Source organism: Nonomuraea sp. NPDC050547 (assembly GCF_044457345.1).
Lineage (GTDB): Bacteria > Actinomycetota > Actinomycetes > Streptosporangiales > Streptosporangiaceae > Nonomuraea.
This window is the reverse complement of record NZ_JBITGW010000012.1, coordinates 1-54881: the sequence shown is the minus strand read 5'-3', so window position 1 is coordinate 54881 and position 54881 is coordinate 1. Positions and strand designations below refer to the sequence as shown.

The window sequence follows — 54881 nt, the reverse complement described above, 5'->3', positions numbered from 1 at the left end:
CCCTGTACGCCGACGGCGTGATCAACCAGACCGCGGGGTTCGACGACCAAGTGCTCCGGTTCCACGCTGTCTTTGAGGAGAAGTTCGAGGAGTTCGTCACCTGGTGCGCGGACACCTCCGACTGCGCGCTGCACGGCGAGGACGCCGAAGCGGTCTGGCGCGCGTTCGTCCGCAAGGCCGACCGCAAGCCGATCCCCGCCACCTCTCCCATGTTCGGCAAGGGCGAGATGACCGGATGGATGCTGCGGCAGTTCGCCTTCCCGGCCCTCCCGGGCGAGAACCACAAGAGCTGGCTGGTCTTCGCCCAGTCGCTCGACAAGGCGCGGCGTGGGGACGGGTCCGGCTTCGGCACCTGGGTCATCACCAACACCCGTCTCTGGTCCGCGCCCGGCCTCCTGGCGATGAGCTGCGGCGACGGTCGCGGGTTCACCGGCTATGACAACCTGCGGACCTACCGTCGCGCGGCGGAGAAGGCCATGCCGAATCTCGGGTCCACCCGGTTCGACGGCCTCGGGTGCGCGGGCTGGCCCCTGAAGGTCGTCAACCCGCCCCGCCCGCTCCCGGCGGATGCCCTCCCGCCGACCTTGGGTGTGGGAAGCGCGTACACCGACGTGGCGACGACCCGGACCCTCACCGATATGATCCCGGGTTCGGTGACCGTCACCTACGAGGGGCCAGGCCACGTTATGTGGGCGACGGGCCAGAAGTGCGTGATCAGACACATGACCGCGTACCTCACCGATCTGAAGCTCCCACCACCCGACACGACCTGCCCCGCCGAGTGACCTGCGGCGACGTCCGTACATCAAGGCCCGGCGCCCGGGGCGCCACACCAGGGGCAAGGTAGCTCTGCGTAATCGTGGTTCGCGTGGCTCACAGGATGGAAAGCCGACTTGAGACGGGGCAATGTACCTGATTGTTGTGTCTCGCCCCTGAGCAGTATCCAATCGGTCAGTGGCGGTAGTGAGCTGATGTCGACGGACCTTGCGCCTGCCGAAAACTACATTCGTGCAGTTCAAGCGACATGTGAGTACTCGTGAAGGATTCCGCCGGCCGGTCGCGTAGATGGCCTTCATTCCAGAGCGGACATCGGTCCAGAAGTTCGCGACGGCAGGTCTGCACCCACCGCTCCATGATGGAGTTCATCCGTGGCATCCGGATACCGGTGAGAATCTCCTCCACGAGAGTGGGAAACTTGCCGCCCCGGTCTCGGATCAGGAACCGTGCCCGGCAGCCCGCGTCCTCCAGATCCAGGACGAGGTTTTTACCGCCTGGGTGACCCATGCCGCGGTGGGGTGGGCGGTGGTGCCGAGCACACAGACGCGCCTGCTGGCGTGCTCGATGACGGCCAGAAGGTACGGGCGCTGCCCGCTCAGGGTGACGGTCTCCATGAAATCGCAAGCCAGAAGAGTGTCGGCTTGCGAGCGCAGGAAATCGGCCGCCCACTCAGGTGCCGGGTCGATGCCTTCCTGCTTGAGGATCTCCCAGGCCGTGGACGGCGCGACCTTAAGGCGAGCATGGTGAGTTCGCCGTGCACCCCCGGGTGGCCTCAGGACGGGTTCTCCCGGACCAGGCGCAGCACGAGCGCGGATAGAACGCACCGTGGGCGGGCGTCCAGGTCGCTTCGGCCGGCAGGTCCGGGCATGCGAGAAGATTCGCGCGAAGAGGTCCCAATCTCCTTCTCGACCAAGGAGGGCGACTGTCAATCTGATAGGGGCAGACGGGCGCGTCATTAATGCTTTGAGTAACGACCTTTTGAATGCATGGTCGTTGTCCGAAAAGAGCTCGAAATCGAGGGCTCCTCCTGTGCAACGGTGCGCGGAGAGATGTCTACCCCTCGCCTATACAACGCCAGATGGCGCGCGGGAGATATGCGTATGCCCCCATAAAGCCACGCACCTCCGACTCTCCTCCCCACGTTGATATCTTCGAGCCAGCCGATCTCGCTCATGTCGGAACCGTGGCTGAGCAGAAGGAGACGTTTCGGAGATGGTTGCAGAGCTGATCTTGGCTGTCGACAGATTCGTAACCAGGTACGTCTACAAAGACTGAAAGCCTGAAGTGGCACAGCGTGATCGCGTGCTCATCGGGTGGTTCGGAAGTATGCCCGGTGGGACGCGCTATCGGGATGGTCGAGCGTGGTCAGGCGAGGGAACCACGCTCGTGATCATCCAGCGGGTCCTGGCCACTCCCGCTGCTCCCAGCCATAATTGATCATGTGTGTTGCGGCGGGCGGGGATGGGAGAGGGACTTTTTGGTGATGTAGGTCGTCGGTAGGCCTATGCGACACCTACTCGGGGGTGATGGAACGTCTTTTGTCACACCTTTTCGTGGGTCCAGCCCGCTCGCCATGTCCCGTACGTAGTTTTGTGTGCTTTGCTGCATGTTCCAGCGCGGCTGCACATGTGGTAGCCGATCTTCAGTCGGCTTACCTTTCCGCTCGCGATGCCGTAGTAGTGCGAATGCCACTTCCAGACGCCGGGGCCCTGCCCTCTCACGCAGTACGGTTCGACGCGCGCGCGGTTGTAGGCCCGCTGGCGCGCGACGCTCTTTCCCTCGGGGTATCCCCAGTTCATGCGGATGTGCTGCTCGTCGTAGTGGTGGCGGGAGATGGAGGTCTCGTACGCTCTTTTCGTGTCACCCTTGTTGCAGTTCGCGCCCCACTTGGAATACAGGTAGCCCGGGGATGCCGAAGCCGCTTGCGGGACGATAACTGTGGTGCCTAAGGCGATGACGGACAGGGCCAGCCCTGTAGCGATTCTCTGCGCGGCTGACATGATTGGTGTTCTCATGAACCTGCCTTTCCGCTTCGTCGGCTATCTGGCGCGTTCCGTGGCAGTTCAGCAGAACGTGGTATGTCGGGGGTATGTCTGAACGCGCCCCGGGCGCGCGTCGGCGTCGGCAACGCTGTGGGTGCCGACAATTCGTCCACCTAACCTGACCTGGAGGTATTCAGGTGTCGATCACTCTCGTCTGAGCGAACGCTCAACCTGATTTGAGCGGGTCCTCAGCTTCTAACGACCGTGACCTTGCACCGAGGGGACGCAAAGATGTGCGAGCGTCAGCCGGACAGAACCGAACGTCAAGGACGCATGATCGCTCGGTGGTCTCTCGCGTGTACGCGACATAGGCCGGTACGCGCCGGCACCCCAACTGCGTCCCGGACGCCCAGCAACTACCTCTCGCCGCTAGCCAAGATCATGGCGCCCTCTCTTTGGCGCCGCCATCGCCGTTCAGGTCTCTGGCCTCAGCCGAATATCATCCGTAACCACCACGGTCGTTTTCACTTCCCGCAGTTCGTTGCGGTGCCCGTTTGCACGGTCCCCCGCAGGTGGCACTCGATCTTGAGTAGCGGTTCCGGTCGCTGACCAGGGCAACATCGCAGGTACGGGCGGGCCTCCAGCCTCACGGAGTCCCGCCCGTTCTCGTTGTAGCTCGCTGGGCGTGGGCCAGGATAGAGCTTCTGACCAAGCCTCGAACGGTGAGGCGGCGCCATGCCACCGGTGCTTTCCTCACACGCCGCACGACCTCGATGAAGGGTGGTGCCCAGGAACGCCACGAAGTCGGGGCGGTGGATCCAGACGGTGTCGACGTCCTCGCCTCGATGAAGGGCGGCACCTGAGAGAGCCGCGGTAGGCTCTCGAATCAAAGCCGGGCCTCCTGACCTCGGCCCCGACCACCCCAACACCACTCCCTCTAAGTCGCCGATTCGGCGCTGAGGACCCGGGCCACGGGCCGGCGGGCGGCCAGACGGGCGGGCAGCGCGGTGAGTGCCGCCGTCGCCAGGACGGTCGCGAGCGCGGCGCCGGTCAACCAGGAGGCGGGCGGCCCGGTCGAGTTCCCGGCGGCGAAGAGCGAGAGCAGGCCGATGCCCACCGGGACGCCGGCGACGGCGCCGGGCAGGCTGGGCAGGATCTGGGCGGTGGACAGTCCCGCCGCGATCTGGCCCGGGGTGGCGCCGAGCGTACGCGCGATGGCCATGTTCGCGCGGGCCTCCATGGCGGTGGTCCAGGTGAACGTGATGGTGTTCACGATGGCGAGCGTGATCAGCAGGACGGTGACGGCGAGCATCAGCCGCCGGTCGTGCACGCCCCGCAGGTTGGGCAGGGCGGAGGAGCCGTCGAGGCCGTAGCCACGGTCCGGCTGGGCGTGGAGGGTCACCAGGGCGACGATCATGACCACGGTCGTGGCGGTTGAGCACGCCTGCAGGACCGCGCGGCCCGGCCGGCGGGCGGTCAGCCGCAGCCCGAGCAGCAGCGACGTGGGCAGCCACGACGACAGCGCGGTGAGCCAGGGCCGGTGACGGGGCCGGTGCGCGGTGCCGGCCAGCGCCGTGACGGTCGCCGTGCGCAGGGCCCGCACCGTGGGACGCAGCGAGGACAGCACCGCCACCGCCACGGCCAGGACGGTCGCCGCCACCACGGTGCCCGCCTCCGGCCCGCCCGCGTCGCCGATCCGGCTGGCGGTGGGGCTCGCGATCACGGGCGCGGCGAGGCGGGCGATCACCAGCCCCAGCGCGTCGCCGGCCAGCGCCAGCGCCAGGTACTCGGTGAGCAGGACCGCGCCGATCAGCCCCGGTCCGGCGCCGACGGCCTTGAGCAGCCCGGCCCTGCGGGTCTGCTCGACGGCGCGTCCCGCGGCCAGCGCCGCCACCCCGGCGACGGCCAGGAAGCCGAGCAGCCAGCTGCCGGCCACCAAGATCGGCTGGCTGTTTCTGAGGATGACCGCGTCCTGGCGGGCCTTGAACTGCCAGGAGTGGAAGTTGATCCTGCCCGGGAGGCCGCGGTGCGCCTCGCGGAAGGATTCGGTGGCGGCGGGATCGCGCAGCTTGAGGTCCAGGGCCAGCGACACCGGCAGGTCCCGGGAGGCCGCCAGTGCCCGGGCGTCCGCCCGGGTCATCCAGGCCAGGCCGCTGTAGTCGCTCGCGCCGCCGTACGGGCCGATCTGCGCCGCCCACGGGTAGATCGAGGTGGCCGCGGTGACGGCGATCCCGACGACGGGGTACGCCCGGCCGGCGATGATCACGCGGTCCCCGACGCCGACGCCCAGGGCGGTGGCGAAGCCGCGTTCCAGGACCGTGCCTCCGGCGCGTACCCACGCACCCGAGGTCACCAGCGGCCGGTCGATCGCGCCGCGCTCGGCGGCGAAGCCGTGCACGACCACGGGGGAGGACAGCGAGCCGCGCGCGGTGAGATCGGCGTAGACGATGCGGTACGGGCCGTGGTGGGCGACCACCTCGGGAGACTCCGCCAGCGAGGCCAGCGCCTCGGTCGCTTCGGCGCCGGTGACGCCGGACAGCGCCACCACGTCCGGGCCGACGGTGGCCGCCCGGGTCTGCTCATACAGCGCGTCACTCACACCGCGCAGGGACAGGCCCAACGCCAGGGTGGCGGTGGCCACGGTGACCGCGAGCAGGAGCATCGCGGCCTGCGCCTTGTGCCGGCGCAGGTCGGCCAGCACGAGGCGGACCACGAGTGCGGCCGAGCCCACGGCGCTCAGCCCTCCAGCCCGATCAGCCCGCCGAGACCGCGCGAGGGAGCGCCGGTCAGCCGGGTGTCGTCGACGAACATCCCGTCGCGCATGGAGACGAGCCGGTCAGCGGTGGCGGCCACCCGTTCGTCGTGGGTGACGATCACGAGGGTCTGCCCGGAGGACCGCAACTCCTGGAAGATCCGGAGCATGTCGAGGGTGGCGGCGGTGTCGAGGTTGCCGGTCGGCTCGTCGGCCAGCACGACCAGCGGGTCGTTGGCCAGGGCACGGGCGACGGCGACCCGCTGGCGCTGGCCGCCGGACAGCTGCGAGGGCAGGTGCCGGGCGCGCCCGGCGAGGCCGACCTGGTCGAGCAGCAGGTTCGCGCGCCGCCTGGCCTGGCTGCGCGAGCGTCCGGCCAGCAGCGCGGGCAGTTCCACGTTCTCGGCCGCGGACAGCTCCTCCACCAGGTGAAAGGCCTGGAAGACGAAGCCCACCGCGCGGCGCCGCAGGCGTGCCAGGGCTCGTTCGCTCAGCGTGTCGACGCGTCGCCCGGCCAGCCACACCTCGCCGCCGGTGGGCCGCTCCAGCCCGCCCAGCAGGTGCAGCAGGGTGGACTTCCCGCAGCCGCTGGGCCCCATGACGGCCAGCGTCTGTCCCCGGGGCACCTCCAGGTCGACCTCGTCGACGGCGCGGACCCGGCTCTGACCGTGACCGTGCGTCTTCACCAGGCCGTGGGCCAGCAATGCGGCCTCCGACATGTTCATCCGCCCTCGACCTCGTCCTCTACTGTGGGATCTTCCGCGGAACCGGCCCCGGAACCGGCTTTGAGCCAGGCGCCCGACCAGGCGTGCTCGCAGGCGTCCAGCCAGCGCAGGTCCGCTCGCAGCCGCAGCACGACGCCTTCCAGGAGCAGGCCGGCGCCCGATCCCGCCGGTTCGGCCAGCGCCGCCTGCTGCACCTCGCGCAGACGGCGCAGCAGCTCGCGTCGCTGCGCCGCGACCAGCTCCACCGGGTCGGCCAGCCGGGCCGCCGCCGCGGCGGCGAGCTTGAGGTGGAACTCCGCCAGGTCCGGTTTCGGCCAGCCCACCTCGGCCAGCCAGGCGGCGACCCGCTGCTGCCCGTCCGGCGTCAGCGCGTACACCTTGCGCTCGGGCCGCTCGGGCAGGCCGTCCTCCCGCGCGGAGGCGACCAGGCCCGCCCGTTCCAGGCGGGTCAGCGTCACGTAGATCTGGCCACGGTTCATCGACTCGCCCAGTGGGCCGAGGCTGCGGCGTAGCCGGGCGTGCAGGTGGTAGCCGTGGGAGGGCTCCTTGGCGAGCATCGCCAGCACCGTGTCCTGCACACCAACCCCCTAACGGTTGGCTAATAGATAGCGGTTATCTATGAAAGGTGTCAAACCGCGACTCGTTGACTTAGAGGGCGTTTGATTTGAACCTTTTGCCCTAGTACGTCACAGATGGCAGCCTGGACCAGCCGATGCGTGCTCACCATCTCCTGCCCCGCCTCGCCGGGGCCGCCACCACGGGAGATCGGGTGGCCAGGGTGATGAGGCTGTAGGAGGCCAGCAGCACGAGCGCCTCGTCCACGGTCTGCTCATCGTCATCCGGACCGGCGAGCACAAAGCAGGGAAGGTGGTTGGGAGCGAGGCGAGCCAGCACGTTCAGCACCTGCGCGGCCAGCGGACTGAGCGCGGCGGCGTGCATGCGGGCGGTCGCCTGCCGCAGCGAATGCAGGTAGCTGGCCGGGGCGCAGCGTGGGGTGCGGGTGATGTAGACGTCGGCCTGGGTGAGCGAGCGGCAGGTCGCCGAGTTCGTGCGCGTCCAGCGCGCCGTGGTCGGTGGCGTGGGGTCGGGCCGATCAGGTCGCCCAGTAGCCGGATCGACGCCTGCCGGGTGAGGGTGTCCAGCCGCGGCGGGATGATGCCCCGGTGCCGCCAGCCGACATCGCGCCGGGTGGTGATCGGTACATGTCCGCGCCGCCGCCGAGGACGCGCTTGGTGCCGGGGCAAAGCAGTTGCGCGGCGCTGGAAGTTGGGGACGTTGACGTTGGGTAGCGTGACGATCTGGGTAGCCCGGCGGCAGTGCTGCCTGGCGGGCCGAGGCCGGCTTGGCCGCGGTGGCGGCCGCGCACCCGTACCCTGACGCCCGGCCTCATCCTGGTGGGGCGCAATTGACCCGTCAATCCTGCGGCCGCGTCGTCAGCTCCTCGAAAGCATCCACCGTGCGCTGGGCGAAGTCGCGCAGCGTCGCGAGCTGGTCGTCGTCGTAGTGTGCGAGCACCTGGCGCATGCTGGTGAAGAGCGGCGTGTACAGCTTGATGGCCTGTTGCGCACGATCCGGCACAGCGGTGACCAGATAGCGCCGCCGATCGGTCTGCGACGGTTCGCGTCGCGCGAACCCCGCCCCAACCATCCGGTCGATGACGGATGTGATCGCGCTGGGTGTCAGGTGCAGGGCGGCCGCCAGCTCGCGGGGCGTGTGCGGCCGTTGCAGCAGGAGGAACAGGCACTTCAGGTCGGTCGCGGTGATGCCGAGCCGGCGGGCGATCTGCTCGGCGTGGACGGTGCCAAGCGCCGCAGCCCGCTGCTGCAACCCCATCAGCGCCATCACGGGATCTGTTGCCTCTTCCATACGATGATCGTACTATCTGAAATCGAAATGTTCGACTATCGTACGGAGTATCGACATGAAAGACTTGGTGTTCGGCGGTGCGACCGGGAAAGGCCTGGCCCATCTACGGAACCTCGACACCGTGGCAGACCCGGGCGTCACCCGTCGTGACGGCCGCTGGTGGATGGTTCTCGGCGGCATGCAAGCGGAGGAAAGGGTCATTCACCTGTACGCCGCTCAATCGTCCAAGCTGGACGCGGGTTGGCAGATCATCACGAGCCCCGACGATCCACGCCAAGCGGCCAGGCTGGCCGAACCGCCGCCAAGCGGCGCGTGGGACGCCACCGGTTACCACTGCCCGTCCTACGCTCGAGGTCGCGACGCCGGCGGCGCGGTGATCGAGCGGATCTACTACGCCAGTTCCGCGGAGTGGGGGAGCCTGTACGGCCCGTACCAGATCGGCTTCCTGCAATGGGATGGCACTCGCTGGGTGCGTCATCCCGAGCCGGTCTTCACCGCGAGCCATCCATGGGAACGCGGCACCGTTCTCGAGCCGAACGTGCTCTATGACGAGGGAGCCTGGCTGCTGCGTTACACGGCCGGGCTCGCCGTCGACGGGCGCCCGTCGACGGGGTCGGCCGAGAGCGGCGACGGCATCAGCGGCTGGCGCAGGCGCGGGCAACCGGAGTCGAATCGCTTCGACGCGCTCGTCGCGCACGATGGCGACGGCTTCGCCCTGATCACCTCCCGGCATCCACTCGATTCCGTCTTCACCCCCGAGCACGGCCTGTGGAGAGCCCGGGGCGGCAGTCCCCACGGCCCGTGGAAGCCGGCGCGGCACATCGTCCGCACCATCGACGGGACGCCGTGGCACGACGCGGGAGTGTGGAAGCCGACAGCCGTCGCCGACGGCAGGCGGCGCGCCGTGTTCTTCACGGTCGCCCAGCGCTCGGACAACCCTTACGCCCCGGCCTTGGGCGTGGGCGGCATCATCCTCGGCGAAGCGCAGGCCTGAGGTCCCCGCGTCGCTGGGTGAGAGGAAGATGACCGACGCCGACGAGCGAGGACTCCCGCATCGATGGGGTTGCCGGGTGTCGATGTGCGTCGACATCTGGGGCAAGGCGGAAGTACCAGTCCTGGCTTATATAAGTCCAGCCTGGTATATTTCTGGTTCGTGCACGCGTTCGACATTCTCGGCGACCCGGTGCGCCGGCGCATTCTGGAGCTGCTCGCCGAGGGTGAGCAGACCTCCGGGGCGATCACGGACGTGATCCGGGCTGAGTTCGCGCTGTCCCAGCCGGCTGTTTCCCAGCATCTTCGCGTTCTGCGTGAGAACGGGTTCGCGTCGGTCAGGGCCGAGGGGGCTCGCCGGTTCTATGCCGTCGACCCGACGTCGCTGAGCGAGGTTGACGCGTGGCTGGACCGGTTTCGCGGGTTCTGGGATCAGCGACTCGATGCCCTGGGCACCGAGCTGGCCCGAGGCAGGCGTGCATCCCGGTCCCTGGCCGGTCGGCAGCCCGACACGGCACCGACGTCGGCAAGGCCGATCCGCCAGTGAAAGGAACATGACATGAAGGACGTACTGGACGAACTGGCCGCTGCGCGCCGGACGATGGGAACAGCGGCCCTGCCCGCCGGCGACGCGTACACGATGGAGTTGCGGCGTCGCTACGACGCGCCGGTCGACGACGTGTGGAACGCCATCACCGACCCTGAGCGGCTGGGCCGTTGGTTGAAGGCGGTCACCGGAGACCTGCGGCTCGGCGGGTCGTTCGCGTTGGACGGCGGTGAGCACGGGGAGATCCTCCGGTGCGAGCCGCCGCGTCTGCTGCGGGTGTCCTGGCTCTTCGGGCCGGACGCCGACGAGTGGCCGGGCACAAGCGAGGTCGAAGTGCGCCTGTCCCCGGGCCCTGCCGGGGACACCGAGCTTGAACTGGTCCACGCGGCGGCAGTCGGGGAGCCCATGTTCCCGACCTACGGCCCCGGTGCCGGCGGTGTGGGCTGGGACCTGCATCTCCTCACCCTGGCCCGGTTCCTGGCAGACGGCGAGACCCTCGATCACGAGGAGTTCCAGACCTCGCCCACAGGGCGCGAGTTCGTGCGGCGCAGCGCTGCGGCATGGGGCGAAGCTCACCTGGCCGCCGGTGGCGATCCGGATCACGTGGCGGCCGCCGTCAAGGCCACCACCACGTTCTACGCCCCGTAGGGAGCGCCTGATGAAGTACACCACCTCGATCGAGATCGCCCTGCCGCGGGAGAAGGTGCTCCAGATGCTCGCGGACCCGGCGCACCTGCCGAAGTGGCTGCGAGGCCTGGAACTGCACGAGCCGGTGGACGGAGCGCACGGCCAGGTCGGCACCACCTCGCGAGTCGTGTTTCACATGGGGAAGCAGAAGATGGAGGTCACCGAGACCATCACGCGCCTGGAACCTGAAGACCTGCACGCCATCCCCAGATCTGTCGTCGTGCACTACGACCGCGAGATCGTCGGCGAGGGCATGTGGCAGGCCCAGCGCGACCGGCTGATCGCAGCCGGTCCGGACACCACGCTGTGGGAGAGCGAGAGCGAATTCCGGTTCGACGGATTGCTGCTACGGCTGGTGGGGCTTGTGATGCCTGGCTCTTTCCGCAAGCAGTCGCAGCAGCACATGGAGGACTTCAAGGCGTTCGCCGAGCACGGGACGGACGTCCGCCAAGGGACGAACTGAGCTGGGTCTGAGCATCATGGCTCGCGCACCCGCCGCACGCCCGGCCCGCGATCGTGCTCTGGCGGTGCCGCGCGGCCCGCGTCTCCAGGCCGCGGGCGGACCGCGTGACCCGCTCACGCAGGGCCACTTGGGCAGGGGTGGGCTCGACGTTCATCGGGCGTTGTCCAGCAGCCTGGGCGGGGTCAGGTGCCGGGGTGCGGGGGTGCGCAGGAGGGATCATCGGGCTGGGAAGGGACATTGACGGCGTCCCATGCGGCTTGGACGGTGGCGCATTCGGGGCCGAGCGGGCCGTACAGCGCGATGGCCGCGGCGAGCGAGGCGGAGCGTGCGCTGGTGTAGCGCCAGGAGTGGGTCTTGTGGTTGAGCGCGCCCATGAAGATCTTGCCGGCCTTCTGGATGCCGATGCCGCTCACCGCGGCGGGGCCGCCGGCGCAGATCGGGCTGGCCGGGTTGCCCCCGCCGGGGTGACTGCCTTCGGCCAGGAGGTAGAACCAGTGGCGCAGAGGGCCGGAGGCGGCGGGGGCCTCGGCGTCGGGGATCTGGTCGCTGTAGCAGCCGGGATGGCCATCCAGGCTCGGATCGTAGGTGTGGCGCAGCGGCAGGCCGCTGGGCAGCTCGAGGCTTTCACCGATCACGTAGTCGGGCCGGTCCACCGTGTTGTTCGCGTACCACTCGGTGAGGGTGCCGAAGATGTCGGCGGCGCCCTCGTTGAGGCCGTGGCTCTCGTTGTCTTCGCCGGCGCCGCCCGGGGTGGTGCGGTAGACGACGTGGCCGTACTCGTGACCCACCAGATCCAGCGAGGTTGGGAAGTTGTCGGCGTCGCGGCGGAAGACGAAGTCGACGACGGGAGGAGGAACCGGGGCGGGCGGGTTCCACTCGACCCGGGCCGGGACGCCGCCGCCCACGCCGTCGATGCCGTCGCGGCCCAGCCAGTCGCGCAGCATGTCCCACATGCGCTGCACGCCGTACATGAGGTCGCCGCAGGCGGTGATGGAGTTGCGGCCCCAGGGTCTTCCGGAGCCGATCGGGACGTCGAACGGCATCTTGAGGGGAGTGGGGTAGTGGGTCGAGCACGAGATACCGGGGCGTAAGGGGTCGACCAGGCTGTGATAGGCGCGCTCCAAGGTGATGTCGATCAACACCGTGCCGTTGTGATAGCCGTAGGCGGGGACCCTGACATGCGTCGGGTTGAGGCTCAAGGCCATCATCACCGCTGTTGCCGCATAGACGGGAATGTTCACGATGCACCTTCCGGAGGGGACCGTGGCGTCTGGAGGTTAAGATCGGCCTGACCCGTCGTCAACCCGCCGGACATGTGTGGTGCCCGAAACCCGGTCATTGGACTGACCTGGGTCTTTCTGGTACGGCCGGCCGTATCGGAAAGCCTCACCCCAATACGTTCGGGGTGTTCCCAGCGCAGCGCCGCCCAGCCCGGAGCCTGAGGGTCGTGTCGCTTCAGGCGTCGCAGGGAGGTCGCCGATAGCGGTGACCTCGGCCGGGGAAGGACAACATCGGCGTCGTGGAGAACCGCAGGGACCGGCCAGGACCAGCGTCCTTCTGGCGGCCGTGGTCAGTGCCGCCGTCACCGCGCCGCCTTTGAGCGACTCGGGGGTGTCGGCAGGAGATCTCTGGACGACGCTCATGACGTTGAACCGGTGAGCGCGCGGTGAGGCCATGGTGAGCGGGCACCGCCAAGATCGGGACCATGAAACCACTGAAGAGCGCTCTCAAGCGATGGGGCACCCTCGGGGTCACCACCGCGTTCGCGGTCGGCGTCATGATCACTGGCGCCACGCCCCCGGCGCAGGCGAGCGAGCCGTGCACCTGGGGCTGGATCATCATCAACGCTGGGCCCGGCGCGGAACCCGCCTCGCAAGTCAGAGGCCACAGACACGCTACCGGGAACCACTACGTCGGGAGCTGGTACATCACGAACCAGGGTGATTACGTGTGGAGCTGGTGGGCCGACAACAACGGCGGGAAGGACGGCGACACCGAGGACACCTACCAGGGTTGGAGTGCATGCTCGTACAAGCCGTGACGTGCACGGTGCGACCTCTGGGGCGCTGATCGGGCGCCCGGCTCGCGTCGCCGCGATGGCGCCGATCCAGCCCGCTGCGGGGTCTCCTGCGGCGGGTGTCGGCGGCGGTGCGGCGATGGGTCGAGCAGGCAGGGAACTCGTCACGGCGATCGTCCTGCACTTCACCAAGGTCAGCTCGGGTCGAGAACGGCGACCCGGGGGCCCGCCGGGGCCAGAAAGGGGCGTTTGCCCACCGAGTCCAGGTATTCGCGGACCACGAGTTGGATCTTGGCGCGGCGTGCCTTGTGGCGTTCGACGTCGTCGGCGCTGGGCGAGGTCAGGCTGCCGGCGTGTCCAGCGTGACCGCGTCGGCCCTCAGGTGGCCGGTCTCGATTGCCGGCGCCCTGTACGGCGTTTCGGGGATGGTGCCGGCGATCACGGCGCCGCGCGTTCACGGAACCTGCGCGCTGTCGATGACCACTCCGATGGCCATCAGTGGGCCGTGTCGTCCTTCATGAACGCTGTTACTTGCCGGGAGGGCTCACCGCGTACTGGTCGATGTCCTTCATTGGGAAGACTGTCTTCGACCTCAATCAGTTGAGTTTGGGCGGGCTGCTCCAAGGGTTGGCGGTGAGCGCGTTTTCTGAGTAAATGGATCACTGGGCAAATCTGGGATCACCTAGCGCTGTCATCTCGGAGGGCGCGCTCGATGACGCAACCCCGACGTGTGCACCCTGTCGGCCACAAACCTCGTCCACGATGGAAGCGATACGTCGCGTGGGCGCTTGCGACGATCCTCGTTCCTGTGCTCGTCGGGGTGCTGATCAAAATTGCCGAAAAGCCTCTGGAAGGAGGGACGGGTACGGCGAGCCCACGCACTCCTGATGCTTCCACCAGTCCTTCCTCGGCCTCATTCACACCTTCCGCCGGGCCGCCGGTCTTGATAGACCTCGTTCGCCTTGAGCCGCCGGGCGCGGACGGGGATGGCTCGTGGGTGGCTTCTGATGCCATCCACTTCGGCGATTCCGAGCTGGCGGAACTGCACGCCCTTCCCGACCGGTCGCGGAAGCAAGCGGACTGGCTGCGCGCGCACGGCGCGGTCGACGCATGGGACGTCGTCATGAAGGTCGTCGTCCGAGGAAACAGCGACAGCAGCGTGGCCATCGTGGGGATGGAAGCAGAGAAGAGCTGCTCGGCGCCCCTCCGGGGAACTGCCTTTTACGATCCTTCGGCCGGCGCTCCGGAAGAGAATGTGTACATCGGGTTCAACCTCGACGACCCCTCTTCCCGTGCTCAGGAACAAGGGGAAGACGGTTATGAAGGTGACTATTTTTCGGGGAAAACAGTGAGGCTGGCGAAGGGTGAGAGTATCACTTTCCAGATCGAGGCCTTCACCTCGAAGAGTTACTGTGAGTTCTCGCTGTCCATGGAGACCGTGAGTGATGGGAAGCCGGCGACCCAAGTCATTGACAACCATGGATCGCCGTTTCGTGTCAGTACGATGAGCGGTGACGGAAACTTCTCGTCCTACCAGGCACTGTACCTTGGGGGTGTGGCCATCCCTGATGATGCCTGGCCCAAAGAATGGACAGAGGGAAATCCGAAGATCTACTGAAGGCTGTCAACGCCCTTCTTGCCTTCGCGAAAGCAGACGAAGCGAAAGCACGGATCAGACCTGCCACGACGCGCTTCACCACAGTCGTGCGCGGCTCCAGCGGACGGTGTCTTGCGGGGCCGATTCCTCAGAGTGCTGACAGGACTCGTTCCAGGCCCCAGCGGAACTGTTCGGTGGAGATGTAGGCGGCGATGGTGTCGGCCGCGGCGTGGGTGTGGGGGAAGGCGTCCGGGTCGACGGTGAAGGCGGCTCGGCGGGCGGCTATGCGTTCGGCCTCGGGTTCGGGGGTGGGTCCGGCTTCGGCTGCTTCCAGGGCGATGGCGCCCAGTACGTAGACCATGACGGTGTAGGCGGCGCGGGGGTCCGGCAGGGCTTCGTACAGGCTTTCGCCGACGCGCAGCGCCACCGGTCCGGTGAAGGCGGCGCCCAGGATCGCGGGCATCGCCGCGGGGTGGCGCATCAGGACGTCGCGCAGATTCAGGGAGAAGGCGGTGATGCGCTCGTTCGGGGTGCCTGGGCCGTTCTGTAGCAGGGTGAGGTCGGCCTGGCCCAGGAGCCGGTCGGCCAGGGCGCTCACGATCGCGGCGCGGTCGGGGAAGTAGGTGTACAGGGCTCCGGGGGTCAGGCCGAGCCGGGCGGCGAGGGCCCGCATGGTCAGGGCGCCCGTGTCGAGGAGGTCGAGGGCGGCATCGAGTACGGCCTCGGGGTTCACAGATCGTCGCGGTCCGGTCTTCACAAGACAACTCTAAACGGTGTTTAATGTTAAACATCGTTCAGAGTTAGGGGCTCTCATGAGATGGACCATGATCGTCAGCGTGCTCGCCGCCAACCTGGCGTTTGCCGGGCTCGCCATCACCTTCGACTACCCGGGCGTGCTCGACGAGCCGCCCGCCGCCATCCTCGCCACCTTCGCCGCCGGTCAGGTCGCGATCTCCGCCTGGTTCCTGGTGCTCGCCCTGGCGGCGGCGGCGCTCGTCCCGGCTGCCGTCCTGCTCGGCCGCCGTCTGCCGCCGGGTCCCGCCGCCACGCTGTCGGTTCACGTCGGGGTGCTGGCCGGGCTCGTCCAGATGCTGGGACTGCTGCGCTGGCCGTTCGCCGTGCCCGCGCTGGCGCACGCGCCCGATCCGCAGAGCGCCCAGACCGTCTTCGCCGCGCTGCACGGCTATCTGGGCACCGGCATCGGCGAAACCTTGGGCTATCTGTTCACCTCCGCCTGGACCTTGCTGGTTCTGGCCGCCCTGCCTCGAGTCCCGGGCTGGTTCGCCGTGCTGGGGGTCGTCTCTGCGGTGGCGATCGCGGCGGGGGTGCTGGTGCCCCTCGGTCTTGCCGGTGCCGATCTGGCCAACTTCGTCGGCTATCTCGCCTGGAGCCTGTGGGCGCTGTGCCTGGCCGTGCGATATGGGGGGAGGCTCCAGCCTTCGGACGAGCGTGCGATGGAGACCAGTGGGGTCGGCTGACCGAGGTTCGCTGCCTCAGCTTGATCAACAGCATGACAGGTGCGCGATTCCACCAGCGGGTCGCCCTACGCGGGTTCGAAAGAGCGCCGCTCGTCCAGGAGGGGCTCTAGATTGTCTCCTCGTGATGGTTCCGTACTTATCCTGGGTGGCTGCTGCGTCAGAAGCCGCGGAACGAGTCGTTGGACTTCTCCTTGTCCTCGGATGCTTGGTGGGTTTCTTCGCCCTCCTCGCATGGCTCGGCGTACGGGCTACTAAGCGGAGGCCGTCGGTCCACCAAAGACCTCCAGATTCCTCATGGAATTCCCGGCCGGCTCCCGGGCAGATCTGGTGGGCCGCGGTCCCTTTCGACGACGGCTCGGGCTCCAAGGTTCGCCCCTGCCTCGTGGTACGGAGTCACGGGAACGGAGCCGAAGTATTGAAGATCACCAGCCAGGACAAGTCTCACCGGCACGATTGTGTGCCCCTCCCCACCGCCCGCTGGGACAAGCGGGCCCGGAAGGACAGCTGGCTCGACCTGTCGAGGACCCATTTCCTCTATCACCAGGCCTTTCACCGCATCGCAGGCCCGTGCGACACGGCGAGTTGGCAGGGGGTGATGCGGCAACACCGAACCGGCTGGGTGTATCGCCCGAACTCATATTGATCGCGAGCTGCCGAGCGGTCGCCTCACATGTGCGCGTGACCTGGACCCTGAAACCTTAGAGGTGGCTCCGTTCACGGATGCGGGGTGGACTGTCCGGCATGAACCTGCACTGGAAGTCCATTCTCGGCGCCGCGGCCGTGGTCGCGGCCGCGGTGACCATTCCCGCGACCGGAGCCCAGGCCGCCGGCTGCGGTGTCAACGGCAACGGCGTGCTGTGGTGCGGCAACGAGGGCAACGCCCCGCTGTACGACAAGCCGTCCACCACCACCCCCGTCGGCTACCTCATCGACAACCTGTGGACCACGAACAGCTGGTTCACCTGCTGGTCGGAAGGCCAGTACCACAAGGGCGGCAACACCACCTGGTACAAGACCCAGGGCGACAGGAAGGGCAAGTGGGGCTGGGTGCCCGCCGGCTACGTGTTCACCTCCGACGGCTTCGACGCCAACCCCAGCAGGCACGGCCTGCCCAAGTGCCAATACGACTGGGACTAGGAGAGGTGGCCGGTACGCAAGCCGTTCACCTTTCAAGCCGGCGTGAAAGTTGTGGAGCCCTCCGGGTGACAGTTCCTAGCGTGGATTCGTCCAAGCCTTTCTACGGCAGGAGCAACCATGCGTTCAGTCAAACTCGTCGCGGGCGCCACGCTGGCAGTGACCGCGCTTCTGGGGCCGGTGACCACGCCGGCCCAGGCCGCCACGGCGGCAACCGGGTTCACCTACCACTCGTCGTGGTGGGACCAGGAGACCTGTGAGCGAGTGGGGCAGATCGGGGAGGACGCCGGTTCCTGGATGGACTACTTCTGTGTCGAGATTCCGCTCACAGAGTGGCAGCTGTGGGTGGGTCCCTGACCGTTCGGCTGTCTCGATCGATCACCGCACCTGAATATCCGCCCGATCGTGCACGGGTCTTATCCATTTCACGCACCTCTCCTCCCGCTATTCCGGCATGTCGATATCTATTTCAGTGAGAGCCGCATCCAAAGGTTGACACGGCCCCCACGAAATGAGATACGACATGACGTTCTACAACGAGCTCTTCATCGGCGGTCGCTGGACCGCGCCCACCGGTACGGAGATCATCGAGGTCCGCTCTCCTCACGACGGGTCGCTGGTGGGCCGGACCCCGCACGCCGGCACCGCGGACGTGGACGCCGCGGTGGCCGCGGCCCGGTACGCGTTCGACCATGGGCCCTGGCCGCGGACCGATCCCGGGGAACGCCAGAAGACGGTGGCGCGCTTCCAGGAGCTCTACGCGGCCCGCGCCGCCGAGATGGCCGCGCTGATCACCGCGGAGAACGGCACGCCGATCTCGATGACCACCGGCCTCAATGTCTACGGCCTGCCGGAGCAGACCGGCGCCTACCTGCGGGCGGCGGAGAACCTGCAGTGGGAGGAGAAGCTGCCCTCAGGCGCGTTGTTGCGCAGGGAGGCGGTGGGTGTCGTGGCCGCCGTCATCCCGTGGAACGCCCCGCACCAGGCGGCCCTGGTCAAGATGGTGCCCGCCCTGCTCGCCGGCTGCGCCGTCATCCTCAAGGCCGCCCCGGAGACCGCGATCGACGCCCTGGCCCTCGCGGAGATCTTCGCCCAGGCCGGGTTCCCCGACGGCGTGGTCTCGGTCCTGCCCGCCGGCCGCGAGACCAGTGAATACCTGGTCGCCCATCCCGGCGTCGACAAGATCGCCTTCACCGGATCGACCGCCGCCGGCCGGCGTATCGCGTCGATCGCGGGTGAGCGGTTGAAGCGGGTCAGCCTGGAGCTGGGGGGCAAGTCCGCCGTGGTCATCCTCGAGGACGCCGACCTCGACGCCGTCGTGGAGGGCCTGAAGTTCCACTCACTGAGCAACAACGCCGAGAACTGCCAGGCCCACACCCGCATCCTCGCCCCGAGGAGCCGGTACGACGAGGTCGTCGAGGCGATCAGGGCCATGATGGAGTCGCTGATCGTCGACGATCCGTCCGATCCGGCCACGTTCATCGGCCCCATGGTCCACGCTGACCAGCGGCAGCGGGTGATCTCCTACATCGAGATCGGCGTCGCCGAGGGCGCCCGCCTGGTCACCGGCGGCCCCGGGGTCCCCGAAGGGCTGGAGGGCGGCCACTACGTCAAGCCCACCCTGTTCGCGGACGTCGACAACTCCATGCGTGTCGCCCGCGAGGAGATCTTCGGTCCCGTCCTGGTCGTGATCCCCTTCGACGACGAGGAGGACGCCGTCCGCATCGCCAACGACTCCGAGTACGGTCTCGGCGGCGGCGTATGGGCCGCCGATCCCGGCCATGCCGTCGAGGTCGCCCGCCGCATCCGCACCGGCCTCGTGCTCGTCAACGGTGCCATGCCCGCCTGGGACGGATCATTCGGCGGTTTCAAGGCCAGTGGCATAGGCCGCGAGTTCGGGACCGCCGGCCTGAACCAGTACATCGAGTACAAGACCATCGGTCGCTGACTGACAAGTCGTGATATGTCCGGGCGGCGGAGACGTTAGGCTGCGGGCGGCAAGGGCGTAAGCGATCGAGAGGCGGGCGGTTGGCAGGGGAGGCCGCGGCGCTGCTGGTGCGTTTCGGCCGCAGGTACGCCGCCGCGGTGCGCCTGGCGACGCTGGTGCCGATCTGCGCCATCGCCCCGTTGCGAGCCCCGGCCGAGCAACTGGTGAGCACCTTGGTCGTGGTCGGCCTCGCGGCGCTCTGGACCTGCGCCTTCGCGTGGTGGCTGCGGGCGGGGCGGGGGAGCGCGCTGGTCGCCGTTGACGTGGCCCTCCTGCTCGGACTGTTCGGCAGCGTCTTCTGGACCGACGCCGTGGCGGACAAGAACACGGGGTGGTTACGCCTGCTGGTCACCTTCGCCTGCGCGACCTACCAGTGGCACACCTCGCCGGTGGCGGGCGGGGTGGCCGCGGTCGCCGCCGGCGGCGGGGCGGTGGGGCTGCTCGTGGCGGCGGGGGCGATGGAGGTGGACGCGAGCCTGGCCACGGGGACGTTGTGGGCGCTGTCGGCCGCCGTGCAGGCCAGGGCGGCCTGGATCCTCGTCAGCCGCGCGGCGAAACAGGCCGATCTGATGGCGGCCGAGGCCCTGCGGGCGCGCGGGGAGGCGCTGCTGGCCGCGGCCGTGCGCGCCGAGGAACGCGAGCAGGTCAACTCGCTGCACGACACGGCGGCGACGACCCTGCTGATGGTGGGCTCGGGTCAGGTGCGTTCGGACGCCGCCTGGCTGGGTCCGCAGGCGCGGCGGGACCTGGGCAGGCTGCGCTCGGTCGGCGGGCGGGCGCCTGAGGATGCCGACCTGGTCGAGCTGCTGCGTGCCGATCTCGCCGCCACACGGCTGACCGTGGACTTCGACGGCCCCGGGCGGCTGCGCCTGCCGTTCCATGTCGCCAGGGCGATCACCGACGCGGCGGGTGAGGCTTTCACCAACGTGCGCCGTCACTCCGGCACCACCCACGTGACCGTCCGGCTCAGCGGTGACGCGCGGGCAGTGCGCCTCGACGTCGCCGACCGGGGGAAGGGGTTCTCGGCGCATGACGTGCCCGGGACCCGGCGCGGCGTGCGCGAGTCCATCCGCGGCAGGATGGAGCGCGTCGGCGGCACGGCCACGATCACCTCCGCCGCGGGCGAGGGGACTCAGGTTCTGCTCGAATGGCGGGACGTGGGTGCGGCCCCCGTCGGTGACACCGTGGTGAAGGATGTCGTCGAGGAGTCGGCGCGGGCGAGGCTGGGGCGCGGTCTGCGGGTGGCGACGCTGGTCGTCGCCATGATCGGCGTCTTCGGGATCGCGCTCCCCACCCTCGTGAGCCACGTTCACACCTATGACATGCCGCTCGCGCAGTTCGGCGCCTTCGCGGTGCTCGGGGTCGTGCTGATCGCGGAGGCCGTGCTGGTCGTCCGCGGGCGGTCGTGGGACCGGTTGCGCGGCCCGGTCCTCGCGGCCGTGCTCGCCGCGTCCCTGCTGTCGTACGTGAGCCTGCCGGACGGCCGCACGTCGACCGGCGAGGACTGGATGTTCGCCGCGGCCACCTGGGCGGGCCTCGTCGTGGTGCTGGAGCGTCCCCTGCGCGCCGCGGCGCTGTTCCTGCTGGGCCACGAGCTCACCGCGCTGCTGCACCTGCTCCTGTTCGAGGGCGCCACGCCTGAGTCGCTGGCCCGGTTCGCGACCGGGTCCGTCACGGTGATCGGCTTCCCGCTGTGCGTGGCGGTGGTGGCGACCGTCCTGCGCAGCCTCGGCACGGCGGCGGTGGCCGCGCGCAGGGAGATCGAGCGGGTACGCGTCGCGGAAGCCGTCGCCGCCGAGACACACGACCGCAGGCAGGAGCGCTTCGCCGAACTGTCGGCCACCACGGTGCCGCTGCTGGAGGGGCTCGCAGACGGTTCACTCCGCCCCGAGAGCCCCACGGTCCAGCGAAGCTGCGCCATCGAGGCGGCCCGCATGCGCAGGCTGTTCGCCGAGTCCGACGACGCCGCCAACCCCCTGCTGCACGAGCTGCGTCACTGCATCGACGTGGCCGACCGCAAGGGCATCGTGGTGGAGCTGGACTCACGCGGCCAGTGGCCGACACCGCCCGTGGCGGTCAGGCGGGACCTCACCGAAGCGGTCCTCGTCGTCCTCGCCACCGCGGCCACCCGGGCCCGCGTCACGGTGGTGGGCAGCGCCGCGTTGGTGTCGGTCAGCGTGGTCGCCGACTGCGGCGAGATCGACGTGCCGGCACCGGCCACGCCGGGGGTACGCATCGAAGCGTTGACCAGCGGCGACACGCTCTGGATGGAGGCCAGGTGGCAGCCTGCCGATCAGGGCGCGGACCAGCTCACCTCGTTCTTCGCGTTCACGGTGACCAGCTGACCGGTCTCGGTGAACCTCGCCGCCGTGACGTCGTCTCGTCGCCCGCCGACCTTCCCGTTCCGGTCGACCCGTTCCAGACGGTCGTCGCTCACCACCGCGATCGCCGCGCCTCGCCTCGAAGGTCACGGGACCAGATCCGCCGCCCGAACGCGTCCACTCCCCGGACCGAGGTGTGCGGGTTCCCCCGGCCGTCCATCCAGCGGGAGATCAGCGCAACGCCGTCCTTCCCGGCCACACACTCACCCACCTGAGGAAGGTCGCTCCTTAAGGGGACCGGCCCATCGCGCTCAGCATGCCCCCCTTGGCCCCGGTCAGGAACGCGGGGCCGCCCCGTACTCCCGCGCACAACCGCCCCAGTAGCCGTTGGCGGGCCACCCGCCGCCCTCCAGCCGCCGGGGTCCCGGGTGAAGCGGAGCATGGTCGCGCCCGCCGGCTCGGGATCGGCGAACAGCAGCAACGCCACCGACCGGTCAGGGCTCTCCACTCAGACGGCGTCATCGGCACGGGCTGGGAGAAAGCGGCGGCCTCGGGGACTATCCACCGCGAGCCGGGAATTTTCCCCCGTCCTGACCTGGGAGTTCTTGGAGCGGCTGACGGCGGCGGCAAGAACAAGGCTGTTTCTGCCCGGATGTTCCCGGCAGGCTGGCCCGGCCGGATCGGACGACGGAAGGCCCAGCCGATGACCACGCCCCTGCACCTGTCGGGAAACAACGCGCCTGTCGTGGAGGAGGTGACCCTGGAGCCGGCCGAGGTGGCCGGTGCCGTTCCCGAGGAGCTGAACGGCGTGTACCTGCGCAACGGCCCGAACCCGCGGACGGGATGGTCGCCGCACTACTTCGCCGGTGACGGGATGGTTCACGCGGTGGCGCTGTCCGGCGGGCGGGCACGCTGGTATCGCAACCGGTACGTGCGGACACCGCTGTTCGAGCACCCGGGAGAGTCCCGGTTCGCCCTGGCCTTCGACCCTGAGAGCGGGCGGATCGACTATCGGGTCACCAGCGCCAACACCCACGTGGTCGGGTACGCGGGCCGCCTGCTCGCCCTGGAGGAGGGCGGCTTCCCCTACGAGCTCACGCCGGAGCTGGAGACGGCCGGGCCGTTCACCTTCGGCGGCGCGCTGAGCACGCCCATGACCGCCCATCCCAAGGTCTGCCCGGTGACCGGTGAGCTGGTGTTCTTCGGTTCCCGGCTGCGGCCGCCGTACCTCACCTACTATCGAGCGGCGCCGACCGGCGAGCTGCTTCAGTCGCAGGCGGTGGAGATCCCGCGGGCGAGCATGATGCACGACTTCGCGATCACCCGCGACCACGTGATCTTCATGGATCTGCCCGTCGTGTTCGATCCGGCGATGGCCGCCGGAGGGATGCCGTGGCGGTGGGACGACGGGCACGGTGCCCGGTTCGGGGTGATGCGCCGGGACGGCGGGCCGGTGCGCTGGTTCGAGGTCGAGCCCTGCTACGTGTGGCACACCATGAACGCCGCGGAGGCCGACGGCGTGATCACGGTCATCGGCTGCCGGGTGCCGACGCTGTGGCGCGACGGCCCCGAGGACGTCGGCGGTGGCGTGCCGGTCCTGTACCGCTGGCGGCTGGACCTGGCCTCGGGCAAGGTCACCGAGCAGCCTTTGGACGACGTGCCGATCGAGTACCCGCGGGTCGCCGACGCCGAGGTCGGGCAGAGCCACCGGTACGGGTACGTCACCAGCTTCTCGCTGGAGAGCGAGCCGGAGCGCTCGGAGATCTACCGGTACGATCTCGCCGCCGGCACGAGCCGCGAGGCCCACCGGCTGCCCCCGGGTCACACCTGCGGCGAGGCGGTCTTCGTCCCCCGGAGCGGGGCGGCGGGGGACGGCTACCTGATGACCTTCGTCCACGACCGCTCACGGGGAACCGGCTATCTGGCGATCCTGGACGCCGCCGATCTGGCGGCCGAGCCCGTGGCAAAGGTGTACCTGCCGGTCCGTGTTCCGTCGGGTTTTCACGGGACCTGGCTTCCCGGCCCCGTCTGACAGGATTCGGTACGGCAGGCAACGGCCCGAAGGAGCAACAACATGAACGCCTTGACGCTCGGTCCCACGGGACAGGAACGGGTCGTGCTCTTCGCCGCCGGAGCGGGCGGCGACCCCGAACGCCACCGCCCGCTGCTCGAACACCTGGCCGACCATGGCTGCCAGGTCATCGCCCCCCGCTTCGAACGCCTCAACGGCCGTGACGCGACCCCGGCGGAGCTGCTCGCCCGCCCGCGCGGCCTGAAGGACGCGCTCGACCGCTGGGCCTCTCCCGGAGCGGCGGTCGTGGCGGTGGGTCACTCGATCGGCGGATGGGCCGCCCTCTGCCTCGCCGGTGCGACGCCCTGGGGTGCGGACGGGCGGCCCCTGGAGGTTCCGCGCGAACCGCGCGTGGCGCGTCTGGCCCTGTACGCGCCCGCCGCCGGGTGGTTCGCCGCGCCGGGCGCCCTGGACGCGGTGACCGCGCCCATGCTGGTGTACGCGGGCGAGCGTGACACGGTCACGCCCGTCGAGCAGGCCCTCCTCCTGAAGGGCGCACCGGCCTCGGTCGACGTTCGCATCGTGCCCAAGGCGGGCCACTTCAGCTTCATGAACACGCCTCCGCCGGGGATGGCCGACGACGACGGCTTCGACCGTGACCTGTTCCTGGCCGGGCTCGCGCGAACCACCCTGGAGTTCGTCACGGAACTAGGACGGTGACGGCGCCCGTACGACCTTGGTGCCGGTCAGGTGGTCGAGCAACCGGCGCCGGTCCCCCCAGACGAAGGGCAGCCAGTCCAGCCAGGCGGCCGGTCCGAGGATCAGGCTGAGGCGTCGTGCGATGCTCCTGGCCGGGTGGACGCGTAGCCCGGTCTCGGTCACGACGCGCAGTTTCAGCAGGCGCTTGCCGGGGGTGGCGCCGGTCCAGGCCTCCACCAGGCCCAGGCCGGCGATCGACCAGAGCAGGGCGAGCGGGACGCCCAGGGTGTAGAGGAGCCCGGCGTAGCCGTAGGGGTCGGTGTCGCAGAGGACGGGGCCCACGGCCACGCATCCGTCACCGATCTTGAAGTACAGGAACGGCGGGAACGCCAGCGCGAAGCCGTTCCCCAGCTCGTTGATCCTGATGATCCCCTTCACCAGCAGCGCGAGCGTGACGCCGGCGAGCGGCAGGTTGTCGATCACGATCGCGGCCAGCCGCGCGTTCATGGGCGCTGGCGGCGCGGATCGTAAGTCGGCGAAGGTGGCCGCCGCCTCTCGCGGGGTGCCGAGCCGGCTCAGGGCTTGGTCCAGCTCTCCCGCCTCGGACGCGTCGGACAGGTGCGCGCCGAGCTCCGCCTTGGCCTTGTCCCGGGCCGATCCCGTCAGATGGCGGCCGACCCGTTGCGCGTAATCGTCGATGATCTCTTGCTCGTTGCTCATTCACGCACCTCACCAAGCGTGTCGAGGAGCTGTCGCATCCCGCCGACCAGGCCGCTCCACTCGGCGCGCAGCATGGCGAGGTACGTGCGACCCTCCGGAGTGATGACGTAGTACTTGCGCGGCCTGGCCCGCCCCTCGGCTTCCCAGGTCGCCAGAATGTGGCCGGAATCCTCCAGCCGGTGCAACAGCGGATAGAGCGTGCCCTCCTTGACCTCCAGGACCCCTTCGGCCGTTTCCCGCAGCACTTTCAGCAGCTCGTAGCCGTATCGGCGGCGAACGCCGAGGACGGACAGCACGGCCAGCTCGGTCGTGCCGCGGGCGAGCTCGCGACGCAGACGAGCGATGGCGGCCGATCCCGGCGGCGCCTCGGTGTCCTCAGCCATAAGAAGACGGTACGACCCGATACCTTATGTGGCAAGGTATCGGGTCGAACGGAGGCGGTCGTATCAGGGTGGCGGGGGCCGCGCTGCTGGCCGGAGTGGGTGGAAATCTGGAGCTGGTACGGCTGGCGCTGTCCAAGGAGCCGAGGTTCGCGCCGGGTGAGGACTGAGCTGCGGGTGACGTCGCTCAGGGGCGGTCGGCGTCCGCCTCGTCGAGGGCGTCGACGAAGCGGGTGAGCAGCCGGGCGAAGGTCCGCTGGTCCTCGGCCGGCCAGTCGTGCATGGCGCCGGCGAAGCGCGCCGCACGATGATCGCGTACGGCTCGCAGCGCGGTCAGCCCCTCCTCGGTGAGGACGAGCGGCGAGCGGCGGCCGTCCCGCTGGTCGGCGGAGCGCGTCAGCAGGTCCGCCGCGACAGCCTCGGCCACCAGTTTGCTGGCCCGCGGCTGGTCGACGCCGAGCCGGTGGGCGAGCGTGCCCACGGTCGTTCCGTGGGGATGGTCGGGTTCCACGGCGTCGAGGACCCCGGCGAGCCGGTCGGGAAGGCCGCCGGGGGAGAGCGCCCGCCGGGTCTGCCGGCGGCGGACCCTGACCATGGCTTGTTCCACCTGGCGCACCTCGTCGTTGACCGTCATGCGCCCATGGTACATGCTCATAGACATGAATATGTCAATGGACATGAATTCTTCGCGGCGGAGGCCCGTCGGGTACTGGGCCAAGCGGCTCGACGCGGCGATCGACGAGGCGGTCGACCGTGCTCTCGCCCGGCTGGATGCCGACCGCCGTCAGTGGCAGATCCTCACCAGCTTGCTCGACGGCCCCGCTGATCTACTTGGCGTCCTCTCTCCTTTCGGCGGGGTGCGCGACGCCCTCACGGTGCTGTCGGCCCGGGGGCTGGTGGCCGAGGCGGGGGAACGGGTCGTGCTCACGGCCGAAGGGAGGAGGGTCCAGGCGAGATGGGCAGAGGCGGTCGGGGAGGTGAGGGGCGTCGTCGGGCGCGGTGTCTCGGCGGAGGAGTACGCGGCGACGGTGGGTGTGCTGGCGCGGATGGTGCACAACCTCGACCTCCTGACGTGCGGTGACGTCGGCCCGAAGTCCGGATGAAGACGCCGCGCGGTTCGCTGGCGGCTCCAGCAACCGGCAGAAGGAGCCAGCATGCGAAGGCTGTTCAAGCTCGCGACCGTGGCCATCGGCGTCGGGGTACTCGCGCTCACCGGGACGTCGGCGGCCGCCGAGGTTCCGGCACGGGAGAAACTCGCCTGCGGGGGCAACGTGTTCCTCGACGGTATCCGGGCGCTCACGATCAGCGAGAACGGCCGTGACGAGGTGTACCTCACCAGCAACGGCGGGAAGATCTGGCCGGCCGGCCGCTACGTGTCGATGGCCGCGGGCCAGCGGGTCGAGGTCGACAAGTGCGTCCCCTTCAACGCGGTGATCCGCCTGATCGAGGTGGACGACCTCGATCCCAACGACCAGCTCGGCCAGGTGACCCTGCAGGGCGACGTGACCAAGGACTACAGGCTCTGCTGTGGTGGTGGCGCCGAGTACCGGCTGGGGGCGGTCAAGTAGTCCGCCTTTCCGGGCCCTCCTCCGGCTGGAGAGGGCCCGGAACGAGGCAGCCCCGCCGTCCTGGAAGGACGGCGGGGTGCCGCGCGTGACGGCATGTCCGCGGATCGGCGGCCTGGTCGCCGTCAGGCCGGAAGCCCCGCCAGGAACTACTTCCTGGAGCAGAGCGCGGTGTCGACCGCGGCTGGTCGTCAGTAGGTTTCGAACTCGACGTTCACCGACGACGCGCCCCGCAACGGCGCGACCTGCTCGGCCTCACCCTGGATCGCCTTCCTGTCCCGAGCCCGCAGCGAGCCGAACGTCCTGACGGTGACGGTCAGCTTCCGGCCGCTCTTGCGTGGCCGCCAGATGCCGGTGATCTCGCCGTCGGCGAGCACCGTGCCCGGTTCGCCGACTGTCTTCCACACCTCCCGGTGGTACTTCTGGTCGACGATCGTCTCGCGGTCACGCGCCTGGGTGTACGGGTCGCGCGGCGGGAGCAGGCGTACCCCCTGAGGCTTCGGCGCCGACCGCAGCGCGTCGAGGTCCTCGGCGAGGATCCAGGACCTGCCGTCGTACTCGACCGGGGTCAGCTCGTCCTCGACCAGGCTCCACCAGGGGCCGGTGTCACCGGTCTTGATCCCCACCCACGCGGCGAAGTCCGCGCGTGTCGACGGTCCGTGGCAGCGCAGGTAGCGGCGGAGCAGTTCGGCCCGCGCGACCTCGGGGTCGACGTCGGGGATCGTACGGCCGAGCCACTCCTCGACCAGGACGAACGGCGCCTTGTTCCCGGCGCGCGGCGCGAAGCAGACCACGCGCTGCAACGTGAGGATGCGGATGCAGAAATGCACGACGCCTTCACCGAGCGGCTGGCCCTGGGCGTAGGGGCCCTGCCCCTCCCAGATGCCGCGCTGCCTCTTCGGCAGGTGGGGGGCGATCCGGACGGCGAGTTCCGCGCCCAGCTCGTTGATGGCGAGCCGGCGCCCGGACAGCCCGGCGTCGATCTCGGCGCCGGTCAGCTCGACCGCCTCGGTCAGGCTCATGCCGAGTTCGCCGAGCGCCTGCTCCACGCCGAGAATGAGATGAAGCCGCCCCTCCTCGGACGGCGGCAGCACGCCGGTGGTGAACACCGGGGCGTCCGCGGTCGGGAAGGAGAACGGCGAGCCGCGCATGCACCAGCTCTGCAGCAGGCTCTTCTCCTCGGCGACCGCGTGCGTCACCTGCTCCGGCGAGAGGTTCTCCACCCTGGCGTGCAGGGCGAGCAGCGCCGATCCGGGCGGGCTGTTCTGGATTCCGCACCGGCCGGCCGCGTCGAGCAGCCCGTTCGCGCCCAACCGTGCGGTGAGGTGGTGGGCGTTGAGGCGAAACGCGATGACGTCGCCTTTCGAGACCTTGTCAGCCACTGCCGCACACTATCGCGGCGGCTGGGGGGTGCCGGTGGGGGTTGGGCCGCGATACTCAGTTGCCGCAGAGTGCGTTGTCGATCAGGCGGGCGGTGGCCTTGCCCTGCTCCGGTGTGCCCGGGTAGCTGGTCCGGGAGACGACCACGCTGGTGCGGCCGTCCTCGGTGACGGCGTTGTCGGTGATGAACCCGGGCGTGCCGCCGGGGTGCGACCAGGCCGTGATCCCGCAGCTGAGCTTCTGCTTGGCCATGCCCAGACCGAACTCCCTGCCGGGCGCGCCGACCGGGACCGTGGTGGTCATCTTCTTGAGCTGCTGCGGCCGCAGGAGCCGGCCGCCCATCAGCCCGCGCCAGAACCTGCTCAGGTCGCCGGTGGTGGTGACGGCCTCGCCCGCCGGGCCGGCCCAGCCGAGGCTGAGCCGGGTGGCGCGGAACGGGCGGGCGGTCTTGGCGTCGTCGGTGTAGCTCTCCGGGTGCGGCTTGGGCAGGCGAGGGGAGTCGCCGGGCAGGGTGGTGTTCCGCAGTCCCAGCGGGGTGATGATCCGGCGCGTCACCTCCTCGCGCCAGGAGTTCCCGGTGGCCCGCTCGATGATCATCCCGGCGAGGAGGTAGTTGATGTTGGAGTAGCTCCAGCGGGCGCCGGGGGCGAAGAGCGGGCGGTGGCCGACACTGAGCGCCACCAGCTTCCTCGGGCTCATGCGCAGGAACCGGTACTCGCGGTAACCCCGCTCGGTGCGCATCTTCATCTCGATGTCGCCCACGGAGTCGTGCAGGCCGCTGGTGTGCTGGAGCAGGTGCCTGACGGTGATCGCGCGCCCGTCGTTGCCGTTGCCGCGCACCAGCCCGGGAAGCCATCGCTCGACGTTGTCGCCGAGCGACAGGCGGCCCTCCGCCTCCAGTTGCAGGATCACGGTGGCGACGAAGGTCTTGGTGTTGCTGCCCATCCGGAAGTGCCCGTCGACGGGGACCGGCACCTTACGGCCGCGCACCGCCGTACCGCTGGCCGCGGCCAGGTCACCGCGGGGTGAGACCACCCGGGCCTGCACTCCCAGCGTGCCGGCGTCGCGGATCGTGTCCAGATCAGCCTGCAAGGCCGTCCGGCCGTATGCGGGGGCCGCGTCGGCCTGACCCGGCGCCGAAGCGACCAGGGCCGCCAACACCAGCATCGCGCTCTTCATCATCATCATCGGTTGCCTCCCGGCAGATGGTTGCGGGCTGACCGGTTGCCGGCCCGGGGTTCGGTGAGGAGCGGCCACCAGACCGCCCGGCCGAGGAGCGCGGCCAGGGCGGGGACCAGCACCAGGGACACGACGAGGGCGGAGAGCATGATGCCGAGCGTCATGGCGAACGCGATCTGCTCGTTGCCCGGTGACGTGACGAGACTGGCGAAGGAGGCGGCCAGGACCAGGCCGGCCGTCGCGATGGCCGGCGTGGTGTGCCGTACGGCGCGGGCCACGGCGGCGCGAGCCGTACCGGATCGCCGCATCTCCTCGCGGATCCGGTCGGCGATCAGGATGTTGTAGTCGGTCCCGAGGGCCACGACGAACAGGAACAGCACCAGCGGCAGCGTGAAGCCGACGCCCGGCTCGCCCAGGACGTGCTGGAACAGCAGGGCCGCGGCGCCGAGGGTGGCGGCGAAGCCGAGCCCGACGGAGAGCATCAGGATCAACGGCGCGAGCAGGCTGCGCAGGAGCAGCAGGAGGATCAGCGCGATCAGCGCCGCCGCGACCGGGAACACGATCGTGAGGTCGTGGTCGACGGCGGTCGAGATGTCGGCGACGACGGCCGGGGTGCCGCCCACGTGCGCCGTCGTCCCGGCGGGCGTGTGCCGGGCGACCGCGGCCCTGATCGGTCCCGAGGCCAGGTCGCGGGCCTGCCGGCTCTGCGGGTCGGCGGTCGGGTAGAGGTCGATCCTGGCGGCGCTGTGGTCCTGGTTCAGGACGGTCGGCGCGGTCTGGCCCACACCCCCGACCTCGGAGAGCGCGCGGGACAGGCCGTCGAGCCGATCGGTGGTGAGGGCGCGGCCGTCCTTGGCGGCGACGTAGACGCTCGTCGGGTCGGACACGCCGGCGGGCAGCGCACGGGAGATCTCGGCGGCGGTGGCCGCGGCGGGGGTCCGGGCGGCGGAACCGCCCTGGCCGTAGTCCATGTGGATGCCGATCAGCCCGGCGGCCAGCGCGGCGAGCAGGGCGACGGAGACGGTCAGCATCGTCAGCGGCCGTCGCGTGACGAGCGCGCCCAGGCGGGCGGCCCGGCCCACGCCCGGTTCGGGGCGCAGGGCCGTACGGGAGGGCCAGAACATCTTGCGCCCGGCGGCGGCGAGCAGGGCCGGAAGCAGGGTGAGGCTGCCGATCATCATCACCAGGACCGCGACGGCGATCGCGGGGCCCATCGAGCGGAACTGCCCGAAGGTCGCCAGGCCCAGCGTGGCGAACGCGGCCACGATGGTCAGCGCCGCCGAGGTGATCGCGGCGCCCACCCGGGCGGAGACCTGCGCGGCCACCTCGCGGGCGGACTGCTCCGGCCTTTCCCGCAGGTGCTCGCGGAAGCGGAACAACAGGAACAGCAGGTAGTCGATGCCGATGCCGAGCAGGACCACGTTGATCAGGCCCGGAGTGCTCGCGTCGAGCTTGAGCCCGGTGAGCATCGCGGCCCCCGCGACGGCCCCCGCCGCCACGAAGCCGATCAGGGCGACCGCGAGCGGCGGCAGCAGGGCCGCAAGCACGCTGCGGAACACCAGCACGTTGAGCAGGATGATCAGGCCCATGATGATGCCGCTGCCGACCGTGGTGACGATCTTGCGGGAGTCGATGGTGTCGACGGTGTCGGCGAGCGCCCCGGTGAACCCGGTGCGCATCCCCGCCTCGGCGAACCGCGTCCTGGCAGCGTCACGGAAGGTCCGGTAGACGCCCTGGACACCCTTGTCCGCGCGATTGCCGACCAGCTCGACGGAGAGCAGCTGGAAGCTCCCGCCGGGCGCCGTCATCGCGGGGGCGATCCGCGGGGTCTGGGAGCGGTCCGGGATCAGGAACTGCTGCGGGCCGTCGTCCTCCCTGGGCATGATCACCCGGCGCTTGGCCAGCTTCGCCGCCTCGGCCTCGATCCGGCGCCGGTCGGGAGCGGTGAGGGCCTCGCCGTCGGACCGGGCGACCAGCATCGTCACCGTGGTGGCGTCGGGGTTCACCCCGAACCGCTCCTTGGCGATGTGCAGCGCGGCGGCCGAGTCGTATCCGCGGGGCAGGAAGTCTCCGGCCTGGTTCTGCGTGACGCGGTCGAACAGCGTCGGAGTCAGGGCGCTCAGCGCGACACCCAGCACCGCCCAGAGGGCGATGACCTTCCATGGGTGTGTGGTGGAGTACCCGGTCAGGGCGCGGATCACGATGTCCTCCGGCGGACGGAATGCGGATGTCTGCCGGGGGCTCCCGGCCTGCTTCCAGACCATCAGCAGGACAGGCGCCGAACCTCGTGGCAGCGGATGATCCTGATCGGGGCCCTGGGTCCTTCCCTCCGCCGGTGACCAGGAGCGTGGTCCTGGTCACCGCCGCCGCTGTGTAACCCTGGTCCGGGGACGGGACACAGGGGGAACACATGCTCAGGACCCGGCAGGCGGACGACGCCGAGCCGCCGTGGACGCGTAATGACGCGCTCGTGGCCGGCGGCGCCTGCGTGATGAACCTGCTCAGCTACGCGTTCTTCAACGCCCCCGACGGCCGGCACGCCGTGAGCGTGGCCGGGTTCCTCTTCGTCGCCCTGGCCGCCCTGCCGCTGCTCGCCCGGCGCCGCCACCCGGTGGCGGCGCTCACCGCCATCCTGGTACTCGACTCGGCGGCCACCCTGATCGTGCCGCTGCCCAGGCACTTCGGCGCCGTCCTGGTGGTCGCCCTGTACGCGGTCGCCAGGGCTCGCCCCGGCCGGGTGACGGCGGTCGCGGCCGTCGCGACGGTGGCGCTGACGCTGGTGAGCCAGAGCATCGGCCGCTTTCCGTCCTGGCAGGACGCCGTCATCCCGCCGCTCACCACCTTGATCGTCGTCGGCACCGCCATGGCGGTCAACCGCTGGCAGGCGGAGGTGGCGGCCAACCGCAGGCTCCTCGCCGACCGCGCGGTGGCCGACGAACGCCGCCGCATCGCGCGAGAGCTGCACGACATCGTGGCCCACCACATCACCACGATGCAGCTCATGTCCGGCGGAGCCCGCGCCAACCTCGCCGAACCGGAGGTGGTCCGGGACGCGCTGGTCACCCTGGAGGCCTCCGGGCGGCTGGCGCTGCGCGAGATGCGCCAGCTCCTCGCCGTGCTGCGCGACGGTGACGAACCGGAGGCCACGCCGTCACAGCCCCAGCCGGGGGCCGGCGACCTCGGCCGCCTGGTGGAGGAGTCATGTCTGGCAGGCCTGCCGACCGAGTTCAGCGTCCACGGGCCGTCGCGGCCGTTGCCGCCGACCGTCGGCCTCACGGTGTTCAGGATCACCCAGGAGGCCCTCACCAACGCCCGCAAGCACGCGGGGCCCGCCCGCGCGTCCGTCGAGCTGACCTATGCCCAGGACCGGGTCACCGTCGAGGTGCGGGACGACGGCGGGGGAGCGCCACCCCAGGAGGGAGCACCGATCGGGGGATACGGCCTGATCGGCATGCGTGAGCGTGTCGCCCTGCACGGCGGCACCCTCAGCGCGGGCCCGCGGCCCGACGGCGGGTTCGCCGTGGTGGCCGGCCTGCCGCTGACCACGGACGAGTCCGACGAGGCGGCCGTCCAGCACGAGGGGGCACGCCGATGATCAGGGTCATGATCGTGGACGACCAGTTGCTGGTACGGCGCGGCCTGTCGCTGATCCTCTCCCCGGACCCGTCGTTCGACGTGGTGGGCGAGGCCGAGGACGGCGCGCAGGCCGTCACCCTCGCCCGGCGGCTGCGCCCCGACGTCGTGGTCATGGACATCCGGATGCCCGTCCTGGACGGAGTGGCCGCGACCAAGGAACTCGCCGCCACCGTGCCCGGCAGCCGGGTCCTGGCCCTCAGCACCTTCGACATGGACGAGTACCTGGTGGGCGCCCTGCGCGCCGGGGCCTACGGGTTCCTGCCCAAGGACAGTTCCCCGGAGGAGCTGAGCGCGGCGATCCGCACCGTCCACGCCGGCGAGGCCGCCGTCGCGCCCCGCCTGCTCACCCGGCTGATCGCCACCTACGTACGGGCCCCCCACGGTACGCGGCCGGCCACCAGGGGCCTGGGCGAACTCACGCCCCGCGAGGTCGAGGTGTGGCGCCTGATGGCCACCGGCCTCGACAACACCGAGATCTCCCAGGTCCTCGACATCAGCCTCTCGACCGTCAAGAACTACATCACCAGCATCTTCGACAAGCTCTCCGTCCGCGACCGCGCGCAGGCGGTCATCGTGGCCTATGAATCGGGCTTGGTGACCGCGGGTGAGGAACACAAGCCATAAAGTCTCTCGACCCTATTTATCAATAGAAGCGTCACTTGACCCTAAATTACCGGCTCCGCAGACTAGGGGCCGAACTGTCCATCTCACCGTGCGACAGAAAAGGTGTAAAGAATGGCGCAGCTGAGGACGAGGCCGATTCCAGCCGTCAACGACACGCGGCCGGACACCCTGCACGCGGCGATCAGAGCACGACAACCGATCAAGGTCAACGGTCTCATCGACGGCTGGAAGGCCGCCGGCTGGACGTTCGACAGCCTGCGGGCCCTCGGGGGTGACACCCCTGTCACCGTGCTGGACGAACTGCCCAAGTCAGGAGGTCTGCTCCCCGGCGGACAGGAGTCGTACGAGCGCGAGATGCCCTTCGACGACTTCCTCGACCACGCTGAGCGTCCCGACCTGAAGGCGGCCTGCTACCTGGGATACTGCCGCCCCGATCAGCTGATCCCCGGGTACGGCTCGGCCTTCGACTTCACCCCGCTCACCCCGCCGAGCACCCACGCCACCGACACGAGGCTGTGGGTCGGCTCGGGCGGCACCTGCTCAGGGCTGCACAGCGATGCCAACGACAACGTCTTCACCCAGATCCGCGGCTACAAGCGGGTCGTCCTCGTGTCGGTACGGCAGACGCACCTCGTCCACCCCTTCGTCGACAACATCGTCAACAGCCCGGTGGACCCCGAGCACTACGACGCGGAGCAGTATCCCCGCCTCGCCCGCGCCAGGGTCTACACCACCACGGTCGGCCCCGGCGACCTGCTCTACATCCCCCGGGGCTGGTGGCACTACCTGCGCTCGGAGTCCCCGTCGATCTCCATCAACCACTGGTTCGGCCCGATGATGTCCGCGCGCGCGTTTTTCGGCATTCTGCTGCGCCTGGGCCCCCGCTACGTCGCGCGCACCGCCACCGACATGGTCCGTTACGGCGTGCTCGGCAAGCGCTATCAAAAGAACTTCTTCTTCACTCCGCCCTCCACGGGTGAATGCCTCTACAACCTGATTCGATACGGCCGTTTCGAGCCGGAGGATTACCACAAGTCGGGGCCGGGGAAGCGGGCCGCGGACGGCGAAGAGTGAGCGATCGTCACTCGCCGAGCTCCAGGAGGCCACGCCAGCGATCGGCTGACTCGATCGTGTCCTTGCTGACCTGTTCCAGGAACGCACCCGTCCTGGCCAGCCGCCGCCCCACGGTGCTGTCGAGCCCGTGCGCCTCGGCCAGGGCCATCGTGGCGCGCATGGTCTCGAGGGTCTGCCGCCCGCTGGTCACGACCGCGTGGTACCAGGCGTCGTCGTCGAGCACGTAGATGTCGCGCCGGCGCCGCGGATCGCGCTCGCGCCGGATGAACCCGCTCTCGACCAGGGAGTTCACGGCCACGGATACCGAGGCCGGGCTGATCCGCAGCCTGCGGGTGAGCTCGGCCGCGGTGCGCCTGCCGTTCTCGGACAGCGCCAGGTCGAGTTGTACGCGCGCGGTCATCCGCGGCAGTCCCGTCCTGACCACCATCTCGATGATCTCCTGTTCCAAAGCGCCGGCCGGTGTTCCGGTCGCACGCGGGGGCGCCGGTGTGCCGCGCCTGGCCCGCTGAACCGACGCCTGGTGCGCCTGCTGGGCCCGGTAGCCGCCGGGGCCGCCGTTGCGCGCCACCTCCCGGCTGATCGTCGAGGTCGGGCGGTTCAGCCGTTGGGCGATCTGGGCGTAGGAGAGCCTGCTGGCGAGTCCGGCCGCGATGCGCTCGCGGTCCTGCTGGGTCAACCGTCCTCCTGGCATGCCGCCAGTATTGCCTTCGCCTCCATTCATTGCAACGTCCATTGCGTTTGGGTGCAACGTCATTGCACTGAAATATCGGCATAAATCTGGGGTAACGCACGCGGGCGGGTTGACAGCTTGTCCGAATGCAACGTAGCTTTCAAGACATGTCAAACACGTACTATCGCGATATGAGGACAGGTCATGAGTGAATCTGTCCACACCATTGCGGCGATGCCGGCGGCGCGTCAGCCCGGCTGTCCCTTCGACCCGCCCAAGGAACTGGTCGAGGCGCGCGACCATGGTCCGATCAGCCGGTTCGTCTTCCCCGACGGGCACGAAGGCTGGCTGGTCACCGGCTACGACCTGCTAAGGTCCGTTCTCGCCGACTCGCGGTTCAGCTCGCGCAAGGAGCTGATGCGTCATCATCCGCTGATCGACTTCGGTGACATCGAGGTTCCGCCGGCGCCGCCGGGTGAGTTCCTGCTGATGGACGATCCGCGGCACAGCCGCTACCGCAAGCCGCTGGCGGGCAAGTTCACGGTACGGCGGATGCGGCAGCTCACCGAGCGGATCGAGCAGGTCACCGCCGAGCACCTGGACGCCATGGAGAAGGCCGGGCCGCCCACCGATCTGGTGACCGCCTTCGCCAAGCCGGTTCCGGCCGTCATGATCTGCGAGCTGCTCGGCGTGCCGTACGCCGACCGGGGCTCTTTCCAGGCGAACGTCGAGAAGTTCATGGACGGGGAGACCCTCGACGAGGAGCTGATCGCGGCCTATACCGCGGTACAGGCCTACCTCGCCGAGCTGGTCGCGGCCAAGCGGGCCAACCCCACCGACGACGTGCTCAGCGATCTCATCGAGGGTGATCTGACCGATGAGGAGCTGCGGGGGGTCAGCCTGATCCTGCTGGCCGCCGGGCTGGACACGACCGCGAACATGCTGGCCCTGGGCACGTTCGCGTTGCTGCGCAACCCGGCGCAGCTGGCGGCGCTGCGGGCTGATCCCGAGCTGACCGAGCGGGCCGTGGAGGAACTGCTGCGGTATCTGACCGTGGGCAAGACGTTCATGCGGACGGCTCTGGAGGACGTCGAGCTGGGCGGGCAGACCATCGCGGCGGGTTCGGCGGTGATCCTGTCGTACAACACGGCCAATCGTGACCCGGAGCGGTTCTCCGATCCGCACGTTCTGGATCTGCGCCGGCAGGACGGCGGGCATCTGGCCTTCGGGCACGGCATCCACCAGTGCCTGGGGCAGCAGCTGGCCAGGATCGAGATGCGGGTGGCCTTCGCCGCGCTGGTCAAGCGATTCCCGACGCTGCGGCTGGCCGTACCGGCTGAAGAGGTCGTGCTGCGTCCTGAGACCGCCGACATCTTCGGGATCAAGAGCCTGCCGGTCGCCTGGGACTAGCGCCCGGCGCGCCAAGGCGTGAATACGAAACGGGGGTACGGCGAAGTAGGCGTGTCCACGGAGTTTCTCCGAAAGGCAGGCATGCCACCACCCCTTCCGTCGTCGGCTCCGCCAACCACCGAGACCGACGCACAGCTCATCGAGGCATCGCTGAGCCGCCCCGAGCGGTTCGGCGCGCTGTTCGATCGCTATCACCAGGCCATTCATCGCTACGTGCAGTTCCGCCTCGGCGAATCGGCGGCGGACGACCTCGCCGCCGAGACGTTCCTGCGGGCCTTCCACGGGCGCACGCGCTACGACCTCTCCCACCCCGACGCACGAGCCTGGCTGTACGGCATCGCCTCCAACCTGATCGCCGGCCATCGCAGGGCCGAGGCGCGCAGGTATCGCGCCCTGGCCAGGAGCGCCGAGGTCACCGACGTCGTGAGCCACGACGAGCACGTGATCCAGCGGGTGTCGGCCGCCGTCATGCGGCCGAGCCTGGCCGCCGGGCTGGCGGCGCTCTCGCCCGGTGACCGGACCGTGCTTCTGCTGGTCGCCGGTGCCCAGCTCAGCTACGAGGAGATCGCCGAGGCACTCGGCATCCCGCGGGGCACCGTCGGCTCGCGGCTCAACCGGGCACGCAGAAAGCTCCGCTCGTACGTCGGCATCGAGGAGTTGTCATGACGCAGGACCTGCAGGAGATCAAGTCGTCGTACGACGCGCTGCCCGGCCCCTCCGCCACGGCCACCGCCAGAGCGAGGGATCTGCTCGCGGCGGGGCGCAAGCCGCGTACCGGCTACGCCAAGCACGCGCTCAGGGCGGGCACGGTCGGGCTGGCGGCGACCGTCGCCGCGGTCGCCTTCATGATCGGCCCCAACGGCGGCGCGACCCCGGCCAACGCGGCGGAACTGCTCCAGCACGCGGCCACCGCGGCCGCCAGGCAACCGGCGCCACAGACCGGCCAGTTCGTCTACGTCAAGCGCTTGGAGCAGAACTGGATTCTCACGTTGAGCGAGGTCGAGGGCGACGGGGAGCACACCCAGGAGGTCACCCACGAGGCCTGGGTCCCCGCCGCCGACCCAGGGAACGCGCTGACCCGTTCCACCTACGGCAGGCGGAGCATCCACAGAGGCCAGGTCCCCTCCACGATGCCGACCCCGGGCACGGTCGACTACCAGACCGGGCGATGCGCCGCGGACGTGCTGCCGGTGGACGGCGCCGGGAACCTGCCCACCGACCCCGGCGAACTGCTCGCCCGGGTACGCGCGGACGCCGAGGCCTCCGTCAGGAATGAACGGCCCAGGCCCAGCGAGGACCAGGTCGGGCCACGAGTCGACGTCACGGTGGCTTTCCGCCTGATCACCCTGGCCCAGAATCCCTTCCCCGGCGTCGGCCTGCGCGAGGCGGTGTTCGGCGCGCTGTCCAAGCTGCCGGCCGCCACCATGCGCACCGACCTCACCGACCCGGCCGGGCGGCAGGGCATCGGCGCCTCGATCGACTACCAGGGCCCGGACGGCCGGGAACGCGCCGAATTGATCTTCGAGCCCGGCACTTATCGTTTCCTCGGCTGGCGAAACCTGTCCGAGGGGCCGGACGGCGCGGAGGTGCTGCGCGCCGCCGTCGCGATGCTGGAGGCCAAGATCGTCGACACGATGCCACATGTCCCGGAGGCGAGGGCCTGCTGACGTCCCAGGTCAGTTCTGGTCGAACGTGGCCCGGATCGCGGGCAGGTGGTCCAGCAGGGTCCGCACACCCAGCCGGTCGGCCGTGGCCGAGGCGTACACGAACTGCACGTCGACCCGCCACCCACCGAACCCCAGCGGCAGGAGCGCCGTGTCGCCGTCGCGCACCGATCGCGCCGCGACGAACCGGGGCACCACCGCGACGAACCTCGCGTCGAGCGCCATCCGGAGCGCGGTCGACGGCAGCCCGGTCGTGTGGATCGGGGCGTCGAGGCCGCGCTCGGGGTGTTCGAGGGAGGCGGCGAGTTCCTGGGCGTCGCGGCCCCAGCGGTAGACGATGACGCCGGTCCTGGCGAGGTCGTCGACCCGCAGGCGCCGGCGACCGGCGAGGGGGTGGTCGGGGCGGCAGACCGCGACCAGCGGGGAGCGGCTGATCGGCTCGGACCGCAACGCGCGCAGCGGCACCTTCGGCATCACGAATCCGGCGTGCACGCTGCCGTCGGCCAGGCGGCCGACGACCTCGCCGCTGTGCGCGACCCGGCAGTGCACGGTGATCGGCTTGCCGGCGACCGCCGCGAGCGCGGCGGGGAAGACGACGTCGCCGAGGCTCGCGGGCGCGGCGAGCACGAGCCGCTGGGTCTCGTGTGCCGTCACCGCGATGGCGGCCTCGTCGAGGAGGTCGAGGCAGCGCTGGGCGTAGTCGTTCAGGCGCTCGCCGGCCGGGGTGGTCGTGCTTCCACGGGCGCTGCGCACGAGCAGCGGGGCGCCGAGTTTGCGTTCCAGGGAGGCGATCCGGACGCTGACCGACGGCATCGACAGCCGGAGTTCGGCGGCGGCGGCGCCGAGGCTTCCGGTGCGGACGACCGTGGTGAACACGACGAGGTCCATCGTCTCGACCTTGTGTCCTGTGCCGTCGAAGCCGGGGAGGGACATAGGCATAGACTAACCCTAGACCTCGACATTTCCGGTCTACCTAGGCAATTGGGTCATCGTCAATAGTTCAGGACATGTCTGAGACGCTGTCGGCCGTTTCGCCGGACGAGGATCTGCGCCTGCGGCGCGGCCTCGGAACCACGTCCCTTGCCCTGATCACCTTCTCCAGTGTCATCGGTTCCGGCTGGCTGCTCGCGCCGTACACGGCGGCCAAGGCGGCCGGCCCCGCCGCCTTCCTGTCCTGGACGATCGCTTCCGTCGCCACCGCGCTGGTGTCGCTGGCCTTCATCGACCTCGCCTTCCGCCATCCGATGTCCGGCGGCAACGTCCGGTGGCCGCAGCTGGCCTCGGGCCCGCTGGTCGGCGCCGTGGTCGGCTGGGCGGTGTTCCTGCAGGCCGTCAGCGCCGGGCCGAGCGAGTCGACGGCGGTCGTGCAGTACGCGGCCAAGTGGCTGCCGTGGGTGATGTCCGGCGAGTCGCTGAGCTGGCCGGGACGGCTGATCGCCGCCGGACTGCTGGTGTTCTTCTGCACGATCAATCTGTTCGGCATCAAACTGCTCGCCCGGGTCAACAACGTCGTGGCCACCATCAAAGTGGTGATCCCCGCGCTGACCGTGATCCTCTTACTGGCCAGCGGCTTCGACACCACCAACGTGGCGACCGGCGGCGGGGTCGCGCCCTACGGCGTCTCGGCGGCGCTCACCGCCGTGGTCGGCGGCGGCCTGGTCTACTCCTTCACCGGCATCAACGCCGCCGCGGTCATGTCCGGCGAGGCGAAGGATCCGCGCCGCACCGTGCCGAGGGCCACGCTGATCGTGCTGGCCGGGACGATCGTGCTCTACATGGGCCTGCAGGCCGTGATGATCTTCTCGCTGCCCAACGGCCTGCTCGGCAGCGGGTGGCACGGGATCAACCTCAACTCGCCGCTCGCCTCGCTCGCGACCCTGCTCGGCCTGTCGTGGTTCGCCACCGTCCTGCTCGCCGACGCGATCTTCTCGCCCTCGGGCAGCCTGCTGATCGGCATCGGCGTCAAGGGCCGCTACACCTACGGCGCCGCGCAGAACGGGCTGCTGCCCGCCGCGCTGGCCAAGGTGGACGCGCGGTTCGGCATCCCCCGGCGCGCGCTGCTGCTCAACGTCGGCATCGGCTCGGTCATCGTGCTCACGTTCGGGAACTGGAAGTCCATCGCCAGCTCGCTCAGCTTCTACTACGGGCTCAGCTACGCGGCCGTCTCGGTCGCGGTGACCGTCCTGGCCGCGTCGACCCCGATGGAGAAGGGCTGGCTGCGCAGGTGGGCGATCCCGGTGGGCTTCGCCTCGTTCGTGCTGTCCGGGCTCATCCTCTACTGGTCGACCTGGGAGAAGATCCGGGTGGCCGTGCCGTTGCTGCTGATCGGGTTCGTCATCTACCTGGTGCGGACCTCCAAGCTGCGGGCGGTGGGCGGCTGGCTGGTGGGCTTCCTGGTCATGCTCGGCCTCCTGTCCGCGCTCGGCTCCTTCGGCGGGGCCGACGTCATCGCCGCGCCGTATGACTCGGTGCTCGTGGGTGTGCTCAGCGCGGGAATCTGGTGGCTCGCGCACCGATCGGGCCTGCGCCACCAGCGATCCCTGACCCCGCAAGAAGCTAGGAGCATGGTTTGACCGACCTCGACTGGGACCTTGAGCGATCCCGTGCGCGACGGAACAAGCGCTGGTCGCAGTACGACCGGGACATCATCGATCTCACCGTCGCGGAGATGGACCTGCCGGTCGCCGCGCCCATCCTGGCCGCCGTCCAGGACGACGTGCGGCGGCAGGCCTTCGGCTACCCGCTCGCCGACGAGCTGAGCGAGGTCCCCCAGGCGGCCAGCGAGTGGCTCGCCGAGGAGCACGGCCTCACCGTCGGCCCGGACCGGGTACGGCTGCTGCCGGAGCTGATGCGCGGCATCATCATGTCGATCACGCATCTGACCAGGGCTGATTCGCCGGTGGTCGTGCCGACGCCGGTCTACGGCCGGTTCTTCGACGCGATCCGGGTCGCCGGGCGCGAAGCCGTACAGGTGCCGATGTCCGTCGGAGAGCGAGGCTACGAGCTCGACCTCGACGGCATCGAGCGAGCCTTGCGCGCGGGCGCGGGCGGCGTGCTGCTCTGCCACCCCGGCAACCCGACCGGCCGCGTCCTCGACGGCGGGCCGTTGCGCGCCCTGGCCGCGCTCGCCGCGCGGTACGGCGCGAAGGTGATCAGCGATGAGATCCACGCGCCGTTGCGCTATCAGCCCGGTTTCATCCCGTACGGCTCGCTCGACGAGACCGCCATCACCCTGATCAGCGCCACCAAGGCGTGGAACTTCCCCGGCCTGCGCTGCGGGCTGATCGTTTTCGGCGATCCGGGCGACGCGCGCGTCTGGGCCGGGCTGCCGAGGGCGGCGGTCGGCGGCATGAGCCCGCTCGGCATGACGGCCACGGTCGCCGCGTTCCGCGAAGGGCGGCCGTGGCTGCGCGAGGCCGTCCGGTTCCTGGACGGCAACCGCAAGCTGGTCACCGACGCGCTCGCCGGTCTCGACATCGGATACGTCGAGCCGCAGGCGGGCTACCTCGCCTGGATCGACCTGCGCCGATTCGGCCTCGCCGACCCCGCCGCCCACCTGTTGCGGCGGACCGGCGTCGCCACCGCCTCCGGCGCCGACCACGGGTCGGCGGGAAACGGCTTCGTCCGCCTCAACTTCGCCACCCCGCCCGACGTGCTCACCGGCGCCCTCGACCGCGTCATCGCCTGTCTGCTTTAGGATGCCTATAACATCGGGATTTCATGAACATCTGAGAAGGGATCCGAGATGGCGACACGGCACATCTACGCGGTACGGCACGGCGCGGCCGACCCCTTCGGCGCGCTGACCGACGTCGGCAGGCGGCAGACGGAGCTGCTGGCCGACCGGCTGGCCCGCCTGCCCGTGGACGCCGTCTGGCATTCACCCCTGTCCAGGGCGGTGAGCTCGGCGGAGATCATCGGCGCCCGCCTGCCGGGGGTTCCGGTGGGGGAGGCGGCGGAACTGGTGGACCACGTCCCCCACGTCCCGGCCGAGATGCCGCCCGCGTGGAGGGGGTTCTTCGACGGATACGACGCCAAGGAGGCGGCCGAGGGCGCGCGGCTCGCCGACGCCCTGACCGATCGCTTCGCCCGCCCTGCCACGGCCGAGACCCATGAGGTCCTGGTCACCCACGCCTACCAGGTGGCCTGGCTGGTCCGGGACGCCCTCGACGCGCCGCCCGTACGGTGGCTGGGCCTGACCTGCGGGAACACGGCGCTCACCGTGATCGAGTATCGCGACGGCGTGGGCCCGTCGGTGATGCTGTACAACGACATGGGCCACCTCCCGGACGACCTGCGCTGGACGGGGTTCGGGCCCGGCGTCCGCCCCTGAGATCTAGGAGTCACGCAGAGCGATGTGGGCGGCGATGAGGCGCTGGGCCTCATCGCGCTCGGAGCGCTCGCCCGAGACGTCGTCCGCCCACGCCAGCAGCCGGCGCAGGTGGGCGTCGGCCGTGTCCGTGGCGATGCGCGGGCTGCCGAGGGCCACCTCGCCGCTGGTCCCGTCGATGGTGACCACCGTGCCCTCGCCGACGGTGCGCCCACCGGCGCTCAGGGAGCGGCCGTCGACGACCAGGTCGGCGATGCCGACGACGGCGGGCTTGCCCATCGCCCGTGCGACGACCGCGGCATGGCTGGCCGGACCGCCGCGCGCGGTGACGATGCCCGCGGCGGCGGCCAGGCCGCGCATGTCATTCGGGGACGTCTCCGGACGGACCAGGATGACCGGGCCGTCGGCGGCCATGCGTACCGCCGCGTCGGTCGTGGTCGCCACCTTGCCGGCCGCGACGCCGGGGCAGGCTCCCACGCCCCGGGCCAGGATGTCGGCCCGTGCCGGTGCGGCTATGCGGGGGGTGCGTACGTGCGGCAGGTGTTGGGGCGAGACCCGCAGCAGCGCCTCGCCGCGCGTGATCAGCCGCGCGTCGGCCAGCTCCGTCGCGACGCGAACGGCGGCGCCGCCCACGAACCGTCCCGGCCGGACCTGCAGCAACCAGAGCTCACCGGCCTGGAAGGTGAACTCGACGTAGCACGCGTCGCGGTAGTGCCCCTCGACCCGGCGCAGAGCCTCGGTCAGCGCCGCCCAGACGGCCGGTTCGCGGTCGGCGAGCTCGCGAAGGGGCCGGGTCAGCGACCGGCCCGAGACGACGTCCTCGCCCTGGTGCCCGAACAGAACATCGCCGAACGGGACGTTCTCCCCGGTGTTGGGGTCGCGGCTGAAGGCGACCCCGGTGCCGCTGTGGGCGTCGCGGTTGCCGTACACCATCGCCTGGACGATCACGGCTGTTCCGAGATCGTGGGGGATGTCGTGCAGTTCGCGGTACGTGCGGGCGCGCGGCGTTTCCCACGAGGAGAAGACGGTCTCGACCGCCAGCTCCAGCTGCCGCGCCGCGTCGTCGGGGACGTCCCGCGCGGCGGCGAAGCCGGACAGGAACCGCTGCCGTGAGTCCTGCGCGAACCGGGCGTCGCCGGTCTCGGCCGCCAGTCCCGCCGTGGCCTCGGCTGTGAGGCCGAGGTTCAGGATCGTGGTCATCATGCCGGGCATCGACACGCTCGCCCCGGAGCGCACCGACACGGCCAGCGGCGCCCGCGCCCCGCCGAACCGGCGCCCCGTCGCGGCCTCCAGGCCGGTCATGGCGAGCGCGAGCTCCCCGGTCAGCCCGTCAGGAAGACGGCCTTCGCGAAGATAGGCCCGGCAGGCCTCGGTGGTGACGACGAACCCGGCGGGCACGGGCAGGCCCAGGCGGTGCAGTACCACGAGACCGCTCGCCTTGGCCCCCACGGCCCGCGCGCTCTCCTCGGACCGCGCGGACAGCGGCCTGACCCACCTCACCACCGGGTGATCCCGAGCGTCGCGAGCAGGTCCTCGTGCAGCTCGGCCCAGACGGTGTGGTACGACGTGGTGTGGTCGGCGAGGTACTCCAGCTCGCCCGCCCTGGCGCGGCCCAGCGTGTCCCTGAGGCGCACGCGGTACCGGCCGAAGCGCGGCAGCGCCGTGGACAGCTCGGCGCAGACGGCCGCGGCGCGCTGGTCCAGGTCGGAGAACCGGTCCAGGACGCGGCCGTCGTACGACCGGTCGCGGTGGTCGTTGACGGTCAGGACGCCGTCGACGGAGCGCATCTGCCAGGCGGTGCAGAGGTCGAGCAGTTCCGGATTGAGCACCAGGAAGCGCTCGAACGCCGCGGTGATCGCGGGGCGGGCGCCGCCGGACTCCAGCTCCTCGTTGATCCACTCGGCATCGGTGGCCCGGCCCGCTTCCGTCAGGCCCCACGCGCCCATCTGGTGCGTGACGAGACCGGCGACCGCGAGGTCGATCAGCTCGGACTCGACCGCGGACTCGTCCAGGCCGGTGGCCGCGGACACCCGGGCGAGACCGGAATGTCCGCCGCAGCGCAGGGTGTGCAGCACCAGCAGGTCGGTGCGGGTCATGTCGTGGCCTTTCGCGACGTGGGGTGGTCCGCGGCCGCGTGGGCGGCGCCCCGCCCACCGGCCCGAGCGACGATCATGCCGTCCCGGACGCGGACGGCGGCTTCGGTCTCATGGCCGGCCTCGGTCAGGCCGGCGGCGGCCGCGACGGTTCCGTCGTCGACGACCACCCGCAGGCGCGCCCAGGCGGCGGGCGGGAAGACGCGCCGCAGGCAACCGGCGAGGTCGCTGATCCTGAGCCGCACCAGAGCGCCGGTCTCGGCGAGGTCGCCGGGGACGACGACCACCGTGACCCGCTCGCCGGGCCCCGTCGCCCGGACGGCCTCCTCGGCCGCGGACACGCGGTGCGCCCCCAGCACCGCCACCACACCGTCGGCGCCGAGGTCGACGCGGTCACCGGTGATCAGATCCGGCAACCCCCCCGGCGGTGTCCAAGCGTCCTGACACGGTACGGCCGGCGTCACGAAGGGCAGATGCGGCGGAGCCCACGTGTCGGCCAGGTCGAGCCCGGCCAGATGCTCACAGGCCCGCGCCCGGTCGAAGGGGTCGCCGAAGCCAGGAGCCATCTCGGCCAGGAAGCCGGCGCCGCCCAGCAACGTCAGCACGAGTTCGGCCAGCCGTACCTGCCGGTGGGATGAGCAGGTCTCCAGTCCCATGGCCAGCAGCAGCGCCTCCAGCTGGGCGACCTGCGCCAGCACGGCGCGGGCCTGCTCGTCCTCGACGACACCCGCCAGCGAGCGCAGTTGCAGCCGCCCGCCCGACGCGCTGTCGTCGACCAGCGGCAGCCGTTCCAGCCAGGTTCTGGCGAACGTGCCCAGCGCCTCGGCAGGCGACCGCGGCGGTCCGGCGGGCTCCGTTGTCTCGGCCTGCCCCACCATCTCGACGAGCACGGCCAGATACAGGGCCCGTTTGCTGGGGAAGTTCGAGTACACCGCGCCCCGGGTCAGCTCCGCCCGTTCGGCGATCCGGTCGACGTTGGCCAGGACGTAGCCCTGCTCGATGAACTCCTGCCTCGCCGCCGCCAGCACCGAAGCCCGCGTACGCGCCTGCTGCTGGACCCGCGTCAGCCGCACCATCACCGCTCCTTCTCTCCGTGATGCAGCCAGGATACTCATAGAATCCGAATGTTGTCGCCATCTGAAATCGGTGTGATAGGTACTGTCGCCATGGAGTTCTTCTGCTATCACCGGGATCGGCCAGACTCTGCCGCGCTGCGCGACGAACTGCTGGAAGCGCACTGGTCCTACATGGACGGGTACACGAAGGAGCTGATCGCCCGCGGCCCGACCTTCGTCCGCGGCACCGAGACGGCCAGCGGCAGCGTCCACATCGTCGACCTGCCCGACGCCGCGACCGCGCGGGCGTTCGCCTTCGACGAGCCCAACTACCAGGCCGGTGTGTACCGGGACGTGGTGGTACGCCGATGGCGCAACGTGCTGGGGCGCACCATGTGGGACTTCCCGGGCGGCGGGGAAGGCGGCAACCGGTACCTGGTGCTGGGTCTCGGCTCCGGGCGGCCCGCCGACCTGGACCCCTCGGGCCGGGACGAGCTGATCGCCTACGGGCCGCTGCTGTCCGACGACGGCGGCACCTGGGTGGGTACGGCGCTGCTGATCCGGGCGCCGGACCCGGATGCGGCGCGCGCCGTACTGACCCGGGACCGGTACGCCGGCATCGAGGTCCACGACTGGGAGTTCGGCGGCCGGCGGTAGCGGCTACGGGCGCACGTTGTGGTTGCCCGCGAACAGGTTGCCCGGGTCGTGGTCCCGCTTGACCGCCGCCAGCCGCTCGTACGTCTCCTTCGGGTAGATCGCGGCGACGTCCTCCTCGGTGGCGGAGGCGAGGAAGTTGGCGTACGCGCCGCTGACGTGCGGTGCGAGCCGTTCCCAGATCGCGTCCCAGGCGGGACGGCCGGCCTCGACGACCGGCTTGGGGCCCCCGGTGAGCGTCACGACCATCAGCTCCGCCCGGCGGTGCGCGTAGGCGGTGGCGTCGTCGGCCACGCGCGCCACCGCGCCGCCGACGCCGCGCACGACGATGAGCGGCGAGCCCTGCGACGTCCCGACCTCGGTGAGGATCCGCAGGGCCGAGGTCACCGACTCCTTCTCGACGAACGCGCCTCGCGTGACGAGCTGGATGCCGGGCGGCGGGGTCCCGCCGTCCACCAGGACGTCCGCGTAGGGCATCAGCGCGACGGTGTCGCCGATCACCGTGCCGAGCCGCCGGATCGGGTCGATCGCCGCCGCGGCGAGGTCCGGGTCGTCGCCGTCGAAGGCGACGGCGATCTCGACCGGCGCCTCGTGGCCACCGGCGCCCGGATTGGCGAGGCTCACGAGGGAGGTGAGCTCCTCGGGCGCGTCACGGAGGTGGTCCGCCCAGCCCTGGAGCACGGCGGACGCCTCCGCGGCGGGGAAGGTGATCGCGCCGAAGAACACCTCCGTCGTCACGTGCGCCGCGAACTCGAAGGCGGTCACGATCCCGAAGTTGCCGCCGCCACCGCGCAGCGCCCAGAACAGCTCCGGGTTCTCCCGCTCACTGGCCCGTACGATCTCGCCTCCGGCCGTGACCAGCTCGGCGGCGACCAGGTTGTCCAGGGCCAGGCCGTACTTCCTGACCTTCCAGCCGATGCCGCCGGTCAGCGTCAGCCCGCCGACGCCGACGCTCTTGGTGTCGCCCGAGGAGATCGCCAGGTTGTGCGGGGCCAGCGCGGCCGCGGCCTGGCCCCAGGTGGCGCCGCCGCCGATCCGCACGAGGTGGCGGACGGGGTCGATGATCTCCACGTTCGCCAGCATGCCGAGGTCGATCACGACGCCGCCGTCATTGGTGCCGAAGCCCGCGAAGCTGTGGCCGCCGCCGCGTACGGACAGGGACAGGCCCTCCGCGGCGGCGAACCTCACCCCCGCCTGCACGTCCGCGACGCTCTTGGGCCGCAGCACGTACGCCGGACTGCCCGCGGCCAGCAGTGAGCGGCCGGCCGATTCGTACTCCGGTGCGCCCGGCTCGATGATGTCGCCGCCGAAATCCAGCACTGAACTCATGACTTGCTCCAGGGTTTGGGTGGGTTACGCACTGTATGACCAAAAGATGCCGCCAATTCGGATTCTGTGACGGCATGGCCGTGTGACATACGCCATACGGGCTTCTAGCGGCGCAGGCTGGTCTCCTGCTCCAGGTGAGAGAGCTTCTCCGGGTTGCGCACGGCGTACAGGCCGGTGATGAGACCGTCGTCGATGCGGAGCGCGAGGACGGTGTCGATCTCGCCGTTGAGCCGGAAGATGAGCGCCGGGTGGCCGTTGACCTGCGACGGCCGCAACGCCGCGACATCGCCGAACCTGCTCGACCCGGCGAGCAGGGAAGCCACGTTCCCGGCGCCCACGACCGGTTCCAGCACGGCCTGGACGACTCCGCCGCCGTCGCCCAGCAGCACGACGTCCGGCGCGAGGATGTCGAGCAGGCGTTGCAGATCGCCGGTCGCGACCGCCCGCTGGAACGCCTTGAGCGCGTCCTGGGTCTCGGCCGGGGAAACCCGTCCCCGAGGCCGGCGCGCCGCCACGTGGGCCCGCGCCCGGTGGGCGATCTGCCGGACCGCCACCTGGGTCTTGTCGACGGCCTCGGCGATCTCGTCGTAGTCCAGGTCGAACACCTCGCGCAGCACGAACACCGCGCGCTCGGTCGGCGTGAGCGTCTCCAGCACCAGCAGCATCGCCATCGACACGCTGTCGGCCAGCTCGACGTCCTCGGCCACGTCGGGCGTGGTCAGCAGCGGCTCCGGCAGCCACTGCCCGACGTAGGACTCCTTGCGCCGGCCGAGCGCGCGCAGGCGGGTGAGCGCCTGCCGCGTGGTGATCCGCACCAGGTACGCCCGCCGGTCCCGGACCTCGTCAAGGTCGACCCCCGCCCACTTGAGCCAGGTCTCCTGGAGCACGTCCTCCGCGTCGGCGGCGGAGCCGAGCATCTCGTAGGCGACGGTGAACAGCAGATTGCGGTGTGTCACGAACGCCTCGGTCGCCGCTTCGTTCATCGCTGCCCCCACCTGTTCTCCTCCGGCCATGCGTACGTGCACAAGACGCCGGTACCTACCACGTTGTGACGTGGCGTACGTCACATCGCCGTGTACCCCACCGGCACCAGACCACCACAGGTAGGGGCCGACCCTGGCCGGCGCACCCGGCGCCAAGCCCCACTAGGGTCGGCCACGTGCCCCTCGTCTCCATCGTCACGCCGAGCTACAACCCGGTTCCCGGCCATCTCCTCGCGGCCTACGAGTCCGTCCGCTCGCAACGCCTGCCGGACGGCTGGGAGGTCGAGTGGGTCATCCAGGAGGACGGCGCCACGGGCGCGGCCATGGAGATCCTTCCGCGCGACCCCATCGTCACGTTCGCGACGGGGCGCCGGGGCGGGGTCGCGCTGACACGGAATCTCGCGCTCGCGCGGTCCAGGGGCGAGCTGATCAAGAATCTCGACCATGACGACGTGCTCATGCCGGATGTGCTGATGAGGGACATCGGCGTGCTGGCGGCGGATCCGCTCGTGCGGTGGACGACGTCCCGGGTCCTGGACCTGCTGCCCGACGGTTCCACGGTCGCCTTCGACAGCGATCCGCCCGGCGGGCGGCTGGAACCCGGGTTCGTCTACGACCACTGGCGCGGGAACGACTACCGGCTCCCCGTGCACCCCACGACCATCTGCGTCCGGCGTGAACTGGCGGTCGCCCTGGGCGGGTGGATGGGCATCCCCGGCTCCGACGACACCGGCCTGCTGGTCCCGGCCAGCGTGATCAGCCACGGCTGGTTCCACAGCGAGGTCGGCCTGCTCTACCGCAAGTGGCCGGGGCAGGAGACCGCGCGGACGGAGCACTACGCGAAGCTCGAACGGGAGCTGCGCATGCGGCTGGTCGAAGAGCGCGCCGAGGCGGTACGCGCCATGTGGCCCCAGGTCACCACCTGAACGCGGCCCCAGAATGGAGATCGTGGACTATCCCGACCGAAGGTTCCGGCTGTGGGTGTACGTGCCGACGCATTCCAAGCTGCTGCTGCGCAGCGGCCGGGAGACGTCCGGGACCACCACGATCGACATCGCCTTCGCGGGTGTGGCGAGCCTCGTCGAGACCGACGAGCACGGGCGGCGGCTGCGGGAGCGGGACAGGTGGGGGATCATCCCGCCGGAGTCCGGGTGGCGATCCAGTCCAGAGCCGTGAGACCGGGCATGAAGAGGTACTCGCCACCCCGTACCGTGACGAAGCGCGGCAAGCCGGTCAGGCGTCGGCGCAGGGGGTGGGCGGGGATGGTGTGGACGCCGGTTCCGTCGTTGGCGCCGACCAGCGGATCCCTTTCCGTGCCCAGGCCGGTGAAGTCGCCGTTGTTGATCCATACCTGCTGAATGAACTCGAACTGGCGGGTCAGGCTGGCGCCCATGAAGATGAAGATCAGGCCGCGTTCGACACCGTCGTCGTCGGTCCGGCCCTCGGGCAGGGGCGGGCCGTAGAGGGCGCCGCGCCGTACCATGCGGTGGATTCGGGTGTCGACGATCGTGCCGGTCAGGGAGTCGCGGGGGTTCACGCGGCGGATGTGGGCGCCGCGCGGCACGCGCAGGCCGTCGGGGTCGGCGCCGTCGTAGGTGAAGTCGTTGTTGCGGTGGGGGTCGGCGCCCAGGCCGGGGTCGTCGTGGTCGGGGCTCAGGGCGAGGGGGGCGCCGCTGCGCCAGCGGCCGACGATCTTGGCGGCCAGCAACTCCTCGTCCTCTGGCGAGCGGGCGTGCTCCTTCAGGTAGCGGCGGAACTCCGCCACGTGCGTGGCGCACTGGCGGAAGGCGACGAAGGTGCCGTTACGGGTGAGGATCTCCGGCTCGGGCAGCGGGGCCACCCGGCCGGATTCGTCCTCGTAGCCGAGGATGAACTCGCCGGGCATCACGTGGTCCTGGCCGGGCAGGGCGTCGATGCCGCTGCCGACGACGTACGGCCCGCCGATCCCCTCCCGGAACCCGAAATGCTCCTTGCCGCCGGGCGGCAGATGGACATCGCGCCGGTACACCTGGGACACGCCCTTGAAGTCGGCGGCCAGCGCGAGCGGCCGTTCGAGGTCCGCCTCGTCCCCCGCGATGATCACGATGCCGATGTGCACGTCACCGGTCCCCAGCGGAGATTCCCAGCGCGCGGGGTCGCTGTCGCCCACGTCGCCCAGGACGTCCTTGCGCGCGGCCATGCCGTCCCGGAACTCCCGGGGGAAGGACTCCTGGGGCACGCCCAGCCTCTCCAGCCCGGTGTGGGTGAAGGCGATGTTGAAGGTGAAGGGGCGCGGCCGGTCCATGTGGGCGGCCGAGGTCACGGAGCCGAGGACGTCGCGGAGCGCCGCCCTGGCCGCCGCCGCGTCGTCGATCCTGAACAGCAGGAACGCCCCCCGGTACGCCGCCGGACCTGGCCTCAGCACCGTTCCCTGGATGTCGCCGAGGTCGAGCCGGATCTCGCTCATGCCTGCGTGGCGTCGAGGAGGTCGTTGAGCGAGGTGAGCGCCTTCTGCCCGCGCGCGATGTCACGGACGGTGGCCTGCTCGTTCGAGGCGTACCAGACGCTCGCCTCGACCTGGTGCTTCGCGATGTACGCCAGCGCGTCGGGCGACCCCAGCCCCGGATAGCCCTCGGCCACGTCGACGAACATGTGGTCGATCCACGGCGTGGCGAAGTTGATGACGTCGACCACGTACGGCTTGAACTCGTCGCTGTAGCTAGCGGCGAACAGGATCTGCGTGCCGTCGTTGATCAGGGCGACGCGCAGGTCGTGGACGGTGCCGAGCTTGCCCTCCCAATAGGCCGCCTCGATCTGTGCCTTCTTGACCCGCTCGCGGAAGATCTCCGCGCCGCCCGGCTTCACCGGCGCCACCAGCGTGAACTCGGCCTTGTTGCCGACCCGCAGGCCCACGCCGTCGGTCTGCCGCCGGGTGGGCTGGGTCCACTTGCCGATCTCCTCGGCGGTGACGCCGGGAGAGATCGGGACATAGTCCTGCTGCATGATCGGATTCCTTTCCCTCAGGGTGTCGGCGGGAGGACGTCGGCGACGCTGTCCGGTTCGGCCCGGACCTGGTCGTTGAGGCGGTGCCGTTCGATGGACGAGAGCCGGTAGACCTCCCTGCGCAGGCGCTGCAGGCTCCCGACGGGGACGTGCTCGGCGCCGCAGCGCCACGGCGTGAACGAGACGACGTCGGCGGCGGCCAGATTGTCCGCACCGCCGATGTCCTGGCGCGGGAAACGCATCCGGGCGACCGTGACGAACGGCGAGAGGCGCTCCGGCCACTCCACCGTCAGGTCGTCGACGGGCATCTCCTCCAGCGACGCGCACAGCTGCACCTGGAACTCGAACTCGGCGCCGTGCCTGGACAGTTCGTCCACGAGCGCGGGGCGGAACACCTCGTCGTGCGCCGCCGGGTCGAGGTCGCGGTTCGTGACCGCCCCCGCGGAGACGGGCGTGGGGGTGATGCGGAGTTTCGCGACGTGGTCACCGTGCCGTACCGCGCCCATCGTCCAGAAGGTCGACAGCAGCAGGTTCTGCCAGCGGGCCTGCGAACCGAGCCGGATGAAGGCGCCGAGCTCGTCCCACGCCCACTCGTCCGGCGGCAGGGTGCCGTAGCCGGTGACCCAGTCGTGGAACATCTGGTGCGTGCCCTTCTTCCCGCCGGCGTGGTACTTCGGGATGTCGATGAAGAGCTTGGCGAGAAAGCGGTAGTGCAGTGCGGTGTTGCAGAAGAAGAACGGGCCGTTGATCATGTTGAAGTCCATGGTCGTGGTGTGCCGCTCGTCCTCCAGCGTGGTCTCCGCCTCGATGCCGAACACCTTGGTCGCCATCCCGACCACGTTGCCCAATGCCCGGTCGATCCCCAGGTGAGCCAGGCCGTTGGAGTAGCGGACCACGCAGTCGTGGATGCCGGGGCGGGCGTAGACGCCTTGGGCGTACTCGGCCGGGAGGCCGTCCAGGATCTCGAAGGTGCCCTTGACCAGGCCGTACGCCTTGGCATGCGCGAAACGCACGGCCCGGTTGACGCCTTCTCCCGCCACCGAGTTCCGCTCGAACTCGGTGACGATGTCGATGGCCTTCTGGCGGCTCTCCTCGAAGCCCGGCTCCTGGGGCTCGATCTCGGCCGAATACCTGATGGGACGCACTGTCATCTCCCCTGCCGACGCGGGGGATGATCTGCCCTGCTTCGCGGCTCGTTAGCCTGAGGCGTCGTTCAAACCTTGGTGTGGACGTCGGGCCCGGTCTCGCCTCCGTAGGTGGCGATCTTGTATTCGACGGCCGTGAGCGAAAGGGTCAGCTCCCGGATCCGGCGGCGGATGGTGTCGCGGTGCTCGAGCAGCATGTCGAGCCGTTCTGGCACTGTCCCGGCCCCGTCGTCGACGAGCGCGACGTAGTGCTGAAGGTCGCGCATCGGCATTCCGGACAACCGCATCCGGGTGAGGAACACCAGCCGCCGCACCGCCCGGTCGTCGTACACCCGATGGCCGTTGCCGTCGCGGGCCACCTCGACCAGCCCGGCGCGCTCGTAGTAGCGCAGCGTGTGCGGCGAGATGTCGAGCAGGTCGGCGACCTCCACGATCGTCATCGGCGTGGGCACGTCGGCCAGGTCGGCGAGGCGGTGGATCGCCTCGACCGACGGCGGGCCGTCGTCCCCGATCATCTCGAGTGCCCTGGTCATCAGGTCGTCGGTGGCCATGACAATCAGCCTAAATCGGCCGGGCCGATGCCGGGACGTCCTCGAAGTCGGCGCTGCGCGCGGTCTCCGCCCACCGCTCGACCTCCGCCAGTCCGCGCCGGTGGACGCCGGAGATGCGCTCGACCGCCTCGCGTCCGAGCGGCAGCCGTAGCGGCACGTCGTCACCGTGCGCGAGGGAGACGATGATCTCGGCCGCGCGCGCCGGGTCGCCCTCCTGGCGGCCGTCGGTCCCGGCCATGTCCGCGCGCACCCCGGCGAGCACCTCACGGTACGTCGGCGACGTCTCGGCGAACTCCAGCACGTCGGCGGCGTTGAAGTCGGTCCTGAACCGGCTCGGCTCGACGATCATCACCCGGATCCCGAACGGCGCGACCTCCCCGGCCAGCGACTCCGACCACCCTTCGAGGGCGAACTTCGACGCCGAGTACGTGGACACGCCGGGGAACGACATCCGCCCGCCCTGGCTGCTCATCTGCACGATGGTCCCGGCGCCCCGCGCGCGCATCGCGGGCAGCGCCGCCCGGACCAGCGCGGCGGGGCCGAACAGGTGAAGGTCCATGAGCTCACGCAACTGCGCGTCGGTGACCTCCTCGACCGCGCCGACCACGGCCCTGCCCGCGTTGTTCACGAGCACGTCGATCCGGCCGAAGCGGTCGAGGGTGGCACGCATCAGGCCCGCGGCCGCATTCACGTCGCGGACGTCGAACTCGGCCACCAGGAAGTCGTCCGGGTAGGCGGCCGCGAGATCGGCGACGCTCTCGGGCCGCCGCACCGCCGCCACCACGTGGTCGCCTCCGGCGAGCGCCGACTCCGCCAGCGCGCGGCCGAAACCACGGGAGGCGCCGGTAATGATCCAGGTCTGTGATGTCATGCCGGGACGTTATGTCTTCGAGCGCGCTCGAACGCAAATGGACGACCGGCGCTCAGCGCGCCGACTGCGCGCCCAGCTCGACCACCAGCACCCCGCCGACGATGAGCGCGACCCCGGCCGCAGCAGGGTGTCGTCGTGCACGGAGCCGACGAAGATGGCCAGGTCGGCCTCGTCAGGCCTCGTCCTTCTTGGGCGCCAGCGCGTACGACAGGGCCACTCCGAAGCACAGCGCGAGTGCGATTCCCAGGACGATGTCGTTCAGGGCGGCGGCGAGGCCCATGCCGATGGCGAGTCCGGAGGAGAGGCCGAGCGTCCAGTTGGGGGAGGAGGTGTCCTTGTTCGTCATGGTTCGATCATCGGCCAGAGGGGTGCCGCCGGCGTAGAGGCCGCTGTCACCAGCCGCTGGTGACAGGAGTCATCTCGCTTCGGGCCGGAAGGTCACGGCCGGTCCGGCGCGGCTATCCGGTGGCGAGGATCTCGGCGACCGCCGCGGTGGACTCGGCCGTGCCGACGACGACGATGACGTCGCCGGCCAGCAGGGCGAGGTCGGGGG

The 54881-nt window shown here is 70.1% G+C and carries 57 protein-coding genes (1 of these 57 running past the window's edge); 29 read left to right on the top strand and 28 right to left on the bottom strand.

Annotation, left to right across the window (positions count from 1 at the left end; genetic code table 11):
- Positions 1-785, top strand: partial view of an alpha/beta fold hydrolase gene (locus tag ACIBHY_RS28555; protein ID WP_397308206.1) — the 3' portion only. 658 nt of this gene lie to the left of the window's left edge; only the last 785 of its 1443 coding nucleotides appear in the window; its start codon lies off the left edge, out of view; it ends in the stop codon at positions 783-785.
- A 429-nt stretch (positions 786-1214) separates the two neighbouring features.
- On the opposite strand, the gene ACIBHY_RS28550 is transcribed toward ACIBHY_RS28555, so the two are convergent.
- From ACIBHY_RS28550 to ACIBHY_RS28520, 7 genes are all read right to left on the bottom strand, one after another.
- The gene (locus ACIBHY_RS28550; protein ID WP_397308205.1) at positions 1215-1391 is read right to left on the bottom strand and encodes a hypothetical protein; all 177 of its coding nucleotides are present in this window, start codon (positions 1389-1391) and stop codon (positions 1215-1217) included.
- A 927-nt stretch (positions 1392-2318) separates the two neighbouring features.
- Positions 2319-2777, bottom strand: coding sequence for a hypothetical protein (locus ACIBHY_RS28545; RefSeq protein WP_397257878.1), 459 nt, complete (start codon positions 2775-2777; stop codon positions 2319-2321).
- A gap of 919 nt (positions 2778-3696) precedes the next feature.
- Entirely contained in the window at positions 3697-5490 is a 1794-nt protein-coding gene (locus ACIBHY_RS28540; RefSeq protein ID WP_397308204.1) for an FtsX-like permease family protein, read from the bottom strand.
- A gap of 5 nt (positions 5491-5495) precedes the next feature.
- Positions 5496-6236 (bottom strand): ABC transporter ATP-binding protein, encoded by a 741-nt coding sequence (locus tag ACIBHY_RS28535; protein WP_397308203.1) that lies wholly within the window; start codon positions 6234-6236, stop codon positions 5496-5498.
- Positions 6233-6814: a PadR family transcriptional regulator gene (locus ACIBHY_RS28530; RefSeq protein ID WP_397308202.1), complete on the bottom strand. Its 582-nt coding sequence runs from the start codon at positions 6812-6814 to the stop codon at positions 6233-6235. Before ACIBHY_RS28530 ends, ACIBHY_RS28535 begins: the two co-directional genes overlap by 4 nt.
- A 142-nt stretch (positions 6815-6956) precedes the next feature.
- The gene (locus tag ACIBHY_RS28525) at positions 6957-7175 is read right to left on the bottom strand and encodes a hypothetical protein (protein WP_397308201.1); all 219 of its coding nucleotides are present in this window, start codon (positions 7173-7175) and stop codon (positions 6957-6959) included.
- 474 nt (positions 7176-7649) lie between these two features.
- Positions 7650-8102, bottom strand: a complete 453-nt coding sequence (locus tag ACIBHY_RS28520) for a MarR family winged helix-turn-helix transcriptional regulator (protein WP_397257870.1) — start codon at positions 8100-8102, stop codon at positions 7650-7652.
- Between the two features lie 55 nt (positions 8103-8157).
- Here ACIBHY_RS28520 and ACIBHY_RS28515 point away from each other — a divergent pair, with 55 nt between their 5' ends.
- The 4 genes from ACIBHY_RS28515 (at position 8158) to ACIBHY_RS28500 (ending at position 10789) form a co-directional block, all read left to right on the top strand.
- Positions 8158-9096: a hypothetical protein gene (locus tag ACIBHY_RS28515; RefSeq protein WP_397308200.1), complete on the top strand. Its 939-nt coding sequence runs from the start codon at positions 8158-8160 to the stop codon at positions 9094-9096.
- 159 nt (positions 9097-9255) lie between these two features.
- Positions 9256-9639 (top strand): ArsR/SmtB family transcription factor, encoded by a 384-nt coding sequence (locus ACIBHY_RS28510; RefSeq protein WP_397308199.1) that lies wholly within the window; start codon positions 9256-9258, stop codon positions 9637-9639.
- 12 nt (positions 9640-9651) lie between these two features.
- The gene (locus ACIBHY_RS28505; RefSeq protein WP_397308198.1) at positions 9652-10287 is read left to right on the top strand and encodes an SRPBCC family protein; all 636 of its coding nucleotides are present in this window, start codon (positions 9652-9654) and stop codon (positions 10285-10287) included.
- A gap of 10 nt (positions 10288-10297) precedes the next feature.
- Entirely contained in the window at positions 10298-10789 is a 492-nt protein-coding gene (locus tag ACIBHY_RS28500) for an SRPBCC family protein (protein WP_397308197.1), read from the top strand.
- 182 nt (positions 10790-10971) lie between these two features.
- Here ACIBHY_RS28500 and ACIBHY_RS28495 read toward each other — a convergent pair whose 3' ends face one another.
- A complete protein-coding gene (locus ACIBHY_RS28495; protein ID WP_397308196.1) occupies positions 10972-12030 on the bottom strand; it encodes a M4 family metallopeptidase in 1059 nt (352 codons plus the stop codon).
- 464 nt (positions 12031-12494) lie between these two features.
- On the opposite strand from ACIBHY_RS28495, the gene ACIBHY_RS28490 reads away from it, so the two are divergent.
- Together ACIBHY_RS28490 and ACIBHY_RS28485 are read left to right on the top strand one after the other, a co-directional pair.
- A complete protein-coding gene (locus ACIBHY_RS28490; protein WP_397308195.1) occupies positions 12495-12830 on the top strand; it encodes a hypothetical protein in 336 nt (111 codons plus the stop codon).
- Between the two features lie 784 nt (positions 12831-13614).
- Positions 13615-14424, top strand: a complete 810-nt coding sequence (locus tag ACIBHY_RS28485; protein ID WP_397308194.1) for a hypothetical protein — start codon at positions 13615-13617, stop codon at positions 14422-14424.
- Between the two features lie 127 nt (positions 14425-14551).
- On the opposite strand, the gene ACIBHY_RS28480 is transcribed toward ACIBHY_RS28485, so the two are convergent.
- A complete protein-coding gene (locus tag ACIBHY_RS28480) occupies positions 14552-15160 on the bottom strand; it encodes a TetR/AcrR family transcriptional regulator (RefSeq protein ID WP_397257853.1) in 609 nt (202 codons plus the stop codon).
- A gap of 55 nt (positions 15161-15215) precedes the next feature.
- On the opposite strand from ACIBHY_RS28480, the gene ACIBHY_RS28475 reads away from it, so the two are divergent.
- From ACIBHY_RS28475 to ACIBHY_RS28440, 8 genes are all read left to right on the top strand, one after another.
- The gene (locus ACIBHY_RS28475; protein ID WP_397308193.1) at positions 15216-15881 is read left to right on the top strand and encodes a DUF4386 family protein; all 666 of its coding nucleotides are present in this window, start codon (positions 15216-15218) and stop codon (positions 15879-15881) included.
- Entirely contained in the window at positions 15823-16524 is a 702-nt protein-coding gene (locus ACIBHY_RS28470) for a type II toxin-antitoxin system PemK/MazF family toxin (RefSeq protein ID WP_397308192.1), read from the top strand. The genes ACIBHY_RS28475 and ACIBHY_RS28470 overlap by 59 nt, the downstream gene beginning before the upstream one ends.
- A gap of 98 nt (positions 16525-16622) precedes the next feature.
- Entirely contained in the window at positions 16623-17018 is a 396-nt protein-coding gene (locus ACIBHY_RS28465) for a hypothetical protein (RefSeq protein ID WP_397257849.1), read from the top strand.
- A gap of 117 nt (positions 17019-17135) precedes the next feature.
- A complete protein-coding gene (locus ACIBHY_RS28460; RefSeq protein ID WP_397257847.1) occupies positions 17136-17372 on the top strand; it encodes a hypothetical protein in 237 nt (78 codons plus the stop codon).
- A gap of 166 nt (positions 17373-17538) precedes the next feature.
- Complete coding sequence (locus ACIBHY_RS28455) at positions 17539-18963, top strand: aldehyde dehydrogenase (RefSeq protein ID WP_397308191.1); 1425 nt, start codon at positions 17539-17541, stop codon at positions 18961-18963.
- An 80-nt stretch (positions 18964-19043) separates the two neighbouring features.
- Complete coding sequence (locus ACIBHY_RS28450; RefSeq protein ID WP_397308190.1) at positions 19044-21347, top strand: sensor histidine kinase; 2304 nt, start codon at positions 19044-19046, stop codon at positions 21345-21347.
- Positions 21348-22026: 679 nt separating this feature from the next.
- Positions 22027-23355 carry a carotenoid oxygenase family protein gene (locus tag ACIBHY_RS28445; protein WP_397308189.1) on the top strand — a complete coding sequence of 443 codons (1329 nt, stop codon included), beginning with the start codon at positions 22027-22029 and terminating at the stop codon, positions 23353-23355.
- 42 nt (positions 23356-23397) lie between these two features.
- Complete coding sequence (locus tag ACIBHY_RS28440) at positions 23398-24054, top strand: alpha/beta hydrolase family protein (protein ID WP_397308188.1); 657 nt, start codon at positions 23398-23400, stop codon at positions 24052-24054.
- On the opposite strand, the gene ACIBHY_RS28435 is transcribed toward ACIBHY_RS28440, so the two are convergent.
- The 3 genes from ACIBHY_RS28435 to ACIBHY_RS28425 all read right to left on the bottom strand — a co-directional run bounded on the left by ACIBHY_RS28435 (position 24043) and on the right by ACIBHY_RS28425 (position 25767).
- Positions 24043-24753, bottom strand: a complete 711-nt coding sequence (locus ACIBHY_RS28435; protein ID WP_397257838.1) for an RDD family protein — start codon at positions 24751-24753, stop codon at positions 24043-24045. The genes ACIBHY_RS28440 and ACIBHY_RS28435 overlap by 12 nt on opposite strands.
- The gene (locus ACIBHY_RS28430) at positions 24750-25136 is read right to left on the bottom strand and encodes a PadR family transcriptional regulator (RefSeq protein WP_397094517.1); all 387 of its coding nucleotides are present in this window, start codon (positions 25134-25136) and stop codon (positions 24750-24752) included. The genes ACIBHY_RS28435 and ACIBHY_RS28430 overlap by 4 nt, the downstream gene beginning before the upstream one ends.
- Positions 25137-25320: 184 nt before the next feature.
- Positions 25321-25767: a MarR family winged helix-turn-helix transcriptional regulator gene (locus tag ACIBHY_RS28425; protein ID WP_397308187.1), complete on the bottom strand. Its 447-nt coding sequence runs from the start codon at positions 25765-25767 to the stop codon at positions 25321-25323.
- A 43-nt stretch (positions 25768-25810) separates the two neighbouring features.
- On the opposite strand from ACIBHY_RS28425, the gene ACIBHY_RS28420 reads away from it, so the two are divergent.
- Entirely contained in the window at positions 25811-26236 is a 426-nt protein-coding gene (locus ACIBHY_RS28420) for a MarR family transcriptional regulator (protein ID WP_397308186.1), read from the top strand.
- A gap of 51 nt (positions 26237-26287) precedes the next feature.
- Positions 26288-26701 carry a hypothetical protein gene (locus ACIBHY_RS28415; protein ID WP_397257832.1) on the top strand — a complete coding sequence of 138 codons (414 nt, stop codon included), beginning with the start codon at positions 26288-26290 and terminating at the stop codon, positions 26699-26701.
- A 188-nt stretch (positions 26702-26889) separates the two neighbouring features.
- Here ACIBHY_RS28415 and ACIBHY_RS28410 read toward each other — a convergent pair whose 3' ends face one another.
- From ACIBHY_RS28410 to ACIBHY_RS28400, 3 genes are read right to left on the bottom strand one after another with little or no spacing between them, the layout of a single operon-like run.
- Positions 26890-28080: a winged helix DNA-binding domain-containing protein gene (locus tag ACIBHY_RS28410; protein ID WP_397308185.1), complete on the bottom strand. Its 1191-nt coding sequence runs from the start codon at positions 28078-28080 to the stop codon at positions 26890-26892.
- Between the two features lie 55 nt (positions 28081-28135).
- Positions 28136-29266 carry a serine hydrolase domain-containing protein gene (locus ACIBHY_RS28405; protein ID WP_397308184.1) on the bottom strand — a complete coding sequence of 377 codons (1131 nt, stop codon included), beginning with the start codon at positions 29264-29266 and terminating at the stop codon, positions 28136-28138.
- A complete protein-coding gene (locus tag ACIBHY_RS28400) occupies positions 29263-31458 on the bottom strand; it encodes an MMPL family transporter (RefSeq protein ID WP_397308183.1) in 2196 nt (731 codons plus the stop codon). The genes ACIBHY_RS28405 and ACIBHY_RS28400 overlap by 4 nt, the downstream gene beginning before the upstream one ends.
- A gap of 209 nt (positions 31459-31667) precedes the next feature.
- Here ACIBHY_RS28400 and ACIBHY_RS28395 point away from each other — a divergent pair, with 209 nt between their 5' ends.
- The 3 genes from ACIBHY_RS28395 to ACIBHY_RS28385 all read left to right on the top strand — a co-directional run bounded on the left by ACIBHY_RS28395 (position 31668) and on the right by ACIBHY_RS28385 (position 34591).
- On the top strand, positions 31668-32852 hold the full coding sequence (locus tag ACIBHY_RS28395) for a sensor histidine kinase (RefSeq protein WP_397308182.1): 1185 nt from the start codon (positions 31668-31670) through the stop codon (positions 32850-32852).
- Complete coding sequence (locus tag ACIBHY_RS28390) at positions 32849-33517, top strand: response regulator (protein ID WP_397257822.1); 669 nt, start codon at positions 32849-32851, stop codon at positions 33515-33517. Before ACIBHY_RS28395 ends, ACIBHY_RS28390 begins: the two co-directional genes overlap by 4 nt.
- A 111-nt stretch (positions 33518-33628) precedes the next feature.
- The gene (locus ACIBHY_RS28385; protein WP_397308181.1) at positions 33629-34591 is read left to right on the top strand and encodes a cupin-like domain-containing protein; all 963 of its coding nucleotides are present in this window, start codon (positions 33629-33631) and stop codon (positions 34589-34591) included.
- A gap of 7 nt (positions 34592-34598) precedes the next feature.
- On the opposite strand, the gene ACIBHY_RS28380 is transcribed toward ACIBHY_RS28385, so the two are convergent.
- Positions 34599-35267: a helix-turn-helix domain-containing protein gene (locus ACIBHY_RS28380; RefSeq protein WP_397257818.1), complete on the bottom strand. Its 669-nt coding sequence runs from the start codon at positions 35265-35267 to the stop codon at positions 34599-34601.
- Positions 35268-35465: 198 nt separating this feature from the next.
- On the opposite strand from ACIBHY_RS28380, the gene ACIBHY_RS28375 reads away from it, so the two are divergent.
- The 3 genes from ACIBHY_RS28375 to ACIBHY_RS28365 all read left to right on the top strand — a co-directional run bounded on the left by ACIBHY_RS28375 (position 35466) and on the right by ACIBHY_RS28365 (position 38338).
- The gene (locus tag ACIBHY_RS28375) at positions 35466-36671 is read left to right on the top strand and encodes a cytochrome P450 (RefSeq protein ID WP_397308180.1); all 1206 of its coding nucleotides are present in this window, start codon (positions 35466-35468) and stop codon (positions 36669-36671) included.
- Between the two features lie 81 nt (positions 36672-36752).
- Complete coding sequence (locus tag ACIBHY_RS28370) at positions 36753-37337, top strand: RNA polymerase sigma factor (RefSeq protein WP_397257814.1); 585 nt, start codon at positions 36753-36755, stop codon at positions 37335-37337.
- Complete coding sequence (locus tag ACIBHY_RS28365; RefSeq protein ID WP_397308179.1) at positions 37334-38338, top strand: CU044_5270 family protein; 1005 nt, start codon at positions 37334-37336, stop codon at positions 38336-38338. Before ACIBHY_RS28370 ends, ACIBHY_RS28365 begins: the two co-directional genes overlap by 4 nt.
- A gap of 9 nt (positions 38339-38347) precedes the next feature.
- Here the strand turns inward: ACIBHY_RS28365 and ACIBHY_RS28360 are convergent, their stop codons facing one another.
- On the bottom strand, positions 38348-39274 hold the full coding sequence (locus ACIBHY_RS28360) for a LysR family transcriptional regulator (protein ID WP_397308178.1): 927 nt from the start codon (positions 39272-39274) through the stop codon (positions 38348-38350).
- A gap of 68 nt (positions 39275-39342) precedes the next feature.
- Between ACIBHY_RS28360 and ACIBHY_RS28355 the strand changes: the two genes are divergently transcribed.
- From ACIBHY_RS28355 to ACIBHY_RS28345, 3 genes are read left to right on the top strand one after another with little or no spacing between them, the layout of a single operon-like run.
- On the top strand, positions 39343-40908 hold the full coding sequence (locus ACIBHY_RS28355) for an APC family permease (RefSeq protein WP_397257809.1): 1566 nt from the start codon (positions 39343-39345) through the stop codon (positions 40906-40908).
- On the top strand, positions 40905-42032 hold the full coding sequence (locus tag ACIBHY_RS28350; RefSeq protein WP_397257807.1) for a MalY/PatB family protein: 1128 nt from the start codon (positions 40905-40907) through the stop codon (positions 42030-42032). Before ACIBHY_RS28355 ends, ACIBHY_RS28350 begins: the two co-directional genes overlap by 4 nt.
- A 48-nt stretch (positions 42033-42080) precedes the next feature.
- Complete coding sequence (locus ACIBHY_RS28345) at positions 42081-42668, top strand: histidine phosphatase family protein (protein ID WP_397257805.1); 588 nt, start codon at positions 42081-42083, stop codon at positions 42666-42668.
- Positions 42669-42671: 3 nt separating this feature from the next.
- Here ACIBHY_RS28345 and ACIBHY_RS28340 read toward each other — a convergent pair whose 3' ends face one another.
- Genes ACIBHY_RS28340 through ACIBHY_RS28330 form a run of 3 tightly spaced genes read right to left on the bottom strand, consistent with a single transcriptional unit; the run spans position 42672 to position 45834 of the window.
- Complete coding sequence (locus tag ACIBHY_RS28340) at positions 42672-44165, bottom strand: pyruvate, phosphate dikinase (RefSeq protein ID WP_397308177.1); 1494 nt, start codon at positions 44163-44165, stop codon at positions 42672-42674.
- A complete protein-coding gene (locus ACIBHY_RS28335; protein ID WP_397308176.1) occupies positions 44162-44761 on the bottom strand; it encodes a transcriptional regulator in 600 nt (199 codons plus the stop codon). Before ACIBHY_RS28335 ends, ACIBHY_RS28340 begins: the two co-directional genes overlap by 4 nt.
- Positions 44758-45834 carry a TetR/AcrR family transcriptional regulator gene (locus ACIBHY_RS28330; RefSeq protein WP_397308175.1) on the bottom strand — a complete coding sequence of 359 codons (1077 nt, stop codon included), beginning with the start codon at positions 45832-45834 and terminating at the stop codon, positions 44758-44760. Before ACIBHY_RS28330 ends, ACIBHY_RS28335 begins: the two co-directional genes overlap by 4 nt.
- A 90-nt stretch (positions 45835-45924) precedes the next feature.
- On the opposite strand from ACIBHY_RS28330, the gene ACIBHY_RS28325 reads away from it, so the two are divergent.
- Positions 45925-46470: a YciI family protein gene (locus ACIBHY_RS28325; protein WP_397257797.1), complete on the top strand. Its 546-nt coding sequence runs from the start codon at positions 45925-45927 to the stop codon at positions 46468-46470.
- 3 nt (positions 46471-46473) lie between these two features.
- Here ACIBHY_RS28325 and ACIBHY_RS28320 read toward each other — a convergent pair whose 3' ends face one another.
- Together ACIBHY_RS28320 and ACIBHY_RS28315 are read right to left on the bottom strand one after the other, a co-directional pair.
- On the bottom strand, positions 46474-47796 hold the full coding sequence (locus tag ACIBHY_RS28320) for an FAD-binding oxidoreductase (protein WP_397308174.1): 1323 nt from the start codon (positions 47794-47796) through the stop codon (positions 46474-46476).
- Between the two features lie 104 nt (positions 47797-47900).
- The gene (locus tag ACIBHY_RS28315) at positions 47901-48779 is read right to left on the bottom strand and encodes an RNA polymerase sigma-70 factor (protein ID WP_397308173.1); all 879 of its coding nucleotides are present in this window, start codon (positions 48777-48779) and stop codon (positions 47901-47903) included.
- Between the two features lie 176 nt (positions 48780-48955).
- Here ACIBHY_RS28315 and ACIBHY_RS28310 point away from each other — a divergent pair, with 176 nt between their 5' ends.
- Positions 48956-49705 (top strand): glycosyltransferase family 2 protein, encoded by a 750-nt coding sequence (locus ACIBHY_RS28310; protein ID WP_397308172.1) that lies wholly within the window; start codon positions 48956-48958, stop codon positions 49703-49705.
- Between the two features lie 22 nt (positions 49706-49727).
- Entirely contained in the window at positions 49728-49955 is a 228-nt protein-coding gene (locus tag ACIBHY_RS28305; protein ID WP_397257789.1) for a hypothetical protein, read from the top strand.
- Here the strand turns inward: ACIBHY_RS28305 and ACIBHY_RS28300 are convergent.
- The 6 genes from ACIBHY_RS28300 to ACIBHY_RS28275 all read right to left on the bottom strand — a co-directional run bounded on the left by ACIBHY_RS28300 (position 49912) and on the right by ACIBHY_RS28275 (position 54674).
- A complete protein-coding gene (locus tag ACIBHY_RS28300) occupies positions 49912-51225 on the bottom strand; it encodes a Dyp-type peroxidase (RefSeq protein ID WP_397308171.1) in 1314 nt (437 codons plus the stop codon). The two genes, ACIBHY_RS28305 and ACIBHY_RS28300, sit on opposite strands and share 44 nt — an antisense overlap.
- Complete coding sequence (locus tag ACIBHY_RS28295) at positions 51222-51761, bottom strand: hypothetical protein (protein ID WP_397308170.1); 540 nt, start codon at positions 51759-51761, stop codon at positions 51222-51224. Before ACIBHY_RS28295 ends, ACIBHY_RS28300 begins: the two co-directional genes overlap by 4 nt.
- A gap of 17 nt (positions 51762-51778) precedes the next feature.
- The gene (locus ACIBHY_RS28290; RefSeq protein ID WP_397308169.1) at positions 51779-52912 is read right to left on the bottom strand and encodes a catalase family protein; all 1134 of its coding nucleotides are present in this window, start codon (positions 52910-52912) and stop codon (positions 51779-51781) included.
- A 62-nt stretch (positions 52913-52974) separates the two neighbouring features.
- Positions 52975-53457, bottom strand: coding sequence for a MerR family transcriptional regulator (locus ACIBHY_RS28285; RefSeq protein ID WP_397257781.1), 483 nt, complete (start codon positions 53455-53457; stop codon positions 52975-52977).
- A 10-nt stretch (positions 53458-53467) separates the two neighbouring features.
- Positions 53468-54328: an SDR family NAD(P)-dependent oxidoreductase gene (locus ACIBHY_RS28280; RefSeq protein WP_397308168.1), complete on the bottom strand. Its 861-nt coding sequence runs from the start codon at positions 54326-54328 to the stop codon at positions 53468-53470.
- A gap of 172 nt (positions 54329-54500) precedes the next feature.
- Positions 54501-54674 carry a hypothetical protein gene (locus tag ACIBHY_RS28275; RefSeq protein ID WP_379620108.1) on the bottom strand — a complete coding sequence of 58 codons (174 nt, stop codon included), beginning with the start codon at positions 54672-54674 and terminating at the stop codon, positions 54501-54503.
- Positions 54675-54881: the final 207 nt, after the last annotated feature.

Excerpts from the sequence above, each read along its gene's own strand:
- ACIBHY_RS28550 (WP_397308205.1), bottom strand. The coding sequence starts at position 1,391 with ATGGAGACCGTCACCCTGAGCGGGCAGCGCCCGTACCTTCTGGCCGTC.
- ACIBHY_RS28545 (WP_397257878.1), bottom strand. The coding sequence starts at position 2,777 with ATGTCAGCCGCGCAGAGAATCGCTACAGGGCTGGCCCTGTCCGTCATC.
- ACIBHY_RS28535 (WP_397308203.1), bottom strand. The coding sequence starts at position 6,236 with ATGAACATGTCGGAGGCCGCATTGCTGGCCCACGGCCTGGTGAAGACG.
- ACIBHY_RS28525 (WP_397308201.1), bottom strand. The coding sequence starts at position 7,175 with ATGCACGCCGCCGCGCTCAGTCCGCTGGCCGCGCAGGTGCTGAACGTG.
- ACIBHY_RS28520 (WP_397257870.1), bottom strand. The coding sequence starts at position 8,102 with ATGGAAGAGGCAACAGATCCCGTGATGGCGCTGATGGGGTTGCAGCAG.
- ACIBHY_RS28515 (WP_397308200.1), top strand. The coding sequence starts at position 8,158 with ATGAAAGACTTGGTGTTCGGCGGTGCGACCGGGAAAGGCCTGGCCCAT.
- ACIBHY_RS28505 (WP_397308198.1), top strand. The coding sequence starts at position 9,652 with ATGAAGGACGTACTGGACGAACTGGCCGCTGCGCGCCGGACGATGGGA.
- ACIBHY_RS28500 (WP_397308197.1), top strand. The coding sequence starts at position 10,298 with ATGAAGTACACCACCTCGATCGAGATCGCCCTGCCGCGGGAGAAGGTG.
- ACIBHY_RS28490 (WP_397308195.1), top strand. The coding sequence starts at position 12,495 with ATGAAACCACTGAAGAGCGCTCTCAAGCGATGGGGCACCCTCGGGGTC.
- ACIBHY_RS28475 (WP_397308193.1), top strand. The coding sequence starts at position 15,216 with ATGAGATGGACCATGATCGTCAGCGTGCTCGCCGCCAACCTGGCGTTT.
- ACIBHY_RS28470 (WP_397308192.1), top strand. The coding sequence starts at position 15,823 with ATGGGGGGAGGCTCCAGCCTTCGGACGAGCGTGCGATGGAGACCAGTG.
- ACIBHY_RS28465 (WP_397257849.1), top strand. The coding sequence starts at position 16,623 with ATGAACCTGCACTGGAAGTCCATTCTCGGCGCCGCGGCCGTGGTCGCG.
- ACIBHY_RS28460 (WP_397257847.1), top strand. The coding sequence starts at position 17,136 with ATGCGTTCAGTCAAACTCGTCGCGGGCGCCACGCTGGCAGTGACCGCG.
- ACIBHY_RS28455 (WP_397308191.1), top strand. The coding sequence starts at position 17,539 with ATGACGTTCTACAACGAGCTCTTCATCGGCGGTCGCTGGACCGCGCCC.
- ACIBHY_RS28445 (WP_397308189.1), top strand. The coding sequence starts at position 22,027 with ATGACCACGCCCCTGCACCTGTCGGGAAACAACGCGCCTGTCGTGGAG.
- ACIBHY_RS28440 (WP_397308188.1), top strand. The coding sequence starts at position 23,398 with ATGAACGCCTTGACGCTCGGTCCCACGGGACAGGAACGGGTCGTGCTC.
- ACIBHY_RS28435 (WP_397257838.1), bottom strand. The coding sequence starts at position 24,753 with ATGAGCAACGAGCAAGAGATCATCGACGATTACGCGCAACGGGTCGGC.
- ACIBHY_RS28430 (WP_397094517.1), bottom strand. The coding sequence starts at position 25,136 with ATGGCTGAGGACACCGAGGCGCCGCCGGGATCGGCCGCCATCGCTCGT.
- ACIBHY_RS28425 (WP_397308187.1), bottom strand. The coding sequence starts at position 25,767 with ATGACGGTCAACGACGAGGTGCGCCAGGTGGAACAAGCCATGGTCAGG.
- ACIBHY_RS28420 (WP_397308186.1), top strand. The coding sequence starts at position 25,811 with ATGAATTCTTCGCGGCGGAGGCCCGTCGGGTACTGGGCCAAGCGGCTC.
- ACIBHY_RS28415 (WP_397257832.1), top strand. The coding sequence starts at position 26,288 with ATGCGAAGGCTGTTCAAGCTCGCGACCGTGGCCATCGGCGTCGGGGTA.
- ACIBHY_RS28405 (WP_397308184.1), bottom strand. The coding sequence starts at position 29,266 with ATGATGATGATGAAGAGCGCGATGCTGGTGTTGGCGGCCCTGGTCGCT.
- ACIBHY_RS28395 (WP_397308182.1), top strand. The coding sequence starts at position 31,668 with ATGCTCAGGACCCGGCAGGCGGACGACGCCGAGCCGCCGTGGACGCGT.
- ACIBHY_RS28390 (WP_397257822.1), top strand. The coding sequence starts at position 32,849 with ATGATCAGGGTCATGATCGTGGACGACCAGTTGCTGGTACGGCGCGGC.
- ACIBHY_RS28385 (WP_397308181.1), top strand. The coding sequence starts at position 33,629 with ATGGCGCAGCTGAGGACGAGGCCGATTCCAGCCGTCAACGACACGCGG.
- ACIBHY_RS28375 (WP_397308180.1), top strand. The coding sequence starts at position 35,466 with ATGAGTGAATCTGTCCACACCATTGCGGCGATGCCGGCGGCGCGTCAG.
- ACIBHY_RS28370 (WP_397257814.1), top strand. The coding sequence starts at position 36,753 with ATGCCACCACCCCTTCCGTCGTCGGCTCCGCCAACCACCGAGACCGAC.
- ACIBHY_RS28365 (WP_397308179.1), top strand. The coding sequence starts at position 37,334 with ATGACGCAGGACCTGCAGGAGATCAAGTCGTCGTACGACGCGCTGCCC.
- ACIBHY_RS28360 (WP_397308178.1), bottom strand. The coding sequence starts at position 39,274 with ATGCCTATGTCCCTCCCCGGCTTCGACGGCACAGGACACAAGGTCGAG.
- ACIBHY_RS28355 (WP_397257809.1), top strand. The coding sequence starts at position 39,343 with ATGTCTGAGACGCTGTCGGCCGTTTCGCCGGACGAGGATCTGCGCCTG.
- ACIBHY_RS28345 (WP_397257805.1), top strand. The coding sequence starts at position 42,081 with ATGGCGACACGGCACATCTACGCGGTACGGCACGGCGCGGCCGACCCC.
- ACIBHY_RS28335 (WP_397308176.1), bottom strand. The coding sequence starts at position 44,761 with ATGACCCGCACCGACCTGCTGGTGCTGCACACCCTGCGCTGCGGCGGA.
- ACIBHY_RS28330 (WP_397308175.1), bottom strand. The coding sequence starts at position 45,834 with ATGGTGCGGCTGACGCGGGTCCAGCAGCAGGCGCGTACGCGGGCTTCG.
- ACIBHY_RS28325 (WP_397257797.1), top strand. The coding sequence starts at position 45,925 with ATGGAGTTCTTCTGCTATCACCGGGATCGGCCAGACTCTGCCGCGCTG.
- ACIBHY_RS28320 (WP_397308174.1), bottom strand. The coding sequence starts at position 47,796 with ATGAGTTCAGTGCTGGATTTCGGCGGCGACATCATCGAGCCGGGCGCA.
- ACIBHY_RS28315 (WP_397308173.1), bottom strand. The coding sequence starts at position 48,779 with ATGAACGAAGCGGCGACCGAGGCGTTCGTGACACACCGCAATCTGCTG.
- ACIBHY_RS28300 (WP_397308171.1), bottom strand. The coding sequence starts at position 51,225 with ATGAGCGAGATCCGGCTCGACCTCGGCGACATCCAGGGAACGGTGCTG.
- ACIBHY_RS28295 (WP_397308170.1), bottom strand. The coding sequence starts at position 51,761 with ATGCAGCAGGACTATGTCCCGATCTCTCCCGGCGTCACCGCCGAGGAG.
- ACIBHY_RS28290 (WP_397308169.1), bottom strand. The coding sequence starts at position 52,912 with ATGACAGTGCGTCCCATCAGGTATTCGGCCGAGATCGAGCCCCAGGAG.
- ACIBHY_RS28285 (WP_397257781.1), bottom strand. The coding sequence starts at position 53,457 with ATGGCCACCGACGACCTGATGACCAGGGCACTCGAGATGATCGGGGAC.
- ACIBHY_RS28280 (WP_397308168.1), bottom strand. The coding sequence starts at position 54,328 with ATGACATCACAGACCTGGATCATTACCGGCGCCTCCCGTGGTTTCGGC.
- ACIBHY_RS28275 (WP_379620108.1), bottom strand. The coding sequence starts at position 54,674 with ATGACGAACAAGGACACCTCCTCCCCCAACTGGACGCTCGGCCTCTCC.